Origin of the sequence: Streptomyces sp. NPDC094448, from assembly GCF_044763775.1 — a bacterium.
Taxonomy (GTDB): Bacteria; Actinomycetota; Actinomycetes; order Streptomycetales; family Streptomycetaceae; genus Streptomyces.
The window spans coordinates 1-56,516 of record NZ_JBIWGU010000005.1 but is presented as its reverse complement, the minus strand read 5'-3'; the positions used below and the strand labels follow the sequence as shown (position 1 = coordinate 56,516).

The window sequence follows — 56,516 nt, the reverse complement described above, 5'->3', positions numbered from 1 at the left end:
GGCGTACAAACGCCCAGGCGGATACGAAGAGGACGAGGCATCCGCTCATCATCAGGAAATAGGCACGTCGCCGCCGTGCATACATAAGTCCAGGGTACGGCGGGTACGGGCACGGCGCCCCGGGTGCGGACGACCGGAGGGCCGCACCCCGGACCAGTGGCGTCCAACCCCCGGGGTGCGGCCCTCCGGCCCGCTGTGTTCCGTATACGCCGGATCGTCCCGGCCGTACGGAGGGGGCGGTACGCGGCCCTACCGCGTACCGCCCGTCCGCTCGGCTCAGACCGCGATCGCGACCTCGGCGAGCCCGCCCTGCTGGGCGACGACCGTACGGTCCGCGGTGCCGCCGGGCACCAGCGCCCGCAGGGTCCAGGTGCCCTCGGCCGCGTAGAAGCGGAACTGGCCGGTGGCCGAGGTGGGCACCTCGGCGGTGAACTCGCCGGTCGAGTCCAGCAGCCGGACATAGCCGGTCACGGGCTCGCCGTCACGGGTCACCTGGCCCTGGATGGTGGTCTCGCCGGGCTTGATCGTCGAGGCGTCGGGCCCTCCGGCCTTCGCTCCACACATACTGCTCTCCTACTGCTGCTTGCCGGATCGGACCAGAAGTTGTTGCGGGGGGATTACTTGGCGGCGCCGAGTTCGATCGGCACGCCGACGAGGGAGCCGTACTCGGTCCACGAACCGTCGTAGTTCTTGACGTTCTCCACGCCGAGCAGCTCGTGCAGGACGAACCAGGTCAGGGCGGAACGCTCACCGATCCGGCAGTACGCGATGGTGTCCGTGGCCAGGTCGACCTGCTCGTCGGTGTAGAGCTTCGCCAGCTCCTCGTCCGACCTGAACGTGCCGTCGTCGTTGGCGTTCTTGGACCAGGGGATGTTGCGGGCGCTGGGCACGTGGCCGGGGCGCTGCGACTGCTCCTGCGGCAGGTGGGCCGGGGCGAGCAGCTTGCCGCTGAACTCGTCGGGGGAGCGGACGTCGACCAGGTTCTGGGTGCCGATCGCGGCGACGACGTCGTCGCGGAAGGCGCGGATCGCCAGGTTCTGCGCCTGGGCCCGGTACTCGGTGGCGGCGCGCTCGGGCACCTGCGAACCGTCGACCAGGTCCCGGGAGTCCAGCTCCCACTTCTTGCGGCCGCCGTCGAGGAGCTTGACGTCCTGGTGGCCGTAGAGCTTGAAGTACCAGTAGGCGTAGGACGCGAACCAGTTGTTGTTGCCGCCGTAGAGGACCACGGTGGTGTCGTTCGCGATGCCCTTCGCCGAGAGGAGCTTCTCGAAGCCCTCCTGGTCGATGAAGTCGCGGCGGACCGGGTCCTGGAGGTCCTTCGTCCAGTCGATCCGGATCGCGTTCTTGATGTGGTTCTTGTCGTACGCCGACGTGTCCTCGTCGACCTCCACGATCGCGACCTTCGGGTCGTCGATGCGGGCCTCGACCCAGTCGGCGTCTACGAGGACGTCGCTGCGGCTCATGTTCCTTCTCCTCCGGGGCAGTTACGGCGGCTTCGTGCCGGGGATGGTCCGGGGTTCGCGCCGGGATGCGGTGCGATACCGGGCCGGTGGTGCGGTTTGCTGGACTGTGCGGTGCGATGCGGTGCGGCGTACGGACGGCGAACGGCGGTGGCCTGCGGTGCCGGCCGGTGACGGACGGTGTGGCGACACGGAACGACGGGCGACGGACGCGGGCACGGGTGCCGCACAGTCTGCGGTGGCCCTGATCAGCGGTTCAGCGGTCGAAGGGCCAGGGGTGCCGGGAGCGAACTCCCGCTCAGACGGCGCGACAGAGCATGGCGGCGACGCGGCACAGGTCTACTGCCCGCCGCTTCGTGAGATCCGCCTGTCGCTGCTTCATGCGTCCGATCGTAGGGACGTACCGGGCATGCTGTCACCGGCGTGTCATATGGTGAGACCCAATCGTCCATGATACGGAATCATGACCATACGGAGCAGGTCCCGGGGCCGTCCCGGCGATCTCCCGCGCCCTCCCCCTTCTGACCGGTGGACAGCGGCGTCTCAGCATGCGGCCCGCCGTGGGCCTCGCCGAGGGGCTGCGGGACTCCGACCGGGCCGACGGCTGCCCGGTGACGGCGACCGCCCTCGGGACGGCCGGGCGGCTTCCCGACATCCAGCGGGCGGCGGGCGCGGCCTTCGACCACCGGCAGGGGCTGGTACGGGAGGAGCTGACGGCCTCCGGAGTGCCCGGGGACGAAGCCGCCGGCCTCGCCTGCACGATCATCAGCACTCTGGAGGGCGCGGAGCCGGCGGCCCAGGTGACCCCGGTGCAACCGCCGCTGCGGCTCGCGGGCACATATCCCGCCCGGCTCGTCGCCCTCTCCCTCCCCCGGTAGGTCCAGCCCGGACTCCCGGGGCCGGATTCTGTCCGGACTCCCGGAGCGGGGTCCTGCCCGGACTCCCGGAGCGGGCGGGCTCAGCCGACCAGGGAGACGCCCCGGCCCGCCCCGGAGAACTTCAGCCCCTCCTCCTCCGCGGTGACCCGGTCCAGGGTCACCGGCTTCGGCAGGCCCGTCAGCTTGAGGTCGTAGTCGAGGACGTCCCGGAGCATGCCGTCGAGCCCGGGTACGGAGAGACCGGGCAGGGTCTCGGTGCGCAGCCGTACCGTCCCGCCCTCGCGGAGTTCGACCGAGCTGTAGACGGTGACGTCCTGCTTCAGCAGGGACTCGAAGCGGCCGGGGTCCTTGCCCGCGCCCTTCAGTACGTCGAGCAGCGAACCGCTGACCTTCACCTGGCCCTTGGCGGCGCGCTCGGGGCCCGCGTAACCGATGGTGGCGCCCCGGGGCGCGGCCCGGGTGAGGTCCTCGTACGAGATCCGGCCCGAACCGTCCGCGGTGCCCGCGACGGCCGACGAGAAATCGCTGTTGATCTTCACATCGCCGAGTTCGGCCCGGACGTCGGTGATGTTCACCGGGCGGCCGTCGGCGGAGGCGGTGACGCTCTTCAGGGTGACGTCGACCCCGTCGAGCTTCTTGCCCGCGACCTGGGTCAGAAACGGAAAGCCGTTGATGGAGACGTCGGGTGTCCTGGCCAGGCCCTGGCTGGTCTTGACCCGTTCCGCCACCTCGGACTCGGCCATGTTCACGGCGACGCGGTCGGCGGCGACGAACAGGCCGCCGAGGACGACGGCGGTAATCAGGGATATTCGCAGCGCGCGCACGGTCCGGTGCCCCTCCTCGTACGGACTCGCCCGGCCGGCGGGGCGGCCGAAGGCGAACGGCCCCGGGAGCGGGGCCTGGGGAGTGTCCGCAAAGTCCCGCCCGGCCCGCGACGCCCTCCGGGCGGACGGCGCTACTTTGCGGACACTCCCCAGTCAACGACGTACGGCCGGGAACGATGGTTCCGGTGGGGAGGGCGGGGTGGTACGGCTCACCCCCGCACCCGGCGGGCCGGGGTACGGGGGTGAACAGGGGTGAGGGGCCCAGGGTCAGGCCAGGATGCGTCCGACGAGATAGACCGCGGGGGCGGCGAGGGTCAGGGGCAGGGCGACCCCGGCGGTGAAGTGGACGAACCGCGACGGATAGTCGTAGCTCGCCACCCGCAGGCCCACCAGCGCGAGCCCGCCCGCCGCCAGGCCGAGCAGCGCGCCCTCGGCACCGAGCCCGGTCAGCCCGCCCGCCGCGACACCCGCACCGGCCGCGGCCAGCAGGGCGAGCACGACGGAAGCGGCCGGCGGTACGGGCAGCGCGCGGGCGGCCACGGCCACGGCGACCGCGATCCCGCCGACGACGGCCGCATCGGCGGAGGCCGCGAGATGCCCGGCCGCGAGCACGGCGAACGCGGCGGACGCGACGGTCGCCAGCAGGCCCTGCATCCGCTCGTCCGGCGGGGCGTGGCTGCGGAGCTGGAGCACGACGGTGATCAGCACCCAGACACCGAGGGTGCCGAGGATGGCGGCCGGCCCGTGCTCCCGGCCGACGGCCAGCAGGACGGCGTCCGCGACGAGCCCCCCGGCGAAGGCGAGGGCGATGCCCTGGCGGGCGGGCCACATACCGTTCAGCCGGAACCAGCCCGCGGCGGTGACCGCCTGGAGCAGGACCAGCGGGACCAGGAGTCCGTACGGGCCGATGGCCGCACCGGCGGCGAGCAGCAGACCGAGCAGGGCGGTGAGCCCGGCGGGCTGGATACCGGGCGGGATGATCGGCGACCGGCCCTCGGCGCGGGCCCGCTGGGCGTCGGTGATCCGGGCGTTGCCGGTGGTCGTGGGCGTGCTGTAGCCGCCGGACGCGGCGGGGGCCGCGGGGGCGGCAGGTGCGGCGGGAGGGGTGGCGGGCGTGATGCCCACCCGCCGGGCCCGCCGCCCAGTCGGTGCCTCGGGCGGCAGGGGGCGGGCGCCGCTCTGCGCGTCGGCGGAAGCGGATGCGGCGGGGGCGCCGTACCCGGGGGCGGCGTGGGCGGGCGGGTAGCCGTAGCCGGGGGCGGACGGTGCGCCTGCGGCGGGGCCGCCGTAGGAGGGCGGGGGCGGATAGCCGTAGCCGGGGGCGGGCGGGTTGCCCGGCCCGGGGCCGGACGGCACCGGCGGCAGATAGGCGGTCTCGGCGGCGGCCGAAGCGGGCGCGGGCGGCGGCCCGGGCGGCGCGGCGGGGCCACGGCCCGAGGGTCCCGGCGGTACGGGCGGAAGGTACGCGGTCTCCGCGGCGGCTGAAACGGGCGGTACGGGGGGCAGATAGGCCGTCTCCTCCGCGGCGCTCGCCGGGGCGGCGGGCACGGGCGGCAGATAGGCGGTCTCCGCGGCGGCGGACGCGGGCGGGTAGCCGTAGGAACCCGCGCCGTTGCCGTCGCCGGGGTATCCGTGGGAATGGGAAGGGGCGGGCGGTACGGGCGGGAGGTAGGCGGTCTCGGCGGCGGGCCCGGCTCCGTAGCCCGGCCCCGCAGCCGGATGCGTACCGGCGCCCGGCCCGTAGCCCGGCCCCGCGCCCGTACCCGTAACCGGACCGAAGCCGTTGCCTGCCGGGGCTCCGGCACCCGTGCCGGGCCCGTAGCCGGAACCGGGTGCGTAGCCGGGTCCGTAGCCGGTCCCGGCGGGCGCTCCGAAGCCACCGGACGGACCGGGACCGAAGCCCGGACCCGTACCGCCACCGCCACCGGGGCCGTAGCCACCGGACGGCGCGGCGGGTGCTCCCGCCGGGGGCACCGGCGGGAGCAGTGCCGTTTCCTCAGCCGGGGCCGCACCGGCGGCGGGCGGTTCGTTCAGCGTCGGCAGGCCAGGCTGGTACTGGGTGTCCCAGGTCTCGCCCTCCCAGGTCTGCGCGGGCTGCTGCGGCTGCGGGGCCTGCGGGTACCCGTAGCCGCCGGAAGCAGGCTGCTGCGCCGGTCCGGGCTGCGGATAGCCGTAACCCGGCGCCGGGCCGTCCGGGTACGCGTCGTACGGCTCGCCGCCCGGTCCGGTCCGGCGCGGCGCGTACGGGTCGCTCGGATCGTACGGATACTGCTGGTCGCTGCTCATGCTGTCCGGATTCACCCTCCTGCGAACGGCGGCAGCACCTCGACCGTGCCGCCCTCCGCAAGCCGTACGGTCTGATGGTCACGCGCCCCGACGGGAGCGCCGTCGACGAGGAACGAGCAGCTCTTGAGCACCCGGGTCAACTCGCCGGGGTGGCGTTCGCGCACCGCGTGCAGCGCGTCGGCCAGTGTGCGTGCCGTGTACGGCTCCTCCGCGACCCCGGCCGCCGCCCTGGCCGCCGCCCAGTAGCGGATGGTCCCCGCCGGCATGCGCAGCTCCCCTCGTCACCGTCTGGTTGTCTGGTCCGTCCTTCGTGGGCCTCCATCATGGGCCATCGGCGGATGCGGCACGGTCCGTCAGCCAGACCCCGAGGCGTTCCAGCAGGTCGTCGCCGGCCGCGCTCTCCGCATGGCCCATGCCCGGTTCCAGCCAGAGTTCGGCCGGTCCGGCGGCGGCGAGCATGCGGGGGTGGTCGACGGGGAAGTACGCGTCGCGGTCGCCGTGGACGATCAGCAGCGGGGTGGGGGCGATCAGCGGAACGGCCTCCACCGGGGAGAGCGGGACGGGATCCCAGTCGCGTTCGTCGATACGGGTGCGGAGCCCGTAGCGGCCCACGGCCCGGCCGAGGGGGTGGGAGATCATCCACTGGACCCGGCGCATCGGGGGCGTACCCCGGTAGTACCAGCGCGCGGGAGCACTCACGGCGGCCACGGCGTCCGTACGTGCCTCAGTGCGCCCCCCGCGTCCGGCGGAGTAGAGGGCCGCATGGCGGAGCACCACCGAGCCGCCCAGGGAGAAGCCGACAGTGGCGATCCGCGGATGCCCCTGCGCGCGGGCCCAGCCGATGGCCGCGGCCAGGTCGAGCACCTCCCGGTCGCCGAGGGTGGAGCGGCCGCCGGAACCGCCGTGACCTCGGAAGGAGAAGGTCACCACGGCCGCGTGGGCGGCGAAGGCACCGGCCGCCCGGCGGATGGCGGGGCGGTCGAGGGAGCCGGTGAACCCGTGCGCGACGACGATGGCGGGGCCCGGTTCCGAGGGACTCCCGGCCGCCACCGGACGGCGATACGGTTGATAAAACGCCTCAATACGGACACCATCGGAGGTCCGGAGCTGCGCGCGCCGGACCCCGGACGTGACCGGATCGACGTCCACAGTGTGAAATCGGCCCTCTGGCTCGGAGCGCATGTGGGCTATTGTGCTGGGAATGAGGATCCGGGCGATGCAGCCCCCGGGTCCTTTTGCGTTTCCGGCCTGTTGTTACGAGCAGGTGAACCGGCAGGCCGGCCGGAGCCGCACGACCCGCGTCCTCGCAGGGACCGAGGAGGAAACCGACGTCATGGACGAGCAAACCGCGCACGACCGGAGTACGAGCGGGACCGACCGACCCGCCGGAGCACCCGCCGTGACGGGCGGCCCGCGCGGGGCCCGGGTGGGTGAGGCGCGATGAGTTCCCTGCTGCTTCTGACGAACGCCCTCCAGCCGTCGACGGAGGTGCTGCCCGCGCTCGGGCTGCTGCTGCACAACGTGCGGGTGGCCCCGGCCGAGGGCCCGGCGCTGGTGGACACCCCCGGCGCCGACGTGATCCTGGTCGACGGGCGGCGCGATCTGCCGCAGGTGCGGTCTCTCTGCCAGCTGCTGCGCTCGACCGGTCCCGGCTGTCCCCTGGTGCTGGTGGTGACCGAGGGCGGGCTCGCGGCGGTCACCGCGGACTGGGGCATCGACGACGTCCTGCTCGACACGGCAGGCCCGGCGGAGGTCGAGGCCCGGCTGCGGCTGGCGCTGGGCCGCGCGCAGGCAGGTGCCGACGACTCCCCGATGGAGATCCGCAACGGCGATCTCTCGGTCGACGAGGCGACGTACAGCGCGAAGCTGAAGGGCCGGGTGCTGGACCTGACCTTCAAGGAGTTCGAACTGATCAAATATCTGGCGCAGCACCCGGGGCGGGTCTTCACCCGGGCCCAGCTGCTCCAGGAGGTCTGGGGCTACGACTACTTCGGCGGTACGCGGACGGTCGACGTCCATGTGCGGCGGCTGCGGGCGAAGCTGGGGCCGGAGCACGAATCGCTGATCGGCACCGTCCGGAATGTGGGCTACCGCTTCGTGGTGCCGGAGAAGGTGGACCGGGAGGCGGCGGCCGCGGAGACCGGCCCGGCGGCCCGTAACAAGGCGAGGACCCAAGCAGCGGCCCCCGCGGGCGCCGGTACCGGAGAGTAGTCACCGGCCCGTGCGGGCCGGGTCCGTCCGGCCTGTGAGAAACCCCCGACGACCTGCCCAGAAGAGGGTCACCCCGCGTAGACTGCCGCGCGTGGCCAAGGTGACGCGGGACGACGTTGCGCGACTGGCGGGGACTTCGACCGCCGTCGTCAGCTACGTCATCAACAACGGACCCCGGCCGGTCGCCCCGGCCACGCGCGAGCGCGTCCTCGCCGCGATCAAAGAGCTGGGGTACCGCCCGGACCGGGTCGCCCAGGCGATGGCCTCGCGCCGTACCGATCTCATAGGGATGGTCGTTCCCGACGCCCGGCAGCCGTTCTTCGCGGAGATGGCGCACGCGGTCGAACAGGCCGCGGCGGAGCGCGGGAAGATGGTCCTGGTCGGCAATTCGGACTACCGCCGTGAGCGGGAGGTCCACTATCTGCGGGCGTTCCTCGGGATGCGGGTCTCCGGACTGATCCTGGTCAGCCAGGGCCTGACGGAGAGCGCGGCGGCCGAAATCGAGGCGTGGGAGGCGCGGGTCGTGCTGCTGCACGAGCGCCCCGAGGCCATCGACGACGTCGCGGTCGTCACGGACGATATCGGGGGCGCCCAGCTCGCGACGCGCCATCTGCTGGAGCACGGCCACCCGTACGTCGCCTGCCTCGGCGGCCCCGACGACACCCCGCCCGTCGGCGACCCGGTCACCGACCACGTCGAGGGCTGGCGGCGGGCGATGCTGGAGTCCGGCAAGCCGGTGGAGGGCCGCCTCTTCCAGGCGCCGTTCAACCGCTACGACGCCTACCAGGTCGCGCTGAAGCTGCTGTCGGGCCCCGACCGCCCGCCCGCGATCTTCTGCTCGACGGACGACCAGGCGATCGGCGTGCTGCGGGCGGCGCGGGAGCTGCGGATCGACGTGCCGGGCGAGCTGGCGGTGGCCGGCTTCGACGACGTCAAGGAAGCCCATCTGACGGACCCGCCGCTGACGACGGTCGCCTCGGACCGCCCGGCGATGGCCCGCGCGGCGGTCGACCTGGTCCTGGACGACAGCCTCCGCATCCCGGGCTCCCGCCGCGACCGGGTGCGGCAGTTCCCTTCGGGGCTGGTCATCCGGCGGTCCTGCGGGTGTACGTAGGGAGGCGGGGCCGGTTTCCTCCACGGACAGCGCGGGCCGGAGAGCCCGCCCCGGATCCGGTGCTGTCGGTCAGCGGTTGAGCGCGCGTGCCAGTTCGCGGACGCCGGGCGTGTGGGGGTGCCGGGTGGACAAAGAGCCGACGATCGTACGGATGGACGGGCGGTCGCGGACCTCGGCGGGGCTGACCCGAAGTGCGGCGAGGAGTTCACGGGCGGTCTGTTCCGGTTTGCCGTACTGCCACCAGGCGCGGGCGAGGTCGGTGTGCATCCGGCTGGTGCGTTCAGGGGTGGGGAACTGGCCGGGCCGCAGGTGTCGCCCGGCCTCCAGTGCAGCGCCGGCGTCGCCGAGGGCCCAGTGGACACCGACGGCGTAGAGATCGACCGCGGCGGGCGAGATGCGGAAGAGGCGGTCCTTCGGCGCGGTGGCGGGGAGCCGCCGGGCGGCCCGCCGGGCTTCAGTGATCATCGCCAGGGCCTGGGTGTCGTCGCCTCCCCGGGCGGCCGTGTAGGCGGTGGTGCACAGCATCTGCGCGTACGCCGCCGTCTGCGCGCCGGTGGTCAGGCCGGTGGCCTCGATCTCGGCGAGCGCGGCGAGGACCAGGCGCTGGGCGGCGGCTGGTTGGTCCTGGTGGCGCAGGACGATCGACAGCTCGCGGGCTGCTGCGGCGGAGGCGATGGGGGAGCCGGACAGATCGGCGTAGGTGGTGGCGCGGTCGGCGGTGAGCCGGGCCCGTTCGTAGCGGCCGATCTTCCCCAGCACCTGGGTGGCGAGGCTGTAACAGGCGGAGAGCCGGGCGTGGTCCACGGCGGTGTGGGTGCGGGCAGCCTGGTGGGCGTCGCCGATCAGGCCGGGCAGCTCGGCCAGGAGTGAGGTGTGCCGACCGGTGTCCCACAGATGCCGGGCACGGGCGAGTCGGAGGTCGACCGGCGTGGGTTCACCCGTGGGCGCGGGGGTGAGGGCGAGCGCGTCGTCGATCGCCAGAAGCAGGGAGGCGGGCACAGCCGTGCCTGCGGCGGTGAGCAGGGTACGGCGGCGCATGGGGTCCTCCTCGGTGGGCGGAACGTGCGGCGCCACTCTAGTGGGACGGGGATCGGCTCCGGTGGTAATGCCGGAGCTACCCGCGAGGCGCGCGAACACGTCGAACGCCGCGCCCCCGGCGGCCTCGTCCGGCTAGGACGACAGCGCTACATCGTGACTAGCTGCCGAGAGGAATGCGGGCGTACGGCTCCCATTCGTACATCCGGCTTAGTGGCCCGTCCCGACGGGCTGCCCGAGGGGTTGTTCGCCGTGTTCGAGATAGTGGGTGCGGCCGATTTCCCGGGCAGCGATCGCTTGTTTGACGCGGCGGGCAAGACGTGGGATCAGGAGTTGGTCGAGTGCGTTGGTGGACTGAAACTCGGCGGCCAGGAGTTCCTGCGGGGCGGGCCTGATCGACGTCGTATCGCCAGGGCCGAGTTCACCACCGTCGAAGATGTAAAGCGTCTTGTCGCCTTCGGCGGGGCTCGGCGCCCAGTCGACGACCAGGAGGTGGCCGATGTCCGGGGTGATGCCGAGTTCTTCCTCGACCTCCCGCCGACAGGCCGCCAGCGGTGACTCGCCCTGCTCGATATAGCCGCCGGGAATCTCCCACAGGGGTTTGTACGAGGGCTTCACCAGCAGAACCCGCCCGTAGGCGTCGAAGAAGAGCGCACCCGATGCTGTGCGTGGCCGCGCCATCCGCTGTTCCTGCTCGTTCTCGGGCATGGACGGAGCGTACTGCGGCCGGTCCCGAGGATTCCGAGTCCGACAGGGTGCGTGGGGGACAGCAGGACAGCGCTACGTCCGGTAGCTGCCGGGAAGAATCCGATCCCACGGCTCTCCTTCGTCCCCACCGGCCGGGCACCCGCTCACGGCCTTGTGACCGTACGCGGATGCCCGGCGATTGGAAGTCGTGGCGCTGTGCGTCGGTTCAGGTCAGCCCACCCGCGACCTGGTGACGTCCGGCGCCGGTTCTCCTACTGCTCGCCCAGATTGGTGATCCACCGCAGGATGGTGGAGCCACCGGAGACCTTGACGGCAACCTCGACCACACGGCCGTCCGCAAGGTAGACGGTCCGAACGACCTGGGTTACGACGACGTCTCTGGCGGTCAAGCCCCAGTGCCTCCTTCTCCACAACAGTCGGCAGGCGGGACGTCACCTCCTCCAGGACGTAGTCCTGTTCCACGCCGAGGCGTTCCGCGGCGAGTTCGCGCGATCCGCCGGTGGACACCGGCTCCGTCAGTTCCGGTGTGGCGGCAATGACGTAGGCGGGGTAGTAGGAGCTGCTGAGGTGCACTGGTGTGCCGTTACGGCTGACGATCCGCCGACGGACGTGGACCGGAGTGCCTGGAGCGACATCGAGCCGCGGGGCGACGAGTTCGTCGGCGCCAACCGTGCCTGTCTCCAGGACTCGGGAAGTCTCCCCGCCGCCGAGGGCCGTACCAGTGTGCTGATGCAGACGGACGCGTGCGGAGATGTTGTTGCTGATCAGTCCGGCGACAACGGTGCCGACGCCTGGCTTCGGCAGGGTCAGCCCTTCCATCTTGAGGACGCGATACGCACGGTTCGCGGTCGTGTTGGCGACGTTGAACTGTTCGCACACCTCGCGCAGCGACGGCATCACATCGCCTGGTGCCAGTGCTCCGTCCTGAATCTGTTGGCGGTAGTGCGCCGCGATGGCCGCGTATCCCACCTGGGCCATGCCCGGTCTCCCTTCCCTCTGAGTGTGCTGGACCCGTCCATACAGGGTGCAGCGCTACACGTTAGAGGGTAAGCGAAGTGCATATATAGCGCTACTAGTAGCGCTAGTGATAGCTACTGGTCTACCTTCACTGTGCAGAACCTGGCGAGGCCGTCACCAAAACGCCCGTCCCGACCGGAGCCCACTCCCGGTCGGGACGGGTCTTCCGCCGCAAAGGAGCCCCCGCAGCCTGGCAGGGCCCGGGGGCTTGGACGACTGAGATGGAGTCGACAAATGCAGCGTAGCGATCAACGTCACCGTGAGGAGAGCCGTGCGGTGTGCACGCCGATTGAACAGGTCGATGTCACAAACTCCTGGCCCCCTTGCACCTGTGGCGGTTCGATCTGCCCGGACAGGACTCCCAACAACGCCTCGGCAGTGGACTCCAGGGAGGTTGAAGGTGCCCAATAGCCCATCTCTCGACCTTGGTTCAGTACCGGAGTACTGCGTCTACTGCGACCAGCCCGTAGAGCGGGCCGAGGAGAACCTCGTCATGGTCGGGTTCTCCGCCTCCGGGGCACGGCCGTCGCTGTACGCGCATCCCGACTGCCCCGCCCCGCGCAAGATCCCCCAGCGCACCGGGCGCTGAAGGCTCCCGTACGCGCCGCAGCCCCCAATGCCCCGCGTACGGGACACAGGTCCCGGCCCCGCACACGACCCCCGGCACGGGGCCGGGACCACCCAAGCCACGTACACAGAAGCGCCCCGACAGACCGCAGCCACGGTCCATCGGGGCTCAACCAACCAGCTGTGCAAGGAGCTGATCCGTCGTATGCGGAACCTTATCCACCGGGTCCTCAACCGGTTACGGACTTTCCTCAACCCGCCGACCCACGTCGTCGTCCTCGTCCCGGCACCGCCACTGCGTACCGATCCCTGGACCCGGCCCTGGACCAGCCCCGACAAAGACCAGGCACAGGCTGTCCTCCGGGCCCGGGCACGTCGTCGCAGGGTCATCGTCGCGGCCCACGGGATCCGGCTCGAAGGCCTGCTGGCCAGGGCCCCGGAACCGGTCACCGCCGCCTGCTGCGTCTGCGGGCGGGCCACCACCGCGCCCGTCGAAGTGCGGCCCGGGCGCACCACCTGCCCCGAGCACATCACCGACGCCCTCACCACCGCACCCGGAGCCAGCCCGTGATCTGCGAAGCCTGCTGGAACACACCCGTCGCCACGGTTCGGGACACGGCGGAAGGGCGCGATCTCCTCTGCCTGCCCTGCGCCGACGGCAACTACCCGGCCAGGGTGGTGCTGTTCCCTCCCCTCGGGATCTACCGGCTCACCGAGCGGAAGTTGGAGATGGGCAAGCACGGGAAGCCGAAGCCGCAGCTCCCGCCCGACCCCGGGCCGCATCCGCCCAAGCCCACCCCCAAGTCCCCGCCGGGCAACCCGCCCGTCTGATCCCTACCCCCGGTCCATATAGCTCTGGCGCAGCTCCTCCAGGATCCGGACCGCCTGGTCCAGGTCCGCCTTGCGGCAGCGGGCTATCGCCGTCGTCAGGCGGGCGATCGCGTCGTCCCGGCGTTCCAGGCCGTTGCCCTCGATGAGGGCCGCGATCCGGACCGCCTCCGCGCGCGGGGCCTCGGCCGCCTCGCCGCCCTCCTCGTGGGCCGCGATCGCCGACTCCGCCTCGGTGAGGGCCTCCGGGAAGCGTTCCGCCCCGGCCAGGATGCGGGCCCGGCGGTAGTGGGTGCTGCCCCGTTCGTACCAGGCGCTGAGATCGCCGGAACCGGCGGCGGCCACGATGTCGTCGGCGCGGGCCAGATGGGCCAGCGCGTCCGTCACACCCTCGTCGCCGCGGGACTCCACGGTGAGGCGGGCGAACTCCCGCAGCATCTCCGTCATCAGCGGCGGGTTCGGCGCCTCCGCGTGGGCCGCGAGGGCCCGTTCGTACGCCGTGCCCGCCGCGTCCCAGCGGTCGGCCAGCGCCAGCGTGACGGCCGCCTCCCCCGCCACCAGGGTCTGGATCGGACGGTCGTCCTCCCAGCCGGCGACGGCGTCCGCCAGCAGCAGGAACTCCTCGGCCGCGGGCCGGAACTCGCCCAGCTCCCGCAGACCGCGGGCCAGGTTCAGCCGGGCCTGGGCGAGCACCCGTTGGTCGAGGGTGATGCCTTCGGCACCGGACAGTACGGACTCCATGACGGCGACCGCCTCGTCCGGCCGGCCGGACTCCGTCAGGACGTCCGCCAGCTGGAGCCGGACCGCCGCGGCCTCGTCGTGTTCGGCGTCCCGGTCGTGCCGCGCGGCCGCCTCCGCGAGATGGCGTACCGCGCCGCCGTGGTCACCGAGGTGGGACACCGCGTGCCCGAGCAGCGTGTACGCACCGGCGAAGGCGAACTCGTCGTCGCCGTAACGGCTCGCGTCGGTGATCGCCCGGTGCACCAGCTCGGCGGCCTCCTCGTACCGGCCGTCCCCCATCAGGCCCTGCGCGAGCTGGAGCCGCGGCCGTCCCGCGCGCCAGGGCCGTTCGGAGGCGGCCACGTCCTCCAGCGCCGCCCGCAACTCCTTCTCCGCGCGGGCCGTATCGCCGCTCCTGGCGGCCACATCGGCCAGGAACTGGCGGGCGTTGGCGACCTGGTGGGGCAGCGACAGCCGCTCCGCCTCGGCCCGGAGGGTCCCGGTGTGCTCCTCCAGCTTCGCCATGGCGGCCCCGCCGGGCTCCGGGAGCTGCCGCGCGGCCGCCCGGTACGCGGTGAAGGCCAGGCAGAACAGGACGCCGCCGTAGCAGAGGGTGCGTTCGACGGCCGTGTCGGCGCCGAGGAAACCCTCCGCCTCGGCCGGGTTCCCGCCCGTCAGCGGGACCCGGTCCAGCACGACCGAAGCCTCCTGGACAAGCTGCTCCATCGCGGCGACCCGGCCGGAGCCGTCGTCGGAGTCCCCGGCGGCGGTCGTGTCCTGCGGGCCCCAGGTGATCACCCGGGCCCGGGCGCTCAGCGCCTGCCAGTGCAGCCCCAGGTCCTCGTACAGCTCGGCCGCCCGCTCCAGTTCCACGACGGCCCCGGCGGCTTCGTCGTTCCCCAGCAGCCGGTTGGCGCTCTGCTCGGCAAGTTCGGCCTCCAGCAGTTCCGCCGGGCCGATGCCGTCGTCGTGCGGGGTGTTCCCGCCCGCGGCCAGACGTTCGGCGACCAGGGTCCACAGCCTGCCGGACGCGGGGTGGCCGAGGGCGTCCTGTCTGCGGGCCTCGCGCACCAGGCCCGCGAAGTCGGCCGGGGCGGCGGGAGCTTCCACGGGCACCGGGGGTGCGGTGGTCCGGGCGAGGGAGGTCCGCAGGCCGAGCGGCAGCGGCTCGTCCAGCAGGGGGGTCCGGTCGAGCCGGGCCCGCCGCCGGTCGCCGACGGCGGTGGTGCCGTTGCGGGCGTCGAAGGCGGCGGCGAGCCCCTCGGCCTCGGTACGGACCTCGGTGAGGAGCGCCGCCACGGTCCAGTTCCGGCCGGGCGGGCCCGCGACGGGGGTGTCGCCGTGCCCGTCGGCGGCCAGCCGGGCGAGCAGCAGCTCCGTACCGGTGAGGAAGCCGAGCCGGGACAGCGGGGCCCCGGCCGCCTCGAACAGCGGCCGGTTCTCCGCGAGGATCTCCAGCCCGCGCCCCTCGTTGCGGGAGAGCGCGCAGAACTCCAGGTGCAGTCCGACCTCCGCCGGCATCCCGGTGTTCCCGCGGACCTGCCGGTAGCCGGCGAGGTGGTGGGAACGAGCCTCGTCCGCACGGCCGGTGCGGAGCAGCGGCAGCAGGGCGAGTGCCCGGGTCATCGCGGGCTCCTCGGTGCACTCGGCGGAGCCGTCCAGGACGGGCCGCCAGCTTTCGAGGGCGGCGGTGTCGTCGCCGGTGAGCAGCCGGTGGGCGCCGATGCGGCGGAGTTCGCAGGGTCCGCAGTCGCTGTGTTCGGTACGGGGCCGGGTGGCCCAGAGGTCGTACGCGTCGTCCGTACCGGTGCCGGTGTGGGCGGCGATCTGGTAGCGGGCGGCGGCCACCGGCTGGAGGCCGTGCCCGGCGGCGGTGAAGCGTTCCCGCGTCTGCGCGACCCAGGCGTCGACGGTGGCCAGCGGCACTTCGGGGACCTGGAGCAGGGAGAGCGTGACCCAGAAGGAGCGGTGGTGGATCTGGGCGGCCTCCCATTCGCTGAACTCGTCCGGGTCGCTCTCCCGGAGCTTGAGCAGCCGGGCGAAGGCGACGGGCGATTTGCGGTGCTCGCCGGTCACGTCGTACGCCGTCATCAGCTCCATCAGGGCCGTGACGAGGACATCGGGCTTCTCGAACGCCCCGGCGGCCTCGACGAGTTCCTCGGCGGTGACGGTGCGCTGGAGTCCATGGGGTCGGCCGCTGTTCTCGCGCAGCGCCTCGACCACGGCCTCGGGGGTGTCCAGCATCTACAGTTCCTTCCGGGGCTCGGAGCCGGGTGCCGCCGTGCCCGGATGGTGCATGGCGTGGGTGAGCAGGCCGGTGAAGGCCCTGGTGAGCAGCGCGTTCTCACTCGCCCGCAGCGGGCGGCGGCTGAGCAGCAGGGCCTGGCCGTAGAGGGCTTCGGCGGTGGTGACCGCGAGACCGCGTTCGGTGATCGTCACGGCCTGCCGTACCAGCGGGTTGAGATGGTTGAGCACGAGCTGGGCGGGCGGGGTCTCCCGGCGCAGTGAACCGAGGATGTCGGCCCACAGCCCGTCGCTGTCGGCGGCCAGTCCGGACCGGGTCCGCTCGTGGCGGGCCTCCCGGTTGTCGATGAGCAGGACGGGCGCGGTGACGGGCTGGAAGGCGCGGAGCACGACATCGCAGTCGTGGGCGCCGACGGTCTCCCGGGCGACGGTGAGGAAGGCCGCGGCGCGCAGTTCGGCGGCCGGGTCGACGGCGTCGAGATGGGCGGTGACGGTCAGCGGGTCGAGGTCGGCGACGGCGGTGCCGGGGCGGATCTCGGGCAGCCGGTGCACCAGATCGCGGTCGTAGGTGTAGCCGCCGTTGACGACGCCCATGCCGACGGCGGACGCGATGGGCGCGACCTGCCGGAACTCCTCCACGCTGCGGGTGACCAGGACCGTGGCGTGGGTCCTGGTGAACACCTCCAGGGTGACCTGGCCGTCCGTGGTCTCGAACGGCAGCCACGGCAGCACGATGCGGAGCAGTTCGTCGTCGTAGCGGGCGAGCGCCTTGACCGCGAGGTGGTGGACGTCGATGAAGCGGTGCAGCAGGGCGGGGTCGCGGGCGGCGAGCCCGGTGAGCCAGTCGCGGATCCGCTCGCCGAGGGCGTCCCGTACGGCGGAGAGGGTGCCGTCCTCGTAGAGCGCTTCCCGGGACGCGGTGGGCCGCAGGCTGGTGGTGTCGATGACGCAGCGGACGAAGAACGCCCATTCGGGGAGCAGCTCCGGCGCCTGGTCGGTGAGGAGCATGCCTTTGAGGTGGACCCGGTGGCCCGAGTGGCGGCCGGGGACGACGGCGGTGGGCAGGACGTAGGCGACGCCGCGGAGTCCGGCGGCGGGGAGGTCCAGTTCGATCGTGTCGAGCGGGGTGAAGTCGAAGAGGTCGCGGCAGTGGGCGGTCAGGGCTTCGCGGCGGGCCAGCGGGGAGGCGTGGGGCCGGTCCCAGGGCGGGGTCTCGTCGATCCGGTGGGTTTCGCCGCGGGCGTCGGTGACGGTGACCCGGTACGGCAGCAGGGCGCCGTAGTGGCGGGCCAGGGACACCACGCGGCCGGGTTCGGTCCACTCGGCGTTGTCGGCGCGGGGCACGAGCCGGACGGTGGTGCCGGGCTCCGGGACGGCGGAGGCGGGCAGGGTACGGATGGTGTAGCGGCCGTCGGCGTGGCCGCGCCACTCCACGGCGGGTGCCGCCGGGTCGGCGGCGGAGCGGCTGAGGACGGTGATCTCGTCGGCGACGACGAAGCAGGCGAGGAGACCGATGCCGAACTGGCCGATGAAGTCGCCCCGGTCGGCGTCGATCCCGGCGCCGTCGACACCGCCGCCGGAGGTCCGCTTGGAGCTGCGTCCGATGGTGGCGAGGAAGCGGTGGACATCAGCCTCGGTGAGCCCGATGCCGGTGTCGGTGACGGTGAGGACGTCCCCGGTCCTGACGGTGATCGCGGCGGGTGCGCCGGGGGTCGCCCGCTGCCGGGCGGTGATCGCGTCGACGGCGTTCTGGAGCAGTTCGCGGAGGTAGACGCGGGGGCTGGAGTAGAGGTGGTGGGAGAGCAGGTCGACCAGACCGCGCAGGTCGACCTGGAAGGTGTGGGACGTCGGGGAGTCGGTCACCTGTGCCGTGTCTTTCCGTGAATCGGGGCGTCGAACGTCGTCGCAGGGCGTCGTGGGGCGTCGGTACGGGTACGGGTACGGGCCTTGACCCGGTCCGTACCGGCAACAGGGGAGCGTCCGCCGTCCGGTACGCGGCGGGCCCGCGCTCAGCGTCCGGCGGCCGAGCGCATCCTCTTGTACGAATCCACGGGATCGCTGCCGTTCAGGTAGTGCCAGGGGGATTCCGTGACACGGCCCTCGGTCGCCGCGAAGGCCTCCCGGGCCGCCTCCGGCTCCTCGTTCAGCGAGAAGGCCATGGCGAAGGAGTTGAGCACGTTGACACCGGGCCCCTCGGGGTCGAAGTCGGGGTGCCGGTAGGAGTGGTCGGCGGCCTCGTTCAAGGAGGCCGTCACCTCGGGGCGCACGATGTACGCGTCGTCCGCGCCGCCTTCGAGCCGGAGCCACTGCTCGATATGCGCGTCGGCGACCAGTCCGCCGAACCAGGTCCCGGCGGGGGCCTTGAAGGCCGATGTCCGCGCGAACTCGTGCATGGCCTCGTGGGAGCCGCCCCACTTCTCGCACACCTGCTGCATATGGGAGATGTGCACGCCGAAGTGGTGCGGATCGCGCCGGATCGCCGCCTGGAACCGGCGGTGGGCCACGGCCTGCCCCACCTGGAGTCCGCGGCCGGTGGTCAGCAGGCCGTGCCAGGGCGCGACCCAGTCCGGTGCGCGCTCCGCCGCCTCGAAGAGCCACTCCTCGCCGGTACGCAGCCGCTCGTGGAAGGTCTGGAACTGCTCGCGCGACACATGCTTGGCCCAGGCTCCGGTGCGGGCCTCCCAGCCCCAGCTGATCTGGCGGAAGCCGCCGATGAGCCGGGGCAGTGCCGCATCGGGCTCGGCCTCGATGACCTTCGGGATCCACCGCTCGACGCCCGGAGTTTCGGCGACGGCCCAGATCATCAGGGCCCGTCCGTCGTTTTTCTCGGCCCGGCCCAGGACCATCTGCTGTACGAGGTCCCAGTCGGCGGCGGCCGCGGCTTCGCGCACCACCGGCAGCTCGGGATCGTCGTAGTCCTCGACCAGCCGCGCGGGCGCCCGGCCCGTCAGTCTCCCCAGCGTCCGGCCCATGGCCCGGAGCACCGCCATGCTTCCCCACCCCTTGTCGTACGCGATCGACGGAGCGGTCGTCGATCACGCCCCCTCGTGGAGGTAGTGACTATCACGATTGTCCGACCATCACCCACTTCAATTGCCGGTGATCGCCGCCCGGCGGCACCACGAGCCCGGCACGGGCCGTCCTTATACCGGGCATACGGAACTCTGCGCCCCTTCTCACCGCGCCCTCAGATCCTTCTCAGACTCCGCGGGGACAGTCGGTGACATGAGCGACCAGTACCGTGACGACGCCCCGCACTCCGTACCTCCGCCGCCTCCGTACGCCCCCTGGCCCCCGCGACCGCAGCAGGAGCCGCTGTCCGAGCCCGGGTCGCGGGCGCGCGCCCGGAAGAAGGCGCGCGGGTCCATCGCCCTGCTGGTCGCCGTCGCCATCGGGGCGGCGACCGTCGGCGGGGCCGCCTCCACCGTGCTGGGGCAGCTCACGGACGACCGGGCGGGCCGGTCCTCCGCAGGTGTCCTGGGGACCAATGTCTCCGCGAACCGGTCGGCCGGGAGCGTCGCCGACGTCGTGGAGGCGGTCGCCCCCAGCACCGTGGAAATCCGCGCCGCCCAGGGCACCGGGCAGTCCACCGGATCCGGCGTGATCATCTCCTCGGACGGGGAGATCATCACCAACAACCATGTGCTCGCCGGGGCGAAGACCGTCCAGGTCCGGCTCAGCGGCGGCAAGACCGCGACCGCGGATGTCGTCGGGACCGCCCCCGACAAGGACCTCGCCCTGATCAAACTGCGCGGCGCGAGCGGGCTCAAGGCGGCGCAGCTCGGGGACTCCGGCACTCTGCGGGTCGGCGACCAGGTCGTCGCCATCGGCTCCCCCGAGGGGCTGACCGGGACGGTGACCAGCGGCATCGTGTCCGCGGTCGACCGGGACGTCACCGTTCCCCAGGGGTCCGACCAGCCCCGGCAGCCGGACCGGAACTGGCCCTTCGAATTCGGCGGGCAGCAGTTCAACGGGGGCGCGGGCGAGTCCACGACCACGTACAAGGCGATCCAGACCGACGCGCCCCTCAACCCCGGCAACTCCGGCGGGGCGCTGATCGACATGCAGGGCCGGATCATCGGCATCAACTCGGCCATGTACGCGCCGAGCAACGGCAACGGGGCGGCCGCCGGGAGCGTGGGCCTCGGCTTCGCGATCCCCGTCGACACCGTGAAGAGCACGCTGGACGACCTGCGCGCGGGCGCGGGCAGCGGCACCGGTGCCGGTGTCTAGAACGGCCGGGGACGGGGACGGCCCGCCCGGCACCTGGTCCGTGCCCGGCCCCCGCGACGCCGACGCCCTCTTCGGGGGCGGGCCGTGCGAGGCTGGCGGTATGACCGAGAGCCGCGACCAGAACCCGTACGCCGACCGTGTACTGATCGTCGACGACGAGCCCGCCGTACGCGACGCCCTCAAGCGCAGCCTCGCCTTCGAGGGGTACGACACCGAGGTCGCCGTGGACGGGCTCGACGCGCTCGGCAAGGCCGAGACGTACGCCCCCGATCTGATCGTGCTGGACATCCAGATGCCCCGGATGGACGGGCTGACCGCGGCCCGCCGGATCCGGGCCGGCGGCTCCACCGTCCCGATCCTGATGCTGACCGCCCGGGACACCGTCGGCGACCGCGTCACCGGACTCGACGCGGGCGCCGACGACTACCTGGTCAAGCCGTTCGAGCTGGACGAGCTGTTCGCCCGGATCCGGGCCCTGCTGCGCCGCAGCGCCTACACCGTTCCCGTACCGCTGGACTATGCGCTCGACGAGCCCGGGGACGTGCTGGAGTTCGGCGATCTGTCGATGAACCTCAGCACCCGCGAGGTGTACCGCGGCGACCGTCCCGTCGAGCTGACCCGTACCGAATTCACCCTGCTGGAACTGCTGCTGACCCATCCCCGGCAGGTCCTCACCCGCGAGCAGATCCTCAAGGCGGTCTGGGGCTTCGACTTCGAGCCCAGCTCCAATTCACTCGACGTGTACGTGATGTACCTGCGCCGCAAGACGGAGGCGGGCGGGGAGCCGCGGATCGTGCACACCGTACGCGGAGTGGGCTATGTGCTGCGGCCCGCCGGGGGCGAGGGGTGACCCACCGCCCCGGGACCGCACAGCACCCCGCCCCGCCCCCGATGCCCGCCCGGCCGCCCCGCGGACCCCGCGGGCTCCCCGGCCTGGTCCACCGCTACCGCAGGCTGCCGCTGCGCTCCCGGCTGGCCCTGCTGGTCGCCGTGGCCGTCGCCGCCGCCGTCGCCGCGGTCGCCGTGGTGTCGTGGGCGCTGACCCGCAGCCAGCTCAACGCCGAGATGGACCGGTCGCTGGAGAACACCCGGGCGCCCAAGCAGGTCGTCCTGGACGCACTGGAGAAGTGCGCGGGCGGCGGCAGCGGGATCGTCGTCGACGCGAAGGCGCCCGAGTCGTTCGCGTACACGCAGATGGTCACGGCGGAAGGCCGGCGGTGCGTCGCGCCGTACAGCCGGCCGGTGAAGGTCACCCCGCTGGACATCGCCGTCGCCGACGGCCGGTCCGAAAGCGCCCTGCACAACAGTGTCACGGACAGCGGGCAGCAGGTGCGGGTGCACACCACCCTCCTGCAGACGCCGAACGGGGACATCGCGGTCTCCGTGTCCCGGCCCCTCGACGAGATCAGCACCTCCCTCAACCGGCTGGCGCTGATGCTCAGCCTGCTCGCGGGCGTCGGGGTGCTGGGCGCGGGCGCGGCCGGGCTCTGGGTGGCGCGGGCCGGGCTCCAGCCCGTCGACCGGCTCACGGACGCGGTCGAACACGTCGCGCGTACGGAGGATCTGACCGTACGGATCCCCGCCGACGGCGACGACGAGATCGCCCGGCTCTCCCGCTCCTTCAACGCGATGACCGAGGCGCTGGCGTCGTCCCGGGACCGGCAGGCCCGGCTGATCGCCGACGCGGGCCATGAACTGCGCACCCCCCTGACCTCCCTGCGGACCAATATCGACCTGCTGGCGCGCAGCGAACGCACCGGCCGGGCGATCCCGCCCGCCGACCGGCAGGCGCTGCTGGCCAGTGTGCAGGCGCAGATGGCGGAGCTGGCGGCGCTGATCGGGGACCTCCAGGAGCTGTCGCGGCCGGACGGGCCGCAGGACGGCGACGGGCCGCTGAAGGTGGTCGCGCTCCACGAGATCGCGGGCACCGCACTGGGCCGGGCCCGGCTGCGCGGTCCGGAGCTGGTCTTCACCGACGACCTCGCGCCCTGGTACGTACGGGCGGATCCGGCCGCGCTGGAACGGGCGCTGGTCAACGTCATGGACAACGCGGTGAAGTTCTCCCCGCCGGGCGGGACGGTCGAGGTGCGGCTGCGCGGCGGCGAACTGACCGTGCGCGACCACGGGCCCGGGATCCCGGCGGAGGAACTCCCGCATGTGTTCGACCGCTTCTGGCGCTCCCCGTCGGCGCGGGCGCTGCCGGGTTCGGGGCTGGGCCTGTCGATCGTGGCCCGGACGGTACGGGCGGCGGGCGGGGACGTCCGGCTGGAACCGGCGCCGGGCGGCGGCACGATCGCGGTGCTGCGCCTGCCGGGCGCGACGGCCCCGCCGCCGGGGACACCGGGCGCGGGCTGAGACGGCGGGCGGACACCCGTCGAACCGGGGCTCGGACGACGGGCGGACACCCGTCGGGCGGGGGCTCGGACGGCGGGGACGGGTGTACGGGGCGCGGGTCCCGGCCCGGGACACCGGGACGGGACCGCCCCGGACCCGCCGTCGTAACAAGAGCCGTCCGGGTACGCGCGGAGGGGGCGGCGGGCCTCTCCGGCCCGCCGCCCCCTCACCTCATGCGCTGTCGCCTACTTCACGACCGTGATCCGGCCCGTCGCCGGCGGCACCAGCGGCGAAGCCGCGCTGGAGTTCGCGGCCAGGTGGCCGATGAACACATCCAGGTCCGACGCGCCGACCAGCTTGTTCTTGTGCTCCTTCAGCACGGCGAAGCCGTCGCCGCCGCCCGAGAGGAACTCGTTCATCGCGACCCGGTAGGTCTTCGCCGGGTCGATCGGCTCGCCGTTCAGCTTCACCGAGTCCGTGACGATCCGGTCCGCGCCGGTCTTCGTCAGGTCGAGGGTGTACGTGAAGCCCTTCGACACCTGGAGGATCTTCGGTGCCGCCTGGTTGGAGCCGCTGACCTGCTGGCGCAGGGCCGTCAGCAGCTGCGCGCCGGTCAGGTCGACCACGTTCATCATGTTGGTGAACGGCTGGACGGTGAACGCCTCGCCGTAGGTCACGACCCCGTCGCCCTCGGCGCCGGACGCCTGGTGGACCAGGGGGGCCCGGATCCCGCCCGGGTTCATCAGGGCCAGCTGCGCGCCGCCCTTGTCGGCCGGGGCGAGCGCGGCGAGCTGGGCGTCGGCGATCAGATTGCCCAGCGGGCGCTCCTCCGCCACCGGGTTGTCGATGTCCGCGGCGATATGGCCGACGGGACGGTTCGCTATCGGACCGGCCAGGGCGTTCCAGCGGTCGATGAGCGCGGTGATGTCCGGAGCCTTCGGCACATCACGGGTGACGACGTGGTTGGTGGCGCCGACCGCGGTACGGACGATGTCCTTGGTGCGCCGGTCGTAGGTGAGGGTGGTCTCGGTGAACAGCCGTCCCGCGGAGGACGCCGAGGTGACCGTGCGCGGCTTGCCCGCCGGGTCCGGGATGGTGCAGGCGTACGCCTGGTGGGTATGGCCGGTGACCAGCGCGTCGACCTGCGGGCTGACGTTCTTGGCGATATCGACGATCGGTCCGGAGATACCGTCGCCGGGGCCGGGGCTGTCGCAGTTGTAGTTGTACGAGGAGGAGGCCGGGAAACCGCCCTCGTGCAGCAGCGCGACGATCGACTTGACGCCCTTGCGCTCCAGGATCTTCGCGTACTTGTTGATCGACTCGATCTCGTCGTTGAACTTCAGGCCCTTGATGCCCTCGGCGTTGACGATGTCGGGGGTGCCTTCGAGGGTCACCCCGATGAAGCCGATCTTGACGCCGTTGCGCTCCCAGACGAAGTAGGGGTCCAGCAGCGGCCGGCCCGACTTCTCGTGGGTGACGTTGGCGGTCAGATAGGGGAAGTCGGCGCCCTGGAACTTCTTGCCCGGCTCGAAACAGCCCGCGGTGGGGTGGCAGCCGCCGTTCTGGATCCGGCCCAGCTCCTTGGCGCCCTCGTCGAACTCGTGGTTGCCGACGGAGGAGACGTCCAGACCGAGCTTGTTCAGCGCCTCGATGGACGGCTCGTCGTGGAAGAGCCCGGAGAGCATCGGGGTGGCGCCGATCAGATCGCCCGCGGCGGCGGTGACCGTGTACCGCTTGCCCTTGCGGGCCTCGCGCAGATGCGTGGCCAGATACTCGGCGCCGCCCGCGTCGATGGTGCGGGTGGTGCCGTCGGGGTTGGTGTGGGTGACCCGGCCGCCGGAGCCCGACGGGGGCTGGAGATTGCCGTGGAAATCGTTGAAGGAGAGCAACTGCACGTCGACCGTGCGGCCGTGGCCGTGGCCCTTGCCGCCCCGCTCCGCCCGGTCCTGCTCATGGGCGCCCGCCGTGCCCGGCAGAGCGGCCAGCAGGGCACCGACGGTGGTCAGTCCGGCGACGGCCCCGAGCAGCCGCCGGTTCCGGCGGGTGCGGTGCGCACGGTTCGGTCTGCTGAGGGCACCCCGGCCCTCCGGCCCCTCGGGGCTCGTTCCCTGCGGAATGGCTGACATCGTTCCCTGAATTCCCCTCGGTCGGCGCGACTGCGGCGAAGGCTGCCCCGGCAGCCTAGGGTCAACGCGCGTAGCGCGAACAGAGGGGCGAGGGTCACAACTCGGCCATCGTGATCCCGCTATCAACCCTCGGTACCCCTTCTGTGGTCATTTCCACCGATGACCAGTCGGCAGCACCAGCAAGGAGCGCGCGCATGACGGTGACCGGAGTGGCAAGGGGTACGGGCGGGCAGCGGGCAGGATCCCGGCGGAGGGCGGCCCGGACGGGCGCGGTCGCCCTGATCGCGGGCGCCGTGGCGGCCGGCGCGCTCACCGCCCCGGCCCGGGCAGGGGACCGGACCACGGCCGCGGACGGCCGCAAGGCCCGGCACGCGGCCACCCAGCAGGCGATCGAAGCCTTCGTGGCGACCGGGACTCCCGGTGCCACCGTCACCGCCACCGACGGGAACGGCGTCTGGCGGAGCGCGGCGGGCATCGGCGATCTGAAGACCGGCAAGAAGCGGGGGGCCAACGACCTCTTCCGGGTCGCGTCCATCACCAAAACCTTCGTGGCCACCGTCCTCCTCCAGCTGGAGGAGGAGGGGAAGCTGAGCCTCGACGACACGGTCGAGAAGTGGCTGCCCGGCCTGGTCCGCGGCAACGGCAACGACGGCCGCAAGATCACCGTACGCCAGCTCCTCAACCACACCAGCGGCATCTTCAACTACACCTCGGACCCCGACTACGCGAAGAAGTACCTCCACGAGGGCTACCTGGAGAACCGCTACGAGAACGTGCCGCCGGAGTACCACGTCAAGGTGGCCCTGGCGCACCGGCCGGACTTCGCGCCCGGAACCGGCTTCACGTACTCCAATACCGGATACGTCCTCGCGGGCATGATCATCGAGAAGGTGAGCGGGCGGACGTACGAACACGAGGTGCACAAGCGGATCATCAAACCGCTGAAGCTGCGCTCCACTTCCAACCCCGGCGACACCGTCGAACTGCCCCAGCCCAGCAGCCGCGCCTACTCCAAGCTGACCCAGACCCCGGAGGACCCGGCCGCGAAGATCCACGACGTCACCGAGATCCACGGCTCCCAGGGCTGGGCGGACGGCGACATCACCTCCAGCGCGGCCGACCTCAACCGCTTCTACAGCGCCCTGCTGCGCGGAAAGCTGCTCTCCCCGAAGCAGCTGACGGCGATGAAGACGACCACGACCGCGTCCAACGGGTGGTACGGGCTCGGGCTCTACAAGACCGCGCTGAGCTGCACCACCGTCTGGGGCCACGGTGGCGGCGCGGCCGGCAGCCTCTCCGAGGCGGCGACCAGCGAGGACGGCCGCCACCAGCTCGCCTTCAACATCAACGGCGACTGGGCGGCGAACTACGACCAGTTCATCGCCGTACTCGAAGCGGAGTACTGCGGGAAGAAGCCCGGGACCGCGAAGACGGCCAAGACGGCCAAAACGGTGAAGACCGCACCCGACGGGCCCGTCTCCGCCCGTACCACCATCGCGAACAGGGGCTGACCCGCATGCCGAAGACTCCGGGCATATCCGCGCAGGACACGCACCCCGCCCACCGCACCCACCGCAGCATCATCCCGCGCCGCCCGGCCCGCCCCACCGGGCGCGACCGGGACACGGCCCGGCGCCATCGTCTCCGTACCACCACGATCGCCCTGGTCAGCGGCGCCCTGGCGGCCACCGCCTTCGCCGCGCCCGCCCGTGCCCAGGACGGCCCGGCGGACCGCGGACACCACCGCGCCACCCAGCAGGCGCTGGACGCCGTCGTCGCGGGCGGACTGCCCGGGATCACCGCCGCCGCCACCGACCGGCACGGGCTGTGGCAGGGCGCCTCCGGGATCGGCGACCGGCGGACCAAGGCCCCCCGCGGGGTGAACGACCGCTTCCGGATCGCCAGCATCACCAAGACGTTCGTCGCCACCGTCCTGCTCCAGATGGAGACGGAGGGCAAGCTGAGCCTCGACGACACCGTCGAGAAATGGCTGCCCGGAGCCGTCCGCGGCAACGGCAACGACGGCAGCAAGATCACCGTACGCCAGCTCCTCAACCACACCAGCGGTATCTACGACTTCCTCGAAGACCCCGCCTACACCGCCAAGTACACCTCCGTCTCGGGCTTCCTCAAGCACCGCTACGAGTACCGCAGCCCCTGGGTCGCGGTCGTCGCCGCGATGCGCAACGCCCCCACGTCCCCGCCCGGCACCCGGCAGCAGTACTCCAACACCAACTACGTACTGGCGGGGCTGATCCTCCAGCAGGCGGGCGGCCGGTCCTACGAGACGGAGGTACGGAAGCGGATCATCGAACCGCTGAAGCTGCGCGCCACCACCGTCCCCGGCAACAGCAGCCGGATGCCGGGGCCCGGCAGCCGCGCCTACTCGAAATTCTCGATCGACCCGGCGGCGACGAAGGTCTACGACGTCACCTTCCAGAACGCCTCGCAGAGCTGGGCCGAGGGCGACATGATCTCCAGCGCGGCCGACCTCAACCGCTTCTACAGCGCCCTGCTGGGCGGGAAGCTGCTGCGGCCGGAGCAGTTGAAGGCGATGAAGACCGTGGTGCCGGACCCGGACGATCCGTCCGCGTCCACGGGGTACGGGCTCGGTCTGGAGGCCTTCAACACGAGCTGCGGGAAGCGGCTCTGGGGGCACACCGGAGGCTGGTTCGGGTCCCTGTCGGTGGCGGTGACCACGGAGGACGGCAGCCACCAGCTCGCGTACAACACCAACGGGGACTGGCGGGGCGACGAACTGGGTCTGGCCATGGAGGCGGAGTACTGCGGTACGGCACCGGCGGCCGCATCCGGCCGGGCCGGGGCCGGCGTCCTCGGCGCGGAGCGGAAGATCCGGACGGGCTTCTGACGGCGGGCGGCGCGGGAGCCGGGCACCGATCCGGACGAGCGCCGCCCGGCTGTCCGGGCCCGGGATCCGTACGGGCAGTGCGGCCGTACGGATCCCGGGCCCGGACCTGCACCCGCCCCCGGCCCGCCCGCCGTGCCCGGGGCCGACCGGCCGAGCAGCGGCGTCCGGGCGTCGTCGAGCCCGGCCCCGCCGTACCGCACCGGCCCCGCCGTAGGCTTCCCCCATGACGACAGACGCAGTCACCCCGGAGTCCGGACGGCGGATCGAGACCTTCGACGCCCTCACCCCCGACGGGGCCGAAGCCGTCCTCGCCCTGCTCGACGCGGCCGCGGCGGCCGACGGGACGCAGGCCGTCTCCGAGCAGGGACGGCTCCAACTGCGCGGCGGCAAGCGGGAGGGCGTCCGGCATCTGCTGCTCACCTTCGGCGGCGAGCTGGTCGGCTACGCCCAGCTCGAAGACACCGATCCGGTCGAGGCGCCCGCCGCCGAACTCGTCGTCCACCCCTCCCACCGGGGCCGCGGCCACGGCCGGGCGCTCGGCAGCGCACTGCTCGCCGCCTCCGGCAAGCGGCTGCGGGTCTGGGCGCACGGCGGCAAGTCCGCGGCCCGCCATCTGGCGCAGGTCCTCGGACTGACGCTCTTCCGCGAACTGCGGCAGATGCGCCGCCCGCTGGCCTCCCCCGGCACCGCGGGCGAGGTGCCCGCGGATCTGCCGGAGCCGGTCCTGCCGGCCGGGGTCACCGTCCGCACCTTCGTCCCGGGCCGGGACGACGCGGCCTGGCTGGCGGTGAACGCCGCCGCCTTCGCCCACCACCCCGAGCAGGGTGCGCTCACCCAGCGCGACCTGGACGACCGGAAGAACGAGCCCTGGTTCGACCCGCGTGGTTTCTTCCTCGCCGAACGCGGCGGCGAGGTGATCGGCTTCCACTGGACGAAGGTGCACGCCGCGGAGCAGCTCGGCGAGGTGTACGTGGTCGGGGTACGGCCCGATGCGCAGGGCGGCGGCCTCGGCCGCGTCCTCACCGCGATCGGGCTGCGGCATCTGGCCGCGGAGGGCCTCCCGACGGCGATGCTGTACGTCGACGCCGACAACACGGCGGCGGTACGGGTCTACGAGCGGCTCGGCTTCAGCACCCACGAGGTGGACCTGATGTACCGCACGGAGTCGTAGGACCGCCCTCCGGCCGGCCGGGGGGTCGCGGGCGCCCGCACCGTGCCGCGCGGCTCTCCGACCGGCCGGGGGCCGCGCCCGGACCGTGCCGCGCCCGCCGCGGGTCGGCCGGTATACGGGCGGCCGCGGACCGTAGGCACCCGCACCCCCTGCGTATCGCCCCGTCCCCGCCCCGTCCTCACCCGAACGGAGGAACACCCGGGAACACCCGGCCGGCGCCGGGTCCGCGCCGCGCCGTACCGTCCGGCCTGCGATTCCGGGACGTCATGTCCCCGTTACCGGCCATTCAGACGGCGCTGGGACCCTCACCCAATGCAGCCAGCCGTACCCGGCCCCGTACCCGAGCCCGAGCCGGATCGCGTACCGCACCGGGTACGGATCATCACACCCCCCTCCGACGCGCCCATCACCCGTCTGACGCGGAAGAATGGGTTCATGAGTCAGCAGCCTGCCGAGGCATCGGTCCAGCACCCGCAGCCGTCCGTCGGTTCCATAGCCGCCCACCGGCCCCACACCGTGGCCGCCACGGTGTCCGATCTGGAACCCGATCTCGACGCGGACCTCGACGCGTACGAGGAGGAGCACCCGGGCAACGGCACCGAGCTGCCCGCGGGCCGCTTCCTCGACCGGGAGCGCAGTTGGCTCGCCTTCAACGAACGGGTGCTGGAGCTGGCCGAGGACCCGGCGACCCCCCTGCTGGAGCGGGCGAACTTCCTCGCCATCTTCGCCTCCAACCTGGACGAGTTCTTCATGGTCCGGGTCGCCGGACTGAAGCGCCGCATCGCCACCGGGGTCGCGACCCGCTCCGCGTCCGGCCTCCAGCCGCGCGAGGTTCTGGACCTGATCTGGAACCGCTCGCGCGAGCTGATGGCCCGGCACGCCGCCTGCTTCCAGCAGGACGTGTCCCCGGCACTGGCCGAGGAGAGCATCCACCTCATCCGCTGGCCGGATCTGACCGAGAAGGAGCAGGCGGGACTCTTCACCCTGTTCCGGCAGCGGATCTTCCCCGTGCTGACCCCGCTGGCCGTGGACCCCGCGCACCCCTTCCCGTACATCTCCGGACTCTCCCTCAATCTCGCCGTCGTGGTGCGCAATCCGGTCAGCGGCCACCGCCACTTCGCCCGGGTCAAGGTCCCGCCGCTGCTCAACCGCTTCCTGGAGGCGTCCCCGCAGCGGTACGTGCCGCTGGAGGACGTGATAGCGGCCCATCTGGAGGAGCTGTTCCCCGGCATGGAGGTGCTCGCGCACCATATGTTCCGGGTCACCCGCAACGAGGACCTCGAAGTCGAGGAGGACGACGCCGAGAACCTGCTCCAGGCCCTGGAGAAGGAGCTGATGCGGCGGCGCTTCGGACCGCCGGTACGGCTGGAGGTCGAGGAGTCCATCGACCCGTACGTCCTCGATCTCCTGGTCCGCGAACTGAAGATCACCGACGCCGAGGTGTACCCGCTGCCCGGTCCGCTGGACCTGACCGGCCTGTTCGGGATCGCCGCGCTGGACCGGCCCGAGCTGAAGTACCCCAAGTTCATCGCGGGCACCCATCGCGATCTGGCCGAGGTCGAATCGGCGTCCGCGCCCGATATCTTCATGGCGCTGCGCGAACGGGACGTCCTGCTGCACCACCCGTACGACAGCTTCTCCACCTCCGTCCAGGCCTTCCTGGAGCAGGCCGCGGCCGACCCGGACGTCCTCGCCATCAAGCAGACGCTGTACCGCACCTCCGGCGACTCGCCGATAGTGGACGCGCTGATCGACGCCGCCGAATCCGGCAAGCAGGTCCTGGTCCTGGTCGAGATCAAAGCCCGCTTCGACGAGCAGGCCAACATCAAATGGGCGCGGAAGCTGGAGGAGTCGGGCTGCCATGTCGTCTACGGCCTCGTCGGGCTCAAGACGCACTGCAAGCTGTCGCTGGTGGTCCGCCAGGAGGGCGAGACCCTCCGCCGCTACTCGCACGTCGGCACCGGCAACTACCACCCCAAGACCGCCCGGCTCTACGAGGACCTCGGGCTGCTGACCGCCGACCCGCAGGTCGGCGCGGACCTCTCCGACCTCTTCAACCGGCTCTCCGGCTACTCCCGCCGGGAGACCTACCGCAGGCTGCTGGTCGCCCCCAAGTCGCTCCGCGACGGACTGGTCTCGCGGATCAACAAGGAGGCGGCGCACCATCGCGCCGGACGTCCGGCATATGTACGCATCAAGGTCAACTCGCTGGTCGACGAGGCCATCATCGACGCCTGCTACCGGGCGGCGATGGCGGGCGTACCGGTCGATATCTGGGTCCGCGGCATCTGCGCCGTCCGGCCGGGCGTCCCCGGGCTCTCGGAGAACATCCGGGTCCGGTCCGTCCTCGGCCGCTTCCTGGAACACTCCCGGGTCTTCGCCTTCGGCAACGGCGGCGAACCCGAAGTGTGGCTGGGCAGCGCCGATATGATGCACCGCAACCTCGACCGCCGTATCGAGGCGCTGGTCCGGGTCACGGACCCGGCCCACCGCGCCGCCCTCACCCGCCTCCTGGAGACGGGTATGTCCGACACCATCTCCTCCTGGCACCTGGGACCCGACGGCTCCTGGACCCGGCACGCGACGGACGCCGACGGCCAGCCGCTGCGGAACGTGCAGGAGATGCTCATCGACGCGCGGAGGCGCCGGCGTGCACAACCCTGACCCGACGGCGACGGCACCACCCCCGCCCCTGCCGGTCCCGGCCCTCGCCCGCCGCCGCCCGCCGGGGACCGCGGGGGCGGAGCCCGGCGCGGCACCACTGCGGGCCACGGCGACCGGCCCGGCCCGGGGACACACCCCCGACCGGCAGCCTCCGGCCGGGACCCCGGAAACCGACACCGCGGTACGGCCCGGATCCCCGGCCGGCCTGCGATCACCCGCGCCCCCGCAGGGCAGGCCCGGCCCGCTGCCGACAGCGCCCGTGCCCGGATCCCCCGCCGGCCCGCAACCGCCCGCGCCCCCGCCGAACGCGGCCGCTGCACAACAACCCGCGCCCGGTCTCCCACCGGGCACGGGCGGCGGGGAATCGCCCCTGCCCGCGATCCAGCAGGGCGGGCCCGGCCCCGGCGACCGGCCGCACCCGGCCGCGGGCCCCGCGCAGGCCTGCCCGCAGCCGGCCCCGGCCGGACCCGCGGCGCTCGCGGGCGAGGCCGTCGCCGGCTATCTGCACGACCACGCCGCCGACTTCCTCCGGAGCCTGAAACTGCACGGCGAGAGCGGCGCCGACACCGCCGCCGCCGACCGGGCCGCGCGCGCCCTGCGACGGTCCGCCCGGCGGATCGGCGGCACGCTCCACACCTTCCGGCCGCTGCTGGACCCGGACTGGGCGGACGGGCTCCGCACCGAACTGGACTGGCTCTCCACCACCCTGGCGCAGGAACACGCCTGCACCTCCCGGCTCACCCTGCTGCTCGACGCCCTGGCCCGGCTCTCGGGCGCCGCCCCCGTACCGCACCAGACCACCGGTGCCACCGCGACCGCCACCGTCGCCGGGCCGCTCCCGGCGGGCGCCGCCCGGGCCGGAGCCCTGCTGGAGCGCCAGCTCACGCTCGCCCGGACCCGGGCGCACTCCGCCGCGCTCGGCGCCCTCGGCTCGGCCCGGTTCCACGCACTCGCCGACGCCGTCACCCTCCTCTCCTCCGATCTGCCGCTGCGCCCGCTCGCCGCCAGCCGCGCCGACGCCGTCCTGCCGCCCGTCGCCGCCGACGCCGAACGCCGGCTCCTGGAAGGCGCCGCGGCCCTCCCGCTGGGCCGCGCCGGGCATCCGTACAACGCGGACGCCCTGGTGCACGGGCTGGGCCCGGCGCCCGGCGAGGAGGCCCAGGACGCCCCCTGGCACCGGGTCCGCCGACTGCTGCGGCTCCACCGCTACGCCCTGGAAGTGCTGGAGCCCCTGCGCCCCGGCGGCACCCCGCCCGCCCTCACCCGCGCGGGCCTGCTGCTCGACCGCCACCGGGACGCCGCCGAAGCGGCCGAGGCCGCGGCCGCCGCCGCCCGTACCCCCCGGATCGCCCCGGCCACCGCCTACGCCCTGGGCATCCTCCACGCCGACCAGCGCCACGAGGTCGAAGCCGCGCGCTTCGCCTTCCAGGAGGTCTGGCCCGGCTCCCTCGCGGTCCGGACGCGCACCCCGTGACCGGCCCCGCCGCCCCCGGCCCCCCGAACCCGGGTCCCGCCCCGGGCCCCGTGCTGGCCGCGGGCTGTGTCCTGTGGCGCGCGGTGCCGGGCGCCACGGACCCCGACGGTGTGGAGATCTGTCTCGTACACCGTCCGAAGTACGACGACTGGTCCCATCCGAAGGGGAAGCTCAAACACGGCGAAGAGGCGTACGCGGGCGCACTGCGGGAGACGCTGGAGGAGACCGGTATGGAGTGCGCGCCGGGGGCGCCGCTGCCGACGGTCCGCTATCTCGCCGACGGGCGCCCCAAGGAGGTCCGCTACTGGGCCGCCGAGGCCACCGGAGGCGCCTTCGTGCCCAATGACGAGGTGGACCGGCTGGTCTGGCTGCCGCCCGCCGCCGCCCGGGTCCGGCTCAGCCAGGAGAGGGACCGGGAACTGGTCACGGCCCTGCTGGCCGCCCTGCGCCGCTGACCCGCCCCGCGGCGGTGCCGAACAGGCACGACACACCGGCCGAACCCGGCGCCGCCCGGCGCGGGTCCGGGGGCGAGAACGCGCCCCGGTGGCCCGAACGCGTACCACCCGTACGGGTAACGGCCCCCACGGCGCCCCCGTTCGCGCGCTAGGTTGCGCACCGTGGGGCGACCGGCGGTCACCGTCCGTCGCCCCGCCCGGACCCCCCGTACGCCGACCAGCCCCCGTGAACCCGTGCGTCTCCCCCACCCCGTAACAGCACTTCTCCCGCCCCCCGCCCCGCGCCGGGCCCCCGCCCCGGCCGCTGCCACCCAGCCGCCCGGCACGGTTCACCTGCCGTTCACCCACCCCCTCGGGTCACTTCACCTGTTCTGCCTAATTTCGGCCTTACGTGGTGACCGGCACCCGGCCGGCTCCCCCCACCCCCGACCCACGCCGCCCAGCGTCCCGGCATCCGCCGGCGGGCCCGGCGGCTTCTGGAAGGAACACCCGAAAGTGAAGCTTCAGCGCAAGAACGGGCTTCGCGCCACCGCACTCGGCGCCCTTGCCGTCACCGGGGCCCTGGTCCTCACGGCGTGTGGTTCGGACGACAACACGAGCGGCAACGGCACCGGCGCCGGCAAGGCGACCACCGCGTCGAACATCTCGTGCGAAGGCGCCAAGGGCAAGCTCCTGGCGTCCGGTTCCAGCGCGCAGAAGAACGCCATGGACCTGTGGGTCAAGAACTACATGGCCGCCTGCTCCGGCGTGGAGATCAACTACAAGTCGTCCTCGTCCGGTGAGGGCATCGTCGCCTTCAACCAGGGCACGGTCGGCTTCGCGGGCTCCGACTCGGCGCTGAAGCCCGAAGAGGTCGCCGAATCGAAGAAGATCTGCAAGAACGGCCAGGGCATCAACCTCCCGATGGTCGGCGGCCCGATCGCGATCGGCTACAACCTCTCCGGTGTCGACGATCTGACGCTGGACGCCCCGACCATCGCCAAGATCTTCAACAACAAGATCACCAAGTGGAACGACCCGGCGATCGCCAAGCTCAACGAGGGCAAGTCCCTGCCGGACAAGGCGATCCAGGCCTTCCACCGCTCCGAGGACTCCGGGACCACCCAGAACCTCGGCAAGTACCTGGGCGCCACCGCCAAGGCCGACTGGCCGTACGAGGCCGAGAAGAAGTGGCCCGCCCCCGGCGGCCAGGCCGCCTCCGGCTCCTCCGGTGTCGCGGCCCAGGTCAAGCAGGTCGACGGCGCGATCGGCTACTTCGAGCTGTCGTACGCCACCTCGCAGTCCATCCCCACCGTCTCCATCGACACCGGTGCCGCCGCCCCGGTGAAGGCCACCTCGGAGAACGCTTCCAAGGCCATCGCCGCCGCCAAGGTCAAGGGCACCGGCAAGGACCTGGCGCTGGAGCTGGACTACGCCACCAAGGCCGAGGGCGCCTACCCGATCGTCCTGGTGACCTACGAGGTCGTCTGCGACAGCGGCAACAAGTCCGACACTCTGAGCACGGTCAAGTCCTTCCTCACCTACACGGCGAGCGAAGAGGGCCAGAAGGTCCTCTCGGACGCCGGCTACGCCCCGATCCCCGCCGAGATCAACGCCAAGGTCCGCGAGACGGTCGCCGGCCTGAACTGACGCCGACGGAGCGCGGCGGCCCGCACCGGGCGCGGACGGACCCCGTCCACCCCGCCCCCGGCCGGGCCGCCGCCCCGGCCGCCGGGAACCGCCCGGTGCGCCCCGCGACCCCCGTGCCCCGCGGCCCCGCCCCCGGTCCGGCCCGGAACCCTCTGCTTCGTCCCGTATCCGTCCGCCCATCCGGTGCACCGCCGCCAGGGGAGCCACCCCTCCCCCACACAGACCGGAAAGACCATGGTTTCCACGACACCCATAGAACCGATGGACTCCCCGCCCCCCGGACCCGCCGGGGCGGTCACCGGCGCACTCGCCGCCAAGAGCGCCGGCACCGGCCGCGCCGGCGACAAGGTGTTCCTCGCCCTGTCCCGCGGCTCCGGCATCTTCCTGCTGGTGCTGATGGCGTCGATCGCCGTCTTCCTCACCTATCGCGCGGCGATCGCCCTCTCGGAGAACGAGGGGAACTTCCTCACCACCTTCGACTGGAACCCGGCGGGCAATCCGCCGGTCTTCGGCATCGCGGTCCTCCTCTTCGGTACGGTCGTCAGCTCGGTCATCGCCATGGCGATCGCCGTCCCGGTCGCCGTCGGTATCGCGCTGTTCATCTCGCACTACGCGCCCCGCAAGCTCGCCGGGCCGATCGCGTACGTGGTCGATCTGCTGGCCGCCGTGCCGTCGATCATCTACGGCATCTGGGGCGCGCTCTTCCTGGTCCCTTATCTGGAGGGCCTCAACCTCTGGCTGGACCACTTCTTCTCCTGGACGTACGTCTTCGAGAAGACCCAGATCGGCGTGGCCCGTTCGCTGTTCACCGTGGGCATCCTGCTGGCGATCATGATTCTGCCGATCGTGACCAGCGTGAGCCGGGAGGTCTTCCTCCAGGTCCCCAAGGCGCACGAGGAAGCGGCGCTCGCCCTCGGGGCCACCCGCTGGGAGGTGATCCGGATGTCGGTGCTGCCGTTCGGCCGCTCCGGGGTGATCTCGGCGTCGATGCTGGGCCTCGGCCGTGCCCTGGGCGAGACGATGGCCGTCGCGACCGTGCTCTCCCCGAGCTTCCTGATCTCCGGGCATCTGCTCAATCCGGGCGGCGGCACCTTCGCCCAGAACATCGCCGCCAAATTCGACGAGGCCAACGAGCTGGGCCGGGACGCGCTGATCGCCTCCGGTCTGGTGCTGTTCGTCCTCACCCTGCTGGTGAACGGCGGCGCCCGCATGATCATCGCCCGCCGCAAGGAGTACTCGGGGGCCAACGCATGAGCCACACAGCGACCAAGGACAGCATCCCGGCGCCGGCGTCCGCGCCCGCCACCGCCCGGCTCACCGGCCGCTCCCTGCCCCGCTGGGCACCCGCGGGCTTCGCCGCCGCGGGCATCGCCCTGGGCTGCGGACTCGGCGCCGCCGCGGGGTGGCACAGCAAGGTCCAGTGGGCGCTGCTGTCGGCCCTCTTCTTCATGGTGATCTCGTACGCGGTCACCTCGGCCGTCGAGAACCACCGGCAGGCCCGGGACCGGGTGGCCACCAGCATCGTCTGGGTCTGCTTCGTCCTCGCCGTGATCCCGCTGCTCTCGCTGATCTGGGTGACCGTCAGCCGGGGTATCAAGGTCCTCGACGGCTACTTCCTCACCCACTCCATGGCCGGGGTCCCCGGCTTCGAGGCGGGCGGCGGCGTCTACCACGCCATCGTCGGCACCCTCCAGCAGGTCGGCCTCGCCGCCCTGATCTCGGTGCCGGTCGGCCTGCTGACCGCGATCTACCTGGTCGAGTACGGCCGGGGGGCGCTGGCCAAGGCGGTGACGTTCTTCGTCGACGTCATGACCGGCATCCCGTCGATCGTCGCGGGCCTGTTCCTGCTCTCCATCATGCTGATGTTCGAGCTGCAGCCATCCGGTCTGATGGGCGCGCTGGCGCTGGCGATCCTGATGCTCCCGGTCGTGGTCCGGTCCACGGAGGAGATGCTCAAGCTCGTACCGAACGAGCTGCGCGAGGCATCCCTGGCGCTCGGCGTGCCGAAGTGGCGCACGATCCTGAAGGTCGTCGTCCCGACCGCGCTCGGCGGCATCACGACCGGTGTGATGCTGGCCGTCGCCCGGATCGCCGGCGAGACCGCGCCGATCATGCTGCTGGTCTTCGGGAGCCAGCTCATCAACACCAACCCGTTCGAAGGCGCCCAGTCCTCGCTCCCCTTCTACATCTGGGAGCAGTACCGGGTCGGCAGCGAGGCGTCGTACGACCGCGCCTGGGCCGCCGCCCTGGTCCTGATCGCCTTCGTCATGCTCCTCAATCTGGTGGCCCGCGGCATCGCCCGCTGGAAGGCCCCGAAGACCGGCCGCTGACCGCGGCGACTGGGAAGTGAAGTGAACTCATGGCCAAGCGAATCGACATCAGCGGACTGACCGCCTACTACGGGAGCCACAAGGCCATCGAGGACATCTCGATGACCGTGGAACCCCGTTCGGTGACGGCCTTCATCGGCCCCTCCGGCTGCGGCAAGTCCACCTTCCTGCGGACCCTGAACCGGATGCACGAGGTGACCCCGGGCGGCCGGGTCGAGGGCAAGGTGATGCTGGACGACGAGAATCTGTACGGATCCTCCGTCGACCCCGTCGCCGTACGCCGTACGGTCGGCATGGTCTTCCAGCGCCCCAATCCGTTCCCCACCATGTCGATCTTCGACAATGTGGCGGCGGGGCTGCGGCTCAACGGCTCGTACAAGAAGAACGAGCTGAACGAGGTCGTCGAGAAGTCGCTGCGCGGCGCGAACCTCTGGAACGAGGTCAAGGACCGGCTGAACAAGCCCGGCTCGGGTCTCTCCGGCGGTCAGCAGCAGCGGCTCTGCATCGCCCGCGCGATCGCCGTGGCACCGGACGTCCTGCTGATGGACGAGCCCTGCTCGGCGCTCGACCCGATCTCCACCCTCGCCATCGAGGATCTGATCGGTGAGCTGAAGGAGCGTTTCACCATCGTCATCGTCACGCACAACATGCAGCAGGCGGCCCGGGTCTCGGACCGTACCGCCTTCTTCAATCTGTCGGCGGTGGGCCAGCCGGGCAAGCTTGTGGAGATCGACGACACCGAGCGGATCTTCTCCAACCCGTCCGTCCAGGCGACGGAGGACTACATCTCCGGCCGCTTCGGCTGAGCCGGCCGTCTGCTGTACGGCGCGGTGCGCGTGCGCGCGCCGCGCCGACCCGAACCGTCCTGCGGTGCTGCCTGGCGGTGCCACCGCACGACGAAGGGCCCGCCCCTCCACTTCCCGGGGGCGGGCCCGCGCTCTTTCCTGTGGGGCGGGGTCAGCGCCCGCCGGCGTCGCGTCCGACCAACTGGGTCAGCAGCTCGACGATCCGGGCCTGGTGCTGGTCGATCTTCTGCTCCAGACCACCGAATCGGTTCTCAAGCCCACCGAAACGGGTGTCCAGGCCGTCGAATCGGTTCTCAAGCCCGCCGAGACGGCCGTCCATCCCGTCCAGGCGGGCCTCCACACCCTCAAGACGGGTATCCATCCCGCCCAGACGGGCCTCCACACCCTCAAGACGGGTATCCATCCCGCCCAGACGGGCCTCCACACCCTCAAGACGGGTATCCATCCCGTCGAATCGGGTACTGACTCTGGCGAATCCATCACGGACCTCGCGACGGAGCGCGGCCTGCCCCTCGATAACGGCCGCGAAGTTGCCGTTCGTCTGGACCTGGAGCGACTCCACACGGTCCTCGACGGCCTCGACGCGGCGCGTCAGCGCGTCGATTTCGCCCTGGGTGATGGGATCCTCGGGCACAAGCCCTCCTGCACGATCATGGAATAAAGCGGTCATCGCACCCCTCACGATAGCGCTTTCACCACCCCCGGGACCGGCCTTCCGGGAACCCGGGCCCGCCGTCAGGCGAAGGCCAGCCAGATCACGCCATAGCCCGCGGCGGCGACCGCCGCGGCGGCCGGCATGGTGATGAACCAGCCCAGGACGATGTTCTTGGCGACACCCCAGCGGACCGCGTTGACCCGCTTCGTCGCACCCACGCCCATGATCGCCGAGGTGATGACATGGGTGGTGGAGATCGGCGCGTGGAAGAGGAACGCCGAGCCGAACATGATCGACGCGCCGGTGGTCTCGGCGGCGAAGCCCTGCGGCGGATCCAGTTCGATGATCTTGCGGCCGAGGGTGCGCATGATGCGCCAGCCGCCCGCGTACGTCCCCAGGGAGAGCATCACCGCACAGGCGATCCGCACCCAGACCGGAATCTCGTCCCCGGACTGCTGGACATCCGCGATCACCAGGGCCATCACCACGATGCCCATCGTCTTCTGGGCGTCCTGGAGGCCGTGTCCCAGTGCCATCGCCGCCGCGGAGACGGTCTGCGCGATCCGGAAGCCGCGGCGCGCCTTGTTGGGGTTGGCCCGGCGGAAGATCCACATGATGGCGACCATCACCAGATAGCCCGCGATCAGACCGACGAACGGGGAGACGAACATCGGGATGATGATCTTCTCCAGGACCCCGGACCAGATGACCTCCGTACCGCCCGCCAGCGCCGCGCCGACCATACCGCCGAAGAGGGCGTGCGAGGACGAAGAGGGCAGGCCGAAGTACCAGGTGACGAGGTTCCAGACGATCGCGCCGAGCAGGGCGGCGAAGAGGATGCTCATCCCCCTGCCGCCGGACGGCGGGGTCTCGATGATCCCCTCGCTGACCGTCTTGGCGACGCTCTGGCCGAGGAAGGCGCCCGCGAGGTTCATCAGGGCGGCCATGACGAGCGCGACCCGCGGGGTGAGGGCCCGGGTGGAGACGGAGGTCGCGATGGCGTTCGCGGAGTCGTGGAAGCCGTTGGTGTAGGTGAATCCGAGCGCGACACCGATGGTCACGATCAGCGCGAAGGTGTCCACGGAGGTTCAGGACTCCTTGACCGCGATGGTCTCCACGGTGTTGGCGACGTGCTCGAAGGCGTCCGCCGCCTCCTCCAGGACGTCGACGATCTGCTTGAGCTTCAGCACCTCGATGGCGTCGTACTTGCCGTTGAAGAGGGTGGCCAGCAGCTTGCGGTGGATCTGGTCGGCCTGGTTCTCCAGGCGGTTGACCTCGATCCAGTACTCGGTGAGGTTGTCCATGGTCCGCAGGTGCGGCATCGCCTCCGCGGTCAGCTCCGCGGCCCGGGCCAGCACTTCGATCTGCTGCTCGACGCCCTTGGGCAGCTCTTCGACCTGGTAGAGGACGACGAGGTCGACGGCCTCCTCCATGAAGTCCATGATGTCGTCGAGGGAGGAGGCCAGGGCATAGATGTCCTGCCGGTCGAACGGTGTGATGAACGAGGAGTTGAGCTGGTGGAAGATGGCATGGGTGGCGTCGTCACCCGCGTGTTCCGCGGCCCGCATCCGCTCCGCGATCTCGCTCCGCGACGATGCGTCGGCCCCGAGCAGTTCCATGAGGAGCTTGGAGCCCGTGACGATGTTGTCCGCGGAAGCCGCGAACATGTCGTAGAAGCTCGTCTCCCTGGGGGTCAGACGAAATCGCACGTGGGGTCCCTGGGGTGCTTTGGATTCGGACAGGCTGATGCTAGGCGCATTCATCCGGCCACGGCCAACCGGTGTTCCTCAGTGTCGCCGATGGGCGCCCGGATCAGCAGGGGCCCGTCCGGCGCAGGCTCCGGAGCCCCCGTGGTCCCGGCGGCCACAACGGCCACGGCGGCCTCGGCCGGGACCGGCGGCCGGACGCCCGCACGGGCTGCCGGGCACCCCCCGGGGGCCCGTACCGGGTCCCCTCCCCGGGGGCCGGGGCGACTTTCCCCCGCCGGCGGGCCCCAGCCGGTACCATATACCCACGAGGGGTATACGAACCCCGATCTGAACGGCGTATCCGTACAGAGCAGTACACGCGGTATCACTCCGCGTATCCACGACAACGGGAGGACCCGATGACGACCACCGAGGCGGCCGGCCCCCCGGTCACCGCGCCCTCCGCCGCCGAAGCGCCGGTCACCGACCACGACCACGGCACCCACGGCTACCACAAGCAGAAGGACGAGCACCTCAAGCGCCTGCGCCGGATCGAGGGCCAGATCCGGGGCCTTCAGCGCATGGTCGACGAGGACGTCTACTGCATCGACATACTCACCCAGGTCTCGGCATCGACGAAGGCGCTCCAGTCCTTCGCGCTCCAGCTGCTGGAGGAGCATCTGCGGCACTGCGTCGCCGACGCGGCGGTCAAGGGCGGCGCCGAGGTCGACGCCAAGGTCGAAGAGGCGACGAAGGCGATCGCGCGGATGATGCGCACCTGACCGGACGACCGGCCGGGCCTTCCGTGAAAAGCGCCGATGGGCAGGAGCGTGTGGCGTTCCTGCCCATCGGCGTATCCGTGCGGCCGTGCCACCGCGCACCCGGGGATGCGTTCATCCACGGGTCCGCCCGGCCGGTTGCGCCGGACCCCACCGTTTCGCGCCCTTGCTCCCGCGGCGCGCACCGCGCGCCGCCGCCCCGGACGGCTCTCCGTCGTTCCGGGTGTTCCGTCGTTCGGAGAGTCCCGTTGGTTCCGGGGTTTCCCGTTGGTTCCGGGGTTTCCCGTTGGTTCCGGGGTTTCCCGTTGGTTCCGGGTCGTTGTGCCGTGCCGAGCCGGCCGTGTCGTCCCCGGCCGGGCGGCCCATGACCGCCCGGCCGGCCGGTCCGCTGTCAGTCCTGCCGCGCGAGCGCCGAACGCTCCGCCGCGACCTTCAGCACCTCGTCGATACGGGCCGGGCTCAGCCGCTCCCCGTCCGCGGCGGACGCCGCGATGATCAACTCGCCACACAGTTCGATCTCGGCGAGGGCCACGTGGTCCTGGACCAACGTCGTACTGGGCGGAGCCACGTGCGTTCACCTCTTCCTCCGGTGTCGGCTTCCTAGCGTAGGGAGTGCTCCACGGACCGCGCATGGCACGTCCGGACCATTTAGCTCCTGATCCTTCCGGAGTAAATATCGCCCGGATCGGGCAGCCGTACCGTGACCGGCGTTCCGAAACCGAAGAGCACCGTAGTAGAGGTGACCGCGGCGGTGTCGGTTCCATTGCTGAAGCTGAACCGGTGCTTCACCTTCCGCAGCCGTCCCGCATCGTCCACATAGGCGTCGAACGGCACGGTCATCGTGGTGAACCCTTTCGCCGCCGCCGCGAGCGCCCCGCGCGCGTGCGGGCGGGCGCGCCGGGCGGCGTACGCGATATCGGTGGTGCCCCGGAAGTGGCGGACCATCGCGCCCCCGTACTTCTCGTGACCCACGAGCCGCACGGTGCGCGCCCCGCGGAGGAGTTCGGCCGCGGCCAGCGGGTCGGTCGCCCCGCCGGTGACCAGATTGCCGTCCTCCAGGGTCGTCGTGTCGATCCGCACCCACTTGTCGGCGGGCACCCCGGCGCCGCGGTTCTTCATATAGAGCGCGCCGGGAGTGAGCAGCTCGGTCACCGGAAGGTGCTCTTCCGCACCGGCGGGGTCCCGGGGCAGCACCACCGTGAGCCGGCCCATCCGACGGCGGAAGTCATAGCCGCCGTCGCCCTGGATGGTGACCCGCGTGCCGCCGGTCACCGTCTCCATCGAGGTACGGGCCAGGGCGCTGCCCGCCGCGAGCAGTCCGTCCACGGCGGCGGCGAGGACCGGATGGCCGCCGCCCGGCCGTTCGTCCACCGCCCGGTCCTGCGGGCCGCTCCCGCCGCCGGAACAGCCGGTGGCCACGACCGCCCCGAAGACGACGGAGACGACGGCGGCCGCCCCGCCCCTGTGTCCGTGCCGCTGCACCACCATGCTCTGCCAACCCCCAACACCGGACCCGCCGTCCGGCCACGAGAGACGTCCGCCCGCCTCGTTCAACGACCACCGGAGCCCGCCGACACGGCTGCCGCGCCCGGACGGGGGCGCCCCGGGAGCACAGGTACTCCCCCGCTGCGAGCCGCCCGCAAGCTCTCCGCGCGCCGGAGCGCACCACGGCGGACGACCGGTCCGCGGCCCCCGGGGCGGCCTTCCGCAGCCCGTCCGGGGGCCTCCCGGGGGCGGGGCCGCACCGGGCGGGACGCGGCGCGCGGCGCGTACCACCGCGTACCACCAGAGGTGCGCCTCGACGCCCCGGGCACCCGCCCGGGGCGTATCCCGTGCGGCGCGCCACCAGTACGGTGGAAGGGTGCCCCCGCATGCCCCCACGGACGACGGTCCCGCGCCCGCCCCGGCGCACCACCCCCACACGACGACCACCGCCGAACGCGGCTCGTTCGCCGTGGCCCGCTGCACCTGCGGCTGGTCGGGACCGGCGCGGCGCTCGCGCGACCGCGCCCGTACGGACGCCGCGGCCCATACGGCGGAGGCCGGCACCGGACTGTCGGCATAAGGCGTCTCGGGTGTTTCTCCGGTGCTTCTCCGGCTCGGCTCGGGCCGGACCGGCGGAGGGGGCGCCTCGGGCCGATGGCCGTGGCCGCCTCCCCGAGCCGGTGGCAGTTGAGACGGCCGGGCCCCGGGTACGTATCCCCGTAGGCCGCGCCCGGCCCCGGCGGGAGCGGGACCCGACGACGGCCGGGAGGCCCCCTTGGACCGGCGCGCGCTCCTCGGTTCGCTGACGGCCGTGCTGGCCGCCGGTGCCTGCTCCGCCGACCGCGGCCGGGAGGGTGCCGCCCCTTCCGTACCGGCCCAACGCTCCCCGAGCCCGTCCAGCGCGCCGTCCGGGCACGGCGGCCGCCCCGCCCGCGCCGGAGCCGCCGCCTGGCGGTCCCTGGGCGGTGGGCTCGACGGCAGGCTGGTCCTCCCCGGGGACGCCGACTATGCCGCCGCCCGCGTGCTGTACAACACCCGCTTCGACGGGCTGCGCCCCGCGGCCGTCGCCTATGCGGACGGGCCCGCCGACGTCCAGGAGTGCCTGCGGTTCGCCCGGACCCACCGGGTGCCCGTCGCCGTCCGCAACGGCGGCCATTCCTACGGCGGCTGGTCCTCGGGGGACGGCCGGCTCGTCATCGACGTCTCACGGATGGACTCCGTCACCCCGGACGGCCGGGACGCCGCGGCGGTCGGTGCGGGCGCCCGGATCATCGGGCTCTACCACGGGCTCGACCGGGTGGGCCGGACCGTACCCGCCGGTTCCTGCGCCTCGGTCGGCGTCACGGGGCTCACGCTCGGCGGCGGCCACGGAGTCACCTCCCGGGCGTACGGGCTGACCTGCGACAGCCTCACCGCGGCGACGATCGTCACCGCCGACGGACGGATACGGGAGGTGAGCGCCGAGCGGGAACCCGCGCTGTTCTGGGCGCTTCGGGGCGCGGGCGGCGGCAACTTCGGCGTCGTCACCGCGCTCCGGTTCCGTACCCATCCAGCGCCGGAGGTGATCGTCGGCCATCTGTCCTGGCCGTGGTCGCGGGCCGCGGCGGTGCTGACGGCCTGGCAGGGGTGGGCGCCCGCCCTGCCGGACGAGATCTGGTCCGGCTGCCAGCTGGTCGCCGGCCCCGGCGGCGAGCCGGCCTTCTCGGTCTCGGCGCTCTCGCTGGGCACGGAGGGCGAACTGCGCAACGCCGTCGACCGGCTCGCGGACCGCGCGGGGGCCGCGGCGTCATCGGTCTCCCTGCGTCCCCGTCCGCATCTCGACGCCATGCTCGGGTACGCGGGCTGCGGCGGTCTGGAAGAGGAGCAGTGCGCGCTGCCGGGCGTGCTCCCGGGGCGCAGCCGGGCGGGGGTGCTGCCGCGGGAGACGTATGCGTCCGCTTCCGATTTCTTCGACCGGGAGCTTCCGGCGGCGGGGGTACGGGCGCTGATCACCGCGGTCGAACGGTTCACCCGGCTGCCGGCGGGCCGTGCCGAGGGGGCGGTCCTGCTCACGGCGCTCGGCGGGGCGGTCAACCGGGTCGCGCCGTCGGCGACGGCGTTCGTGCACCGCCGTTCCCGGGTCCTGGCGCAGTACACGGCTTCGTGGGCGGCCGGGGCGGCGGGGGCGCCGCAGCGCGCATGGCTGCGGGGAGCGCACGCGGAGCTGCGGAGCTGGGCGTCGGGGGCCGCGTACCAGAACTATCCGGACGCCGGGCTGCGGGACTGGCGCCGCGCCTACTACGGTCCGGCGGCGTCGCGGCTGGCGGGGCTGAAGGCGCGGTACGACCCGGAGCGGATCTTCGGCTTCCCGCAGGGGCTGTGAGGCCGCACGCGGCCGGGGCCGGGGCGGGTCGCCCCAACGGGGGCCGCCGGATGGCCGGGGCGGGCCGGGGCGGGTGAGGTGGGGAGTGGGGCGGGGAGTCGCGGCCGGTGCTCCGGTGCCGTACCGCCGCGTCCCGATCCCCGTACCACCCATGACCACCACACGAGATCAGCCGAAGAGGTCCTCATGCCCGGATTCCCGGCCGCCGCGGCCCGAATAGCCACGGCCACGGCCATCACCGCTCTTGCGGTCGTCCTGCCCCCGACCGCCGCGAGCGCCCTGCCGACGGCGGCGCCGCCGGGGCCGTCCGTGGCGTCCAAACCGGAGGGCCCGATAGAGAGCACGCTGTCCGTGGGCGCGACGGGAATCGTGGCCGCGGCGGCCACCGTCCTGATAGTCCGCCGCCACGAACGCCGCCGGCGGCGGCGCCGCTGAGGCCCGGCGGGGCCGACCGGGGCCGACCGGGGCCGACCGGGCAGCAGGGTCTTGGCAGGGGCGGACGTGCCCAGGGCTGCCGCCACTGCCGGGCGTCGGCCGTGCGGGTCACCGGCCGGATGCACAGGCCGCCCGGAACAGCTTGCCCGGTCCGTCGTGCCGGCCGGTCTCATGGCTCCGGTTCACCCGTGGCCATGAGACCGGCCGGCACCGGACGATCGGGCACCGGGCACCCGGCACCGGGCCGGATCGGGCCGGAGGGCAATCGCCCCCTCGGCCGTGCGGCCGTCACGCCGCCACGCCGCCACGCCGCCACGCCGTCAGGCCGCCAGGCCCTTCTCGCCCGTGCCGTCGGCGCGCGGCTCCGGGATGCCGAGGGGTGCCGCGCGGCCGGTGGACGGGTCCTCGGGCGCCGCCTTGGAGCGCACCATCCAGCGGCCCTTCGCGGAGCCTGCGATCGCCCGCGTCACCGGGGTGAGCAGCAGTTGGGCCAGCGGGGCGAGCAGCAGGGTCACGGCCGTACCGAGGGCGAAGCCGCCGATCACATCGGTGGGGTAGTGAACGCCCATGTAGATACGGAGGAAGCCCTCGGCGAAGGCGAGTCCGAGCGCGGCCCAGCCGAGCTTGCGGTGGGCGAGGAAGATGCCGACGGCGATCGCCATGGCCATCGTCGAGTGGTCGCTGACGAACGAGTAGTCCGTCTTCCCCTGGACGAGGACCTCCAGCGACTTGTCGTGCACGAACGGCCGCGGTCTCTCCACGAAGCCCCGGATGGGAATGTTGATCACCAGGGCGACGGCGGCCGACAGCGGTGCCCAGACCAGTGCCGAGAACCCGGCGATCGAGTCCTCCGCCGTACCGCGCTTGCGGAGGGACCACCAGGCCCAGAGGCCGACGACGACGAGCCCGAGCATGATCCCGTACTCACCGATGAAGCCCATGATGCGGTCGAACCACGGCGGGGCGGCCTTCGCCAGGCCGTTGATGTCGTGGAGCAGGCCGACATCGGCCCCCGCGGCCCCTCCCGACTCCGCCAGGGACACCGTCCCCACCGAAACCGTCTCCGACGCCGCCGGGGATACCCCTGTGGCGAGTCCAGCCATCTGCTGCGGCCCCTTGCCTTCCATCGGCCCTTGTACGGCCTTCGATTGCCCTGTTGTCGACGGCGGCGCGCCCGCGCACGGCGCGCACCGTCAGCCCCCGTTGTGCCGCTGTCCCGCTGCCCTGCTTGTCCTGTTGTCCTTGTGGTCCCGGGAACGGTCCACCGGCCGGTGTGCGTGCGGCACACCGGCGTACGGCGGGGCGGCGCGTGGTGATCACCGCCCGCCCGGCACCGGAACAGTGTGTCCGGCCCCGGAGCAGTGTCCGATGCCTGCACGGTGTCCGACGTCCGCAGGCCGGTGCCGGTTCCGGCGCCCCGTCCGGTGGCCCGGTGGCCCGGACCGCTCCGTTCAGGGAACGGCCCGCCGAGCGCATGCGTTCCACTCTCCACCGAACGATCACCATGACGTTATCGAAGAGAAACACGTCATCGCAGCTCAGTGCCGTCTCCGGGTCCTCGGCCGGGCCGCCCCGGGCACTCCCGGCCGGGGCTTTTCGGCCAGCGCCCCGGGGTACGCCCGGCAGTCCCGGGGCGCGCCGGGAGCAGTCGGTTGAGCGGTCGGTTGAGCGGTCGGGGAGCGCATCAGGCGGACGGCGGATGCTTCGGCAGCGATTTCGCGCCATCCTCGGTCACTCTGGTCGCCCCGAAGTAGTCCGGGGTGTCGATCTTGTCGAACCGGATCACCGCACCGGGCCGCGGAGCGTTGATCATGTAGCCGCCTCCGACGTAGATGCCCACGTGCCGGATGGCCCGCGAGTTGGTGAGGTCGTCCGAGAAGAAGACCAGGTCACCGGGGAGCAGCTCGTTCCGCGGAGGGTGCGGTCCCGCGTTGTACTGGTCGTTCGCCACCCGCGGCAGTTCGATCCCGACGGTCCGGTACGCGGCCTGGGTCAGACCCGAGCAGTCGAACCGCCCGTCCTGCTCCGGGGTGCCGTTGCCGCCCCAGAGGTACTTCGTGCCGAGCTGCTGCTGGGCGAAGTTGATCGCGCCCGCCGCCTGCCGGGACGGGTCGACCCGGCCGACCGGGCGGGCGAAGCTCTTCTCCAGGGTGCGGATGATGCGTACGTAGTTCTGGGTCTCCTTGTAGGGAGGCACCCCGCCGTACCGGATGACCGCGTACGCCCCCGCGTTGTACGCGGCGAGCATGTTGTTCGTCGGATCCCCGGGCGCCTTCTTCACATATCCGGCGATCTTGCAGTCGTAGGTCGCGGCGGACGGGATCGCATCGGCGGGGTCCCAGACGTCCCGGTCGCCGTCGCCGTCGCCGTCCACACCGTGCGCGGCCCAGGTGCCGGGGATGAACTGGGCGATGCCCTGCGCCGCCGCATGGCTCTGGGCCCGCGGGTTCCAGCCGGACTCCTGGTACAGCTGGGCGGCCAGCAGCGCCGGGTTGATGGCCGGGCAGAGATTGCCCCACTTCTGCACGAGGGCCTGGTAGCGGGCCGGTACGGCGCCCTTGGCGAGCGCCACCCGGCCGCCGCCCGAGCCGCCGAAGCCGGCCGCCCCCGCGGTCAGCGAGTAGGTGCCGACGACGAGCAGGGCGAGGAAGGCCGTACACCCCCCGATGGAGATGCCGGCGACGAACCACGCCTTACGCACCGTCAACCGCCCTTCGCCCTGCCGACTTTCCCGGATGCGGGCCGGAGTTCCCGAGCCCGACGAGCGCCAGTGTAGGTGGGTGAAGGCCGGTTGAGCAGATGGACGGGGACGCGCGCCTCGGCACGGCGGACCGGGCCCCTGCGCCCGCCGGGGCCCGGTCCGGTACCCCGGCAGGGCCCATGGCTCCGGCCGGACGGCCCCTCCCTCCCTGCGCTCCCCGTGCGCCCTGTTCCGGGCCGGGACCCGCCGTCAGCATGGCGGCACACGCGCCCGGCCCGTCCGAAACGTGAGGAGCGCCCCAAAGGTGGAACAACGACAGTCATTGCCCGGAGTCACACAGCGTGATACACAGAGTGACGGTACGGGCTCATCGCGGTGAACCCGATCCGCTTCACCGCAGGTCAGGGCGGCAGCGTTCGGTCATACGTGCGGAGATCGGGTAAAGAGACCCGCCAAGTCGGCATACGCGGGCGGTTTCATCAGCGAAGATAGAGCGAATGGCCCATGCCGAGGGGCACGGGCGGCGAAGAACCCGACAGGGGCGGTGAGTTACACATGATCCTGGCAGCCGAAAAGGGCGACATCAACACCATCATCGGCGGCATCGCGCCCAACTGGGGCCCGTTCGGGAGCCTGGGGAACGAGGCCCGGGTGATGATCGAAGTGGTGATGGCGATCGCCATTCTCATCTGCCTCGGCATTGCGATCTGGGGTGCGGCCAAGCAGCGCATCGGAGCGACCGCGCTCCGGGACACCTTCAGCGCCGAGCAGGGCAAGGGCCTGATCGTGGCGGGGCTGACCGGAGTCTTCATCATCGGGTCACTGGGGACCTTGTTCACCATCGTGTACGGGATGGCCGTCTGATCCGACCCCTCCCCGTACCGGACCCGGGCCCGACTCCCACTCCCCTCTTCCGCTTCCACCTCCACTCCCTCTTCCGCTTCCGCTTCCGCTTCCGCTTCCGCCCGCCGACCGAGAGCCCGGACCACCCTCAGAGGTTGCGACCCCCCGATGCCCCTCATGCCCCCGCCGTTCCCGTCGCACCGGCCGTACCGGCCGCTCCGGTCGCGCCCGGCACCGTCGGCGTGCCCTGAGCACGCCGCGCGTTCCACGCATGTGACGGCCGGTCACCACCCGGCCGCGCCGTACGGCACCGGGCGGCGGCCTTCGACACCCGACGCGGAACGCAAGGGATGCCAGGGGCACGAGGGGAAGGCGTCGCGATGACCCCCGCCGACGACCACGGCCGCGGCTACCGCTCCGGCGACGCCCCCGACGACGCCTACGGCGGCTCGGGCCGCACCCGTACCCACCTGCCCGGCGCCTACGACGACGGCCTGGACGGCGCTCCCCGCCGCCCGGTCCGCCCCTCGCGCTCCCTGATCACCGTCGTCGGCATCGTGGTCCTCCTCATCGCCGCGATCGCCTTCGCCAACCAGGGCGGCAGCGAAGGCGACTCCGCCGGAGGCGGCTCCGCGGGCGCCAAGGGCACCTCCCCGACGGCCCCCACCGGCGTCGACCCGGTCAAGGGCAGGACCGACGGCATCCCCACCGGCTACGCCCGCAACGCGCAGGGCGCACAGAGCGCGGCCGCGAACTACACCGTGGCGCTGGGCTCCGACGGTATGTACGACAAAGACCGGCGGGCCCTGATCGTCGGGACCGTGTACGCCCCGGAGGTCTCCGCGGCCCGCCGCGGAGACCTCGACAAGGCGTACTCCGGAAAGGAACTCCTCTCCGGAATCGGACTCGGCCCCGACGGCACCCCGCCGGAGGGCATGACCTTCGTCTCCCGCCACAACCCCGTGGGAGCCAAGGTGGAGAGCGCCAACCAGAACGAGGCCCGGGTCTCCGTCTGGTACTCGGCCCTGTTCGGTCTGGCCGGTGAGAACTCGCGGAACCCCGTCACCGAGAGCTGGTACACGAGCACCCTCCAGCTCCGCTGGGCCGACGGCGACTGGAAGATCGTGAACCACACCCAGAAGGACGGTCCCGTACCCGTCGGCCGGGACCAGACCGCTTCCGGCTCCCAGGAGATGGCGGATGCCGTCGAGCAGTTCGGAGGGTTCACCTATGCCCGCTAATCACCGCGACGCACTCCCGGGCAGGCCCCCGGGCGCACTTCCCGCCGTGCTCACGATCACCGCCGCGCTGACCGCCCTCCAGACCGCGGCGGTCCTGCTGGCGTCCCCGGCCGCTGCCGAACCGACACCCACCCCCCGGCCGAGCACCACCGGGAACCCCGACTGCGCGATGCTCAGCGGCCCCTCCCGGGACCGCTGCGAAGGCGGCGAAGGCGGCGCCGGCACCACCTCCACCCCCGGGGACATCGCCGACTCCCCCCTGATGATCCTCGGGCGCGGCTGCGCCGAAGCCGCCGCCTGGACCGTCGACACCCTCGCCAAAGCCGTGAAGTCCACCGCGACCGTCGACTTCACCAACACCACCTTCCTCTCCCAGTACGCCGTCGTCTTCGCCGCCGCCACCATCCTCACCCTGATCATCTGGCTGCTGGCGGTCGCCAAACGCGCCATCCGCGGCGTCCCGCTCCTCACCGCGATCTCCGAGGCCGTCGGCTTCCTCTGGCTCACGGTCCTCGCCTCCGCCTTCACCCCGCTCCTCCTCTACACCTTGGTCTCCGCCACCGACGGCATCTCCGAAGTCATCGCGGGCGGCACCAAGGACGAGACCGAACAGTTCTTCGGCTCCTTCTCCGAGGCCCTGAAACGGGGCAACGACATCGGCGGCGGCCCGATCATGCTGATCGTCGTGTCGCTGGTGACGATCCTGGCCGCCGGGGTGCTCTATCTGGAGCTGTTCATCCGGGCCGTCCTGCTGTACGTCGGCGCCCTCCTCGGCGTCGTCGTCTACTCCGGTCTCGTCGACAAGAACATGTGGGGCCACGTCCGCCGCTGGGCCGGTCTGATGATCGCGATCATCCTGGTCAAACCGGTCATCCTGATCGTCCTCGGACTGGCCGGCGCCCTCGCGGGCGACGACGGCCCCGACGCCTTCTCCGCCGTCGTCTCCGGGCTCGCCATCGTGATCCTCGCGATCGTCGCCTCCGCGATGATCTACCGCTTCGTGCCCGGCTTCGGCGACGAGATCGTCTCCGCCCGCAACAACCGGCTCCAGGGCGGCGTCGAGAACCGCGCCGCCGCCGTCATCAGCTCCCCCGCCGCCCTGGTCTCCCAGGGCATCAAGACCCACAGCGCCCGCAGCACCCCCGGCGGCGAAAGCTCCGGCAGCGCCGCGGCCCGCCCCGCCAACCCCGTCGGCGGCGGAGTCGCCGCCCACGGCAGCCGCCCCACCGGCGGCGGTACGGGCGGAGCCGCCGCGCCCCCGCCCCGTAGCAGCGCCCCCAGCACCAACACCCCGCACAGCAACCGCAACAGCACCGGCACAGGAGGTGGAGGGCGTTGACCACCCAGTCCCATCCCATCGCGCCCCGCCGCACGTATCTCATCGGCCGGGCCCGGCCGAACGCGATCATCGGCAAGAACCGCGAAACCGGCGAGATCGCCCTGATCATCGCCGGTGCGTTCCTCGGCATGATGAGCGGACTGCTGGTCCCCTATCTCGTCCCGCGAATCGCCCTGCTGATGGGCTTTCCGCTGATCGCGCTGGCCGCCGTCTACCTCCCGTACAAACACCGCACCTTCTACCGCTGGTTCGAGATCAACCGCAGCTTCAAGCGGACCCTGCGCTCCGGTACGGTCTACCGCTCCGCCGCCGCCGAAGCCGGCACCCGGCTCGACGGCCGCGAGATCGAAATCGGCCCGCCGCCCGGTATCGGCCGCATCAGCTGGCTCTCCGCCCCCTTCGGCCCCGACGAGATCGCCGTACTCCTCCACGCCGACCGGCGTACCGTCACCGCCGCCATCGAGATCGAAGGCCCCGGTGTCGGACTCCGCGACAGCGAGGACCAGGAAGCCCTGGTCGACCGGTTCGGCACCCTCCTCAAGCACGTCGCCAACGGGGACGGTTTCGTCACCCGCATCCAGATGCTGGCCCGCACCCTGCCCGCCGACCCCGACGCCCACGCCAAGGACGTCGCCCAGCGCGGCGACGAACGCTCCCCCACCTGGCTGCGCGACTCCTACGACCAGCTCCAGTCGATGGTCTCCACCTCCAGCGAGCAGCACCGCGCCTATCTCGTCGCCTGTATGCACTACACCCGGGAACTGGCCGCCGAGGCCCACGCCATGGCCCGCGCCTCCCGCCACACCAACAAGGGCCGCAAGCTCGACAAGGACGCCGGGCTCGCGGTCGTGATGGCCCGTGAGCTGACCGATATCTGCGCCCGCCTCGCCGAGGCCGATATCCGGGTCCGCCAGCCCCTGGGCCAGGGCCGCCTCGCGTCCCTGGTGCACTCGATGTACGACCCGGACCACCCCATCGACCACATCCAGGCCATGACCAAGCGGAACACCTGGCCCGCCGAGCTGGACGCCATGGAGCCCACCTATCTCCAGGCCAAGACCCGTGAGTCCGCGACCCGCGCCCCCTGGTGCCACGCCACCGCCTGGGTGAAGGAGTGGCCGATGACCCCCGTCGGCGTCAACTTCCTCGCCCCGCTCCTCGTCCATACCCCGGACGTGATCCGTACCGTCGCGGTCACGATGGACCTCGAACCCACCGAGGTCGCCATCGAGCGCATGCTCACCGAGAAGACCAACGACGAGGCCGACGCCAGCCGCGCCGCCAAGATGAACCGCACCGTCGACCCGCGGGACATCGCCGCACACGGCCGGCTCGACCAGCGGGGTGAGGATCTCGCCTCCGGCGCGGCGGGAGTCAACCTCGTCGGGTACATCACCGTGTCGTCCCGCTCGCCCGAGGCCCTCGCCCGGGACAAGCGGACGATCCGGGCATCGGCCGGCAAGTCGTATCTGAAGCTGGAGTGGTGCGACCGCGAGCACCACCGGGCCTTTGTGAACACGCTGCCGTTCGCGACCGGCATCCGCCGTTAGGGGCCACTGTGCGAGATCCGCTGTCCAGCGTCACCGAGGCGTTCACCTCCTTCGTCTTCGGCAAGGTCGAGACCACCCGGCTGCCCGTGCGCACCTCCACCGGCCAGGCACAGGCCGTCTATCTCCCGACGGCCGCACCCGGCCTCGGCGACTCCGGTGTGATCATCGGCCGGGAGGTCTACAGCGGCAAGGGCTATATCTACGACCCCTTCCAGCTGTACGGACAGCAGCTCCCGGCCCCCCACTGGCTGGTCCTCGGTGAGTCGGGGAACGGCAAGTCGGCCCTGGAGAAGACCTACGTCCTGCGGCAGCTCAGGTTCCGCGACCGCCAGGTCGTCGTCCTCGACGCCCAGGGCGAGGACGGTGTCGGCGAGTGGAACCTCGTCGCCGAACAAGTGGGCATCACCCCCATCCGGCTCGACCCGATGACCGCGCTCGACGGCGGGATCCGGCTCAATCCGCTGGACCCGGCGATCACCACCACCGGCCAGCTCGCCCTGCTGCGGACCATCATCGAGGTCGCGATGGGCCACGGCCTCGACGAGCGTTCCGGTTTCGCGCTGAAAGTCGCCCACGCCTACGTCAACGAGACCATCACCGACCGGCAGCCCGTCCTCACCGACATCGTGGAGCAGCTGCGCCACCCGGAGGCCGAGTCCGCCGAGTCGATGAACGTCGACATAGACGACGTCCGGGCCTGGGGTCTCGATGTCGCCCTCGTCCTCGACCGGCTCGTCGACGGCGACCTCCGCGGTATGTTCGACGGCCCGACGACGGTCGGCATCGACCTCGACGCCCCGCTCATCGTCTTCGACCTCTCCCATATCGACCGCAACTCGATCGCCATGCCGATCCTGATGGCGATCGTCGGGGTCTGGCTGGAGCACACCTGGATCAGGCCCGACCGGAAGAAGCGCATCTTCCTGGTCGAGGAGGCCTGGCACATCATCAACAGCCCCTTTGTGGCCCAGCTGTTCCAGCGGCTGCTGAAGTTCGGTCGCCGCCTCGGGCTCTCCTTCGTCGCCGTCGTCCACCATCTCTCCGACGTCGTGGACGGCGCGGCGGCGAAGGAGGCCGCGGCGATCCTGAAGATGGCGTCGACGAGGACCATCTACGCCCAGAAGGCCGACGAGGCACGGGCCACCGGACTGGTCCTCGGCCTGCCCCGCTGGGCCGTCGAGATCATCCCGACCCTCACCCCCGGTATCGCCGTCTGGGACGTCAACGGCAATGTCCAGGTCGTCAAACACCTGGTCACCGAGGCCGAACGGCCGCTGGTCTTCACCGACCGGGCCATGACGGAATCGTCCCGGCCGCTCCCCGAGGAGATCGAAGCCGCGGAGTGGGAGGCGGAGCAGCGGGCGGCCCTGATCGAACGGCGCCGCAGGCAGTACGACGACAGCGCGTCCTCCGAGTCGACGGTCGCCTGACGTGCGGCACCACCCTCAGCACGGCCCCGGAGCCGGCGGGCACGGCTACGGCCCGCCGGGGCCGGGCGGCGCCGCCCGCCGGTCCGGCGGCGGGGTCCCCGACGGACTGATCGGCGGGCTGATCGGCGCGGCGGCCGCCGCGCTCTTCCTGGTCTGGTCGTCGACGGGCCTCGCGGGCCTGCTGGCGCACGGCTCGTGGCCGTCGGGGGTCTCCTTCGCCCGTGCGCCCCGGGCACTGCGCTCCCTGATCGGCGCACCGGACGAACTGCCGCCCGCCTGGCCCGAAACCCCGCCGGAAGAACTGTCCGGGTACGGGCTGTTCTGGGGCATCGCCATCGGTCAGGTGATGATCCTCTTTGTGCTGGCCGTGTTCGTCGTCGGCACGCTGGCACGCTGGAAGGCGGTCCGCCGGGCCCGGCTCGAAGAGCGGACGCGACAGCAGGAGGACCCGCGGAGCCCGTACGGGTACGGAGACACCGTCCCGCCCGCCGTACCGCACCAACAGCACCAACAGCACGCGCAGTCCGCCGGGCCGCCGGTCCCCGCGCCCGCCGCCCCCCTCGACCTGGGCAAGCCGGCCCCCGAACCGGAACCGCACCGGGAAGCGGAACCGCCCGCCCCGGCCGGGGAGACGGCCACCGCGGACCCGGCCCTTCCGGCCGTCCCGGCCCCCCGCCCCGCCCCCGCCGTCTTCTTCGGCGGCCCCGACGCCCGCCGCCCCACCGCCATCGGCGCCGTCCGGGACGCCGAAGGCCCCCTGCTGGTGGTCACCTCCGATCCGGCACTCTGGGCCGAGACCAAGGAAGCCCGCGCCAAACTCGGCCCGGTCCACGTCTACGATCCGGGCCATCTCTGCGACACCCCCGCCCGGCTCCACTGGTCCCCCACCGCGCACTGCGAGGACGCGCCGACGGCCCGGGACCGGTCCGCCGCCCTGCTGGCCCCCGTCCGCCCGCACGCCCGGATCGACGCGGCCATGGCCGATACCGCGGAGACCCTGCTGCACTGCTGGCTGCACGCGGCCGCCGTGGACGGCCGCCCCTTCAAACAGGTCCACCGCTGGGCCCAGGGCATCAACACCCAGGAGTCCGTACGGATCCTGCGCACCCACACCAAGGCGACCGCGGGGCTTGCCGGGCTGCTGGAGGCCGCGCTCACCGCCCATCCGGAACGCCGCGAGATCGCCCAGGAACTGGTCGCCCGCGCCCTGTCGTCGCTGTCCTCCATCCATATCCGCGAGGCATGCACTCCCAATCGAACTGATGCCCTTGCCTTGGAATCATTTATCAGCGAGGGGGGAACCCTTTATCTGGTGGGAGAACCCCAGGAGGACCCCAGGGCCCACCCCGGAGCGATGCCACTGCTGACGGCACTGGCTTCAGACGTGGTCGAGCACGGCCGCCGCATGGCCGCACGGTCATCCGCCGGCCGGCTCGACCCACCACTGACCCTCGTCCTCGACGATGCGGCAGCCGTCGCCCCGCTCCCCCAACTCCCCGCGCTCCTCGCCTCGGGCCCGGCCACCGGTCTGCCCGCGTTGGTCCTGCTCCGCTCCCCCGAGCAGGCCCGGTCCCGCTGGCAGGACCCCCTGCCCCGCTGACCCCGCCGGCTCCGTGCAGTGCGTACTGCTTCTTCCCTTACCGCCTCCCGTACGAAGACCGTCGTCGACGACCTCAGCTTCACCATCCGCATCCGACCCGCCGGTCACCGAAGTCCTCGACCTCACCGGACCCACCGAGGCCGCCGACCGCCGCGTCCAGGGCGCGGTGGCCTCCGGTGAGGCCGTGGTCGCCCCGAGGCTGACCCGGCGTCTTCTCGATGCCTACGCCCACCGGCTGCCCGTCGGAGGCACCGAGCCGGCCGTTCCGGGGAGGGGAAGCGGGCTCCGGTCGGGATTTTCTGTCCGGAAATGCAGAAAGGCCCCGCACAGTGTGCGGGGCCTTCCCATCAAAAATTGTTCGGCGGCGTCCTACTCTCCCACAGGGTCCCCCCTGCAGTACCATCGGCGCTGAAAGGCTTAGCTTC

General features: G+C 72.2%; 51 protein-coding genes and 1 pseudogene (1 of these 52 running past the window's edge). 30 read left to right on the top strand and 22 right to left on the bottom strand.

Annotated elements, in window-relative coordinates; genetic code table 11:
* From ACIQ9E_RS11135 to ACIQ9E_RS11120, 4 genes are all read right to left on the bottom strand, one after another.
* Positions 1 to 157, bottom strand: partial view of a DUF3099 domain-containing protein gene (locus tag ACIQ9E_RS11135; RefSeq protein ID WP_403706210.1) — the 5' end (the start) only. 233 nt of this gene lie to the left of the window's left edge; the window shows 157 of its 390 coding nt (coding positions 1-157); its start codon is at positions 155 to 157; its stop codon lies off the left edge, out of view.
* A gap of 119 nt (positions 158 to 276) precedes the next feature.
* Positions 277 to 564: a DUF1416 domain-containing protein gene (locus tag ACIQ9E_RS11130; protein ID WP_006348354.1), complete on the bottom strand. Its 288-nt coding sequence runs from the start codon at positions 562 to 564 to the stop codon at positions 277 to 279.
* 53 nt (positions 565 to 617) lie between these two features.
* Positions 618 to 1,463, bottom strand: a complete 846-nt coding sequence (locus ACIQ9E_RS11125) for a sulfurtransferase (protein ID WP_403705362.1) — start codon at positions 1,461 to 1,463, stop codon at positions 618 to 620.
* 295 nt (positions 1,464 to 1,758) lie between these two features.
* Positions 1,759 to 1,842: a putative leader peptide gene (locus tag ACIQ9E_RS11120; protein ID WP_350807544.1), complete on the bottom strand. Its 84-nt coding sequence runs from the start codon at positions 1,840 to 1,842 to the stop codon at positions 1,759 to 1,761.
* A 166-nt stretch (positions 1,843 to 2,008) separates the two neighbouring features.
* On the opposite strand from ACIQ9E_RS11120, the gene ACIQ9E_RS11115 reads away from it, so the two are divergent.
* Positions 2,009 to 2,338, top strand: coding sequence for a hypothetical protein (locus ACIQ9E_RS11115; protein WP_403705359.1), 330 nt, complete (start codon positions 2,009 to 2,011; stop codon positions 2,336 to 2,338).
* Positions 2,339 to 2,418: 80 nt separating this feature from the next.
* Here the strand turns inward: ACIQ9E_RS11115 and ACIQ9E_RS11110 are convergent, their stop codons facing one another.
* From ACIQ9E_RS11110 to ACIQ9E_RS11095, 4 genes are all read right to left on the bottom strand, one after another.
* Positions 2,419 to 3,162, bottom strand: coding sequence for a DUF2993 domain-containing protein (locus tag ACIQ9E_RS11110; RefSeq protein WP_403705356.1), 744 nt, complete (start codon positions 3,160 to 3,162; stop codon positions 2,419 to 2,421).
* Between the two features lie 267 nt (positions 3,163 to 3,429).
* Positions 3,430 to 4,719: a hypothetical protein gene (locus ACIQ9E_RS11105; RefSeq protein ID WP_403706209.1), complete on the bottom strand. Its 1,290-nt coding sequence runs from the start codon at positions 4,717 to 4,719 to the stop codon at positions 3,430 to 3,432.
* 740 nt (positions 4,720 to 5,459) lie between these two features.
* On the bottom strand, positions 5,460 to 5,714 hold the full coding sequence (locus ACIQ9E_RS11100) for a MoaD/ThiS family protein (protein WP_403705353.1): 255 nt from the start codon (positions 5,712 to 5,714) through the stop codon (positions 5,460 to 5,462).
* A 55-nt stretch (positions 5,715 to 5,769) separates the two neighbouring features.
* Positions 5,770 to 6,630: an alpha/beta hydrolase family protein gene (locus ACIQ9E_RS11095; RefSeq protein ID WP_403705350.1), complete on the bottom strand. Its 861-nt coding sequence runs from the start codon at positions 6,628 to 6,630 to the stop codon at positions 5,770 to 5,772.
* Positions 6,631 to 6,888: 258 nt separating this feature from the next.
* On the opposite strand from ACIQ9E_RS11095, the gene ACIQ9E_RS11090 reads away from it, so the two are divergent.
* Positions 6,889 to 7,659 carry a response regulator transcription factor gene (locus ACIQ9E_RS11090; protein ID WP_403705347.1) on the top strand — a complete coding sequence of 257 codons (771 nt, stop codon included), beginning with the start codon at positions 6,889 to 6,891 and terminating at the stop codon, positions 7,657 to 7,659.
* 91 nt (positions 7,660 to 7,750) lie between these two features.
* Positions 7,751 to 8,773 (top strand): LacI family DNA-binding transcriptional regulator, encoded by a 1,023-nt coding sequence (locus ACIQ9E_RS11085; RefSeq protein ID WP_366256287.1) that lies wholly within the window; start codon positions 7,751 to 7,753, stop codon positions 8,771 to 8,773.
* 69 nt (positions 8,774 to 8,842) lie between these two features.
* Here ACIQ9E_RS11085 and ACIQ9E_RS11080 read toward each other — a convergent pair whose 3' ends face one another.
* The 3 genes from ACIQ9E_RS11080 to ACIQ9E_RS11070 form a co-directional block, all read right to left on the bottom strand.
* On the bottom strand, positions 8,843 to 9,811 hold the full coding sequence (locus tag ACIQ9E_RS11080) for a transcriptional regulator (RefSeq protein WP_403705343.1): 969 nt from the start codon (positions 9,809 to 9,811) through the stop codon (positions 8,843 to 8,845).
* Positions 9,812 to 10,018: 207 nt separating this feature from the next.
* Entirely contained in the window at positions 10,019 to 10,516 is a 498-nt protein-coding gene (locus ACIQ9E_RS11075; RefSeq protein ID WP_403705340.1) for an NUDIX domain-containing protein, read from the bottom strand.
* Positions 10,517 to 10,726: 210 nt separating this feature from the next.
* Positions 10,727 to 11,494, bottom strand: coding sequence for a GntR family transcriptional regulator (locus ACIQ9E_RS11070; protein WP_403705337.1), 768 nt, complete (start codon positions 11,492 to 11,494; stop codon positions 10,727 to 10,729).
* A gap of 439 nt (positions 11,495 to 11,933) precedes the next feature.
* On the opposite strand from ACIQ9E_RS11070, the gene ACIQ9E_RS11065 reads away from it, so the two are divergent.
* The 3 genes from ACIQ9E_RS11065 to ACIQ9E_RS11055 all read left to right on the top strand — a co-directional run bounded on the left by ACIQ9E_RS11065 (position 11,934) and on the right by ACIQ9E_RS11055 (position 12,931).
* The gene (locus ACIQ9E_RS11065) at positions 11,934 to 12,122 is read left to right on the top strand and encodes a hypothetical protein (RefSeq protein WP_403705334.1); all 189 of its coding nucleotides are present in this window, start codon (positions 11,934 to 11,936) and stop codon (positions 12,120 to 12,122) included.
* Positions 12,123 to 12,305: 183 nt separating this feature from the next.
* Positions 12,306 to 12,671 (top strand): hypothetical protein, encoded by a 366-nt coding sequence (locus ACIQ9E_RS11060; RefSeq protein WP_403705331.1) that lies wholly within the window; start codon positions 12,306 to 12,308, stop codon positions 12,669 to 12,671.
* Positions 12,668 to 12,931 (top strand): hypothetical protein, encoded by a 264-nt coding sequence (locus ACIQ9E_RS11055; RefSeq protein ID WP_403705328.1) that lies wholly within the window; start codon positions 12,668 to 12,670, stop codon positions 12,929 to 12,931. Before ACIQ9E_RS11060 ends, ACIQ9E_RS11055 begins: the two co-directional genes overlap by 4 nt.
* A 3-nt stretch (positions 12,932 to 12,934) precedes the next feature.
* On the opposite strand, the gene ACIQ9E_RS11050 is transcribed toward ACIQ9E_RS11055, so the two are convergent.
* From ACIQ9E_RS11050 to ACIQ9E_RS11040, 3 genes are all read right to left on the bottom strand, one after another.
* The gene (locus ACIQ9E_RS11050; RefSeq protein ID WP_403705325.1) at positions 12,935 to 15,892 is read right to left on the bottom strand and encodes a tetratricopeptide repeat protein; all 2,958 of its coding nucleotides are present in this window, start codon (positions 15,890 to 15,892) and stop codon (positions 12,935 to 12,937) included.
* On the bottom strand, positions 15,893 to 17,755 hold the full coding sequence (locus ACIQ9E_RS11045; RefSeq protein ID WP_403705322.1) for an HSP90 family protein: 1,863 nt from the start codon (positions 17,753 to 17,755) through the stop codon (positions 15,893 to 15,895).
* A 146-nt stretch (positions 17,756 to 17,901) separates the two neighbouring features.
* Positions 17,902 to 18,882: a hypothetical protein gene (locus tag ACIQ9E_RS11040; RefSeq protein WP_403705319.1), complete on the bottom strand. Its 981-nt coding sequence runs from the start codon at positions 18,880 to 18,882 to the stop codon at positions 17,902 to 17,904.
* Between the two features lie 235 nt (positions 18,883 to 19,117).
* Between ACIQ9E_RS11040 and ACIQ9E_RS11035 the strand changes: the two genes are divergently transcribed.
* From ACIQ9E_RS11035 to ACIQ9E_RS11025, 3 genes are all read left to right on the top strand, one after another.
* On the top strand, positions 19,118 to 20,125 hold the full coding sequence (locus ACIQ9E_RS11035) for a S1C family serine protease (RefSeq protein ID WP_403705316.1): 1,008 nt from the start codon (positions 19,118 to 19,120) through the stop codon (positions 20,123 to 20,125).
* A 100-nt stretch (positions 20,126 to 20,225) separates the two neighbouring features.
* A complete protein-coding gene (locus ACIQ9E_RS11030; protein WP_403705313.1) occupies positions 20,226 to 20,975 on the top strand; it encodes a response regulator transcription factor in 750 nt (249 codons plus the stop codon).
* Between the two features lie 41 nt (positions 20,976 to 21,016).
* Positions 21,017 to 22,480 (top strand): sensor histidine kinase, encoded by a 1,464-nt coding sequence (locus ACIQ9E_RS11025; protein WP_403706207.1) that lies wholly within the window; start codon positions 21,017 to 21,019, stop codon positions 22,478 to 22,480.
* Between the two features lie 224 nt (positions 22,481 to 22,704).
* Here ACIQ9E_RS11025 and ACIQ9E_RS11020 read toward each other — a convergent pair whose 3' ends face one another.
* Positions 22,705 to 24,585: a bifunctional metallophosphatase/5'-nucleotidase gene (locus tag ACIQ9E_RS11020; protein WP_403705310.1), complete on the bottom strand. Its 1,881-nt coding sequence runs from the start codon at positions 24,583 to 24,585 to the stop codon at positions 22,705 to 22,707.
* Between the two features lie 194 nt (positions 24,586 to 24,779).
* Here ACIQ9E_RS11020 and ACIQ9E_RS11015 point away from each other — a divergent pair, with 194 nt between their 5' ends.
* From ACIQ9E_RS11015 to pstB, 10 genes are all read left to right on the top strand, one after another.
* The gene (locus ACIQ9E_RS11015) at positions 24,780 to 26,096 is read left to right on the top strand and encodes a serine hydrolase domain-containing protein (protein ID WP_403705307.1); all 1,317 of its coding nucleotides are present in this window, start codon (positions 24,780 to 24,782) and stop codon (positions 26,094 to 26,096) included.
* 5 nt (positions 26,097 to 26,101) lie between these two features.
* The gene (locus ACIQ9E_RS11010; protein ID WP_403705304.1) at positions 26,102 to 27,454 is read left to right on the top strand and encodes a serine hydrolase domain-containing protein; all 1,353 of its coding nucleotides are present in this window, start codon (positions 26,102 to 26,104) and stop codon (positions 27,452 to 27,454) included.
* A 223-nt stretch (positions 27,455 to 27,677) separates the two neighbouring features.
* Complete coding sequence (gene mshD, locus ACIQ9E_RS11005; RefSeq protein ID WP_403705301.1) at positions 27,678 to 28,625, top strand: mycothiol synthase; 948 nt, start codon at positions 27,678 to 27,680, stop codon at positions 28,623 to 28,625.
* A 435-nt stretch (positions 28,626 to 29,060) separates the two neighbouring features.
* The gene (locus ACIQ9E_RS11000; RefSeq protein ID WP_403705298.1) at positions 29,061 to 31,289 is read left to right on the top strand and encodes an RNA degradosome polyphosphate kinase; all 2,229 of its coding nucleotides are present in this window, start codon (positions 29,061 to 29,063) and stop codon (positions 31,287 to 31,289) included.
* 379 nt (positions 31,290 to 31,668) lie between these two features.
* Entirely contained in the window at positions 31,669 to 32,763 is a 1,095-nt protein-coding gene (locus ACIQ9E_RS10995; protein ID WP_403706205.1) for a CHAD domain-containing protein, read from the top strand.
* A complete protein-coding gene (locus ACIQ9E_RS10990) occupies positions 32,760 to 33,218 on the top strand; it encodes an NUDIX hydrolase (protein WP_403705296.1) in 459 nt (152 codons plus the stop codon). Before ACIQ9E_RS10995 ends, ACIQ9E_RS10990 begins: the two co-directional genes overlap by 4 nt.
* Positions 33,219 to 33,713: 495 nt before the next feature.
* Positions 33,714 to 34,847 carry a phosphate ABC transporter substrate-binding protein PstS gene (pstS, locus tag ACIQ9E_RS10985; RefSeq protein WP_403705293.1) on the top strand — a complete coding sequence of 378 codons (1,134 nt, stop codon included), beginning with the start codon at positions 33,714 to 33,716 and terminating at the stop codon, positions 34,845 to 34,847.
* 234 nt (positions 34,848 to 35,081) lie between these two features.
* Positions 35,082 to 36,101 (top strand): phosphate ABC transporter permease subunit PstC, encoded by a 1,020-nt coding sequence (gene pstC, locus ACIQ9E_RS10980; RefSeq protein WP_403705290.1) that lies wholly within the window; start codon positions 35,082 to 35,084, stop codon positions 36,099 to 36,101.
* The gene (gene pstA, locus ACIQ9E_RS10975) at positions 36,098 to 37,177 is read left to right on the top strand and encodes a phosphate ABC transporter permease PstA (protein WP_403705287.1); all 1,080 of its coding nucleotides are present in this window, start codon (positions 36,098 to 36,100) and stop codon (positions 37,175 to 37,177) included. The genes pstC and pstA overlap by 4 nt, the downstream gene beginning before the upstream one ends.
* Before the next feature lie 29 nt (positions 37,178 to 37,206).
* A complete protein-coding gene (gene pstB, locus ACIQ9E_RS10970; RefSeq protein WP_006348317.1) occupies positions 37,207 to 37,983 on the top strand; it encodes a phosphate ABC transporter ATP-binding protein PstB in 777 nt (258 codons plus the stop codon).
* Positions 37,984 to 38,134: 151 nt separating this feature from the next.
* Here the strand turns inward: pstB and ACIQ9E_RS10965 are convergent, their stop codons facing one another.
* The 3 genes from ACIQ9E_RS10965 to ACIQ9E_RS10955 all read right to left on the bottom strand — a co-directional run bounded on the left by ACIQ9E_RS10965 (position 38,135) and on the right by ACIQ9E_RS10955 (position 40,347).
* The gene (locus ACIQ9E_RS10965) at positions 38,135 to 38,617 is read right to left on the bottom strand and encodes a hypothetical protein (protein WP_403705284.1); all 483 of its coding nucleotides are present in this window, start codon (positions 38,615 to 38,617) and stop codon (positions 38,135 to 38,137) included.
* Positions 38,618 to 38,718: 101 nt separating this feature from the next.
* Positions 38,719 to 39,720: an inorganic phosphate transporter gene (locus ACIQ9E_RS10960; protein ID WP_366256326.1), complete on the bottom strand. Its 1,002-nt coding sequence runs from the start codon at positions 39,718 to 39,720 to the stop codon at positions 38,719 to 38,721.
* A 6-nt stretch (positions 39,721 to 39,726) separates the two neighbouring features.
* Complete coding sequence (locus ACIQ9E_RS10955; protein WP_006348314.1) at positions 39,727 to 40,347, bottom strand: DUF47 domain-containing protein; 621 nt, start codon at positions 40,345 to 40,347, stop codon at positions 39,727 to 39,729.
* Positions 40,348 to 40,745: 398 nt separating this feature from the next.
* On the opposite strand from ACIQ9E_RS10955, the gene ACIQ9E_RS10950 reads away from it, so the two are divergent.
* Positions 40,746 to 41,108 (top strand): metal-sensitive transcriptional regulator, encoded by a 363-nt coding sequence (locus ACIQ9E_RS10950; protein ID WP_146480964.1) that lies wholly within the window; start codon positions 40,746 to 40,748, stop codon positions 41,106 to 41,108.
* A 388-nt stretch (positions 41,109 to 41,496) separates the two neighbouring features.
* On the opposite strand, the gene ACIQ9E_RS10945 is transcribed toward ACIQ9E_RS10950, so the two are convergent.
* Positions 41,497 to 41,673, bottom strand: coding sequence for a hypothetical protein (locus ACIQ9E_RS10945; protein ID WP_358823217.1), 177 nt, complete (start codon positions 41,671 to 41,673; stop codon positions 41,497 to 41,499).
* Positions 41,674 to 41,753: 80 nt separating this feature from the next.
* Entirely contained in the window at positions 41,754 to 42,593 is an 840-nt protein-coding gene (locus ACIQ9E_RS10940) for a hypothetical protein (protein ID WP_403705278.1), read from the bottom strand.
* 373 nt (positions 42,594 to 42,966) lie between these two features.
* On the opposite strand from ACIQ9E_RS10940, the gene ACIQ9E_RS10935 reads away from it, so the two are divergent.
* The 3 genes from ACIQ9E_RS10935 to ACIQ9E_RS10925 all read left to right on the top strand — a co-directional run bounded on the left by ACIQ9E_RS10935 (position 42,967) and on the right by ACIQ9E_RS10925 (position 45,387).
* Positions 42,967 to 43,170 carry a hypothetical protein gene (locus ACIQ9E_RS10935; RefSeq protein WP_403705275.1) on the top strand — a complete coding sequence of 68 codons (204 nt, stop codon included), beginning with the start codon at positions 42,967 to 42,969 and terminating at the stop codon, positions 43,168 to 43,170.
* Positions 43,171 to 43,365: 195 nt separating this feature from the next.
* Positions 43,366 to 44,952 carry an FAD-binding oxidoreductase gene (locus ACIQ9E_RS10930; protein ID WP_403705272.1) on the top strand — a complete coding sequence of 529 codons (1,587 nt, stop codon included), beginning with the start codon at positions 43,366 to 43,368 and terminating at the stop codon, positions 44,950 to 44,952.
* A gap of 186 nt (positions 44,953 to 45,138) precedes the next feature.
* Positions 45,139 to 45,387, top strand: a complete 249-nt coding sequence (locus ACIQ9E_RS10925; protein WP_389879544.1) for a hypothetical protein — start codon at positions 45,139 to 45,141, stop codon at positions 45,385 to 45,387.
* Between the two features lie 320 nt (positions 45,388 to 45,707).
* On the opposite strand, the gene ACIQ9E_RS10920 is transcribed toward ACIQ9E_RS10925, so the two are convergent.
* Together ACIQ9E_RS10920 and ACIQ9E_RS10915 are read right to left on the bottom strand one after the other, a co-directional pair.
* On the bottom strand, positions 45,708 to 46,490 hold the full coding sequence (locus ACIQ9E_RS10920; RefSeq protein ID WP_403705269.1) for a phosphatase PAP2 family protein: 783 nt from the start codon (positions 46,488 to 46,490) through the stop codon (positions 45,708 to 45,710).
* Between the two features lie 581 nt (positions 46,491 to 47,071).
* The gene (locus tag ACIQ9E_RS10915) at positions 47,072 to 48,088 is read right to left on the bottom strand and encodes an NlpC/P60 family protein (protein ID WP_403705266.1); all 1,017 of its coding nucleotides are present in this window, start codon (positions 48,086 to 48,088) and stop codon (positions 47,072 to 47,074) included.
* Positions 48,089 to 48,643: 555 nt separating this feature from the next.
* Between ACIQ9E_RS10915 and ACIQ9E_RS10910 the strand changes: the two genes are divergently transcribed.
* From ACIQ9E_RS10910 to ACIQ9E_RS10880, 7 genes and pseudogenes are all read left to right on the top strand, one after another.
* On the top strand, positions 48,644 to 48,952 hold the full coding sequence (locus tag ACIQ9E_RS10910; RefSeq protein WP_006348306.1) for a hypothetical protein: 309 nt from the start codon (positions 48,644 to 48,646) through the stop codon (positions 48,950 to 48,952).
* Positions 48,953 to 49,311: 359 nt separating this feature from the next.
* The gene (locus ACIQ9E_RS10905) at positions 49,312 to 50,172 is read left to right on the top strand and encodes a hypothetical protein (protein WP_403705263.1); all 861 of its coding nucleotides are present in this window, start codon (positions 49,312 to 49,314) and stop codon (positions 50,170 to 50,172) included.
* The gene (locus tag ACIQ9E_RS10900; RefSeq protein WP_403705260.1) at positions 50,162 to 51,511 is read left to right on the top strand and encodes a hypothetical protein; all 1,350 of its coding nucleotides are present in this window, start codon (positions 50,162 to 50,164) and stop codon (positions 51,509 to 51,511) included. The genes ACIQ9E_RS10905 and ACIQ9E_RS10900 overlap by 11 nt, the downstream gene beginning before the upstream one ends.
* A complete protein-coding gene (locus ACIQ9E_RS10895) occupies positions 51,508 to 53,061 on the top strand; it encodes an SCO6880 family protein (RefSeq protein WP_403705257.1) in 1,554 nt (517 codons plus the stop codon). Before ACIQ9E_RS10900 ends, ACIQ9E_RS10895 begins: the two co-directional genes overlap by 4 nt.
* A gap of 8 nt (positions 53,062 to 53,069) precedes the next feature.
* Positions 53,070 to 54,491, top strand: a complete 1,422-nt coding sequence (locus ACIQ9E_RS10890; RefSeq protein ID WP_006348302.1) for an ATP-binding protein — start codon at positions 53,070 to 53,072, stop codon at positions 54,489 to 54,491.
* Between the two features lies 1 nt (position 54,492).
* On the top strand, positions 54,493 to 56,091 hold the full coding sequence (locus tag ACIQ9E_RS10885; RefSeq protein ID WP_403705254.1) for a type IV secretory system conjugative DNA transfer family protein: 1,599 nt from the start codon (positions 54,493 to 54,495) through the stop codon (positions 56,089 to 56,091).
* Between the two features lie 163 nt (positions 56,092 to 56,254).
* Positions 56,255 to 56,347 (top strand): annotated as a pseudogene (locus ACIQ9E_RS10880) (DNA-binding response regulator); the annotation flags it as partial.
* Positions 56,348 to 56,516 lie beyond the last annotated feature (169 nt).

What these genes read in the sequence shown, in the direction of transcription:
- ACIQ9E_RS10900 (WP_403705260.1), top strand. Translation starts at nt 50,162, where the DNA reads ATGCCCGCTAATCACCGCGACGCACTCCCGGGCAGGCCCCCGGGCGCA.
- ACIQ9E_RS11080 (WP_403705343.1), bottom strand. Translation starts at nt 9,811, where the DNA reads ATGCGCCGCCGTACCCTGCTCACCGCCGCAGGCACGGCTGTGCCCGCC.
- ACIQ9E_RS11030 (WP_403705313.1), top strand. Translation starts at nt 20,226, where the DNA reads ATGACCGAGAGCCGCGACCAGAACCCGTACGCCGACCGTGTACTGATC.
- ACIQ9E_RS11050 (WP_403705325.1), bottom strand. Translation starts at nt 15,892, where the DNA reads ATGCTGGACACCCCCGAGGCCGTGGTCGAGGCGCTGCGCGAGAACAGC.
- ACIQ9E_RS11130 (WP_006348354.1), bottom strand. Translation starts at nt 564, where the DNA reads ATGTGTGGAGCGAAGGCCGGAGGGCCCGACGCCTCGACGATCAAGCCC.
- ACIQ9E_RS10925 (WP_389879544.1), top strand. Translation starts at nt 45,139, where the DNA reads ATGCCCGGATTCCCGGCCGCCGCGGCCCGAATAGCCACGGCCACGGCC.
- ACIQ9E_RS11015 (WP_403705307.1), top strand. Translation starts at nt 24,780, where the DNA reads ATGACGGTGACCGGAGTGGCAAGGGGTACGGGCGGGCAGCGGGCAGGA.
- ACIQ9E_RS11090 (WP_403705347.1), top strand. Translation starts at nt 6,889, where the DNA reads ATGAGTTCCCTGCTGCTTCTGACGAACGCCCTCCAGCCGTCGACGGAG.
- pstB (WP_006348317.1), top strand. Translation starts at nt 37,207, where the DNA reads ATGGCCAAGCGAATCGACATCAGCGGACTGACCGCCTACTACGGGAGC.
- ACIQ9E_RS11025 (WP_403706207.1), top strand. Translation starts at nt 21,017, where the DNA reads ATGCCCGCCCGGCCGCCCCGCGGACCCCGCGGGCTCCCCGGCCTGGTC.
- ACIQ9E_RS11020 (WP_403705310.1), bottom strand. Translation starts at nt 24,585, where the DNA reads ATGTCAGCCATTCCGCAGGGAACGAGCCCCGAGGGGCCGGAGGGCCGG.
- pstC (WP_403705290.1), top strand. Translation starts at nt 35,082, where the DNA reads ATGGTTTCCACGACACCCATAGAACCGATGGACTCCCCGCCCCCCGGA.
- ACIQ9E_RS11095 (WP_403705350.1), bottom strand. Translation starts at nt 6,630, where the DNA reads ATGCGCTCCGAGCCAGAGGGCCGATTTCACACTGTGGACGTCGATCCG.
- ACIQ9E_RS11060 (WP_403705331.1), top strand. Translation starts at nt 12,306, where the DNA reads ATGCGGAACCTTATCCACCGGGTCCTCAACCGGTTACGGACTTTCCTC.
- ACIQ9E_RS10950 (WP_146480964.1), top strand. Translation starts at nt 40,746, where the DNA reads ATGACGACCACCGAGGCGGCCGGCCCCCCGGTCACCGCGCCCTCCGCC.
- ACIQ9E_RS10920 (WP_403705269.1), bottom strand. Translation starts at nt 46,490, where the DNA reads ATGGCTGGACTCGCCACAGGGGTATCCCCGGCGGCGTCGGAGACGGTT.
- ACIQ9E_RS11125 (WP_403705362.1), bottom strand. Translation starts at nt 1,463, where the DNA reads ATGAGCCGCAGCGACGTCCTCGTAGACGCCGACTGGGTCGAGGCCCGC.
- ACIQ9E_RS11035 (WP_403705316.1), top strand. Translation starts at nt 19,118, where the DNA reads ATGAGCGACCAGTACCGTGACGACGCCCCGCACTCCGTACCTCCGCCG.
- ACIQ9E_RS11000 (WP_403705298.1), top strand. Translation starts at nt 29,061, where the DNA reads ATGAGTCAGCAGCCTGCCGAGGCATCGGTCCAGCACCCGCAGCCGTCC.
- ACIQ9E_RS11040 (WP_403705319.1), bottom strand. Translation starts at nt 18,882, where the DNA reads ATGGCGGTGCTCCGGGCCATGGGCCGGACGCTGGGGAGACTGACGGGC.
- mshD (WP_403705301.1), top strand. Translation starts at nt 27,678, where the DNA reads ATGACGACAGACGCAGTCACCCCGGAGTCCGGACGGCGGATCGAGACC.
- ACIQ9E_RS11010 (WP_403705304.1), top strand. Translation starts at nt 26,102, where the DNA reads ATGCCGAAGACTCCGGGCATATCCGCGCAGGACACGCACCCCGCCCAC.
- ACIQ9E_RS11070 (WP_403705337.1), bottom strand. Translation starts at nt 11,494, where the DNA reads ATGGCCCAGGTGGGATACGCGGCCATCGCGGCGCACTACCGCCAACAG.
- ACIQ9E_RS11120 (WP_350807544.1), bottom strand. Translation starts at nt 1,842, where the DNA reads ATGAAGCAGCGACAGGCGGATCTCACGAAGCGGCGGGCAGTAGACCTG.
- ACIQ9E_RS10905 (WP_403705263.1), top strand. Translation starts at nt 49,312, where the DNA reads ATGACCCCCGCCGACGACCACGGCCGCGGCTACCGCTCCGGCGACGCC.
- ACIQ9E_RS11115 (WP_403705359.1), top strand. Translation starts at nt 2,009, where the DNA reads ATGCGGCCCGCCGTGGGCCTCGCCGAGGGGCTGCGGGACTCCGACCGG.
- ACIQ9E_RS10910 (WP_006348306.1), top strand. Translation starts at nt 48,644, where the DNA reads ATGATCCTGGCAGCCGAAAAGGGCGACATCAACACCATCATCGGCGGC.
- ACIQ9E_RS11075 (WP_403705340.1), bottom strand. Translation starts at nt 10,516, where the DNA reads ATGCCCGAGAACGAGCAGGAACAGCGGATGGCGCGGCCACGCACAGCA.
- pstA (WP_403705287.1), top strand. Translation starts at nt 36,098, where the DNA reads ATGAGCCACACAGCGACCAAGGACAGCATCCCGGCGCCGGCGTCCGCG.
- ACIQ9E_RS11100 (WP_403705353.1), bottom strand. Translation starts at nt 5,714, where the DNA reads ATGCCGGCGGGGACCATCCGCTACTGGGCGGCGGCCAGGGCGGCGGCC.
- ACIQ9E_RS10940 (WP_403705278.1), bottom strand. Translation starts at nt 42,593, where the DNA reads ATGGTGGTGCAGCGGCACGGACACAGGGGCGGGGCGGCCGCCGTCGTC.